The sequence below is a fragment of the Rhizobium sp. S96 genome (genome assembly GCF_030382195.1).
Lineage (GTDB): Bacteria > Pseudomonadota > Alphaproteobacteria > Rhizobiales > Rhizobiaceae > Rhizobium.
This window is the reverse complement of the sequence record NZ_JAUDRY010000006.1, coordinates 57,672-115,342: the sequence shown is the minus strand read 5'-3', so window position 1 is coordinate 115,342 and position 57,671 is coordinate 57,672. Positions and strand designations below refer to the sequence as shown.

Here is a 57,671-nt window from a genome sequence, read left to right as displayed (position 1 = left end):
GCTTTTCATCTTGTCGCCGGCGCGCATCATGGCGACTGTGATCAAACGGGTGGGAATCGGTCTCGTGACGGCCGCCTCAAATGGGGTCGTATCGATGAAGGGAGCAAGCGTTGCGACGCGCGCCCGTGGGATCGCCTTTTCCAGCCCGGATCGATCGCGTTGGGTGAAGGCGATATTGACCGCCGCCCCTTCCACCTGCTCGGCGACAAGCCGCTGGAACGGCGCCCAGTCGGTGCCGTCGCGCTTCGGCGAATAGGAGGCCTCAGCCGTTATCCAGGGAATGCCGAATTCGGCGCAGATCGCCGGCCCGAAGGGATCCGCGGATTTATAGTAGGGATGGTAGCAGAACCAAAGCTGCGGCCTGTCGATGTCGGCCCATTTTGCCCGCAGTCGCGTCAGCTCTTTGCGTGCCTGGCCGCGCAGTTGGTGCGCGGCCTCCGGCGATGGCGCGAAATTGCGAAACTCGGAGACAACCTCGACGGAGTGGCCGGCCAATGTCAGCGCGCGGATGAGCAACCGAGCCATCAATCTGTCGCCTGATGGCACAGGATGCTTCGGCGACTTCAGCGGAGCGTAAAACGCTATTCGCACCACATTGCTCCCGCTGAAACGGTCTGTTCACATCCCACGAGGGCGCCTGCCGGAAAAAACTCTGCTATTATGCACTTCCTTACAAGCTGCTGACGAATATGTGAAATGCTGTTGCCACGACAACGCGGCAATTCCACCTCAAGTGCGTCATCTCTATTGTATTTGTGATTTGGGTTTCAAGAACGGGATTGAATGGCGACCCTCGCAGTCAGCAGCATTTTTTCGGAGCGCTCGATCAGGCGAGCCCGGCTCGGCTCGGGTCTGGTGATGTTCGTCTTCGCCACGTTGCATTTTTCCAACCATGCATTGGGACTGATCTCCGTTGACGCGGCCGACGATGGTCGGCGGCTGTTTATGGCCTTGTGGCGAAACCCGCTCGGCACGTTGCTGCTCTATGGGGCCATATTCACACATATCGGTCTGGTGCTCCGCTCGATCTATGTCCGTCGAAGTCTGGTCATGCCAAAGACCGAGATGGCCCAGATCGTGCTGGGCCTTGCGATACCGCTGCTGTTGATCGATCATGTGATCGGGACCCGCATCGCGCATTCCCTCTTTCACTTCCGCGATGACTACGAGGCAATCGTTCGCCTTCTCTGGATTACGGCGCCGGCAAATGCGGTCCGACAGATCACGGCACTTGTGGTGATCTGGATCCACGGCTGTATTGGCTTGCATTTCTGGCTGCGATACCGCGTCTGGTATGCGCAGATCGCAGCACCCCTGCTGGCGGTCGCGATCCTTGTTCCGGTCCTCGCCATTCTTGGCTTTATCGAAATGGGACGCACGATCGCCGAGCCGGCCTATGAAGGTACCGTCGACAGGCGGCGCTACGAAGAAAACATCAACGCGCGCTACTACTCCGACCCCGAGGCACAGCGGCAGATCGCCATGATCCGCGCCGGATTGTACGGGTCGTTTTCAGGGGCGCTGCTGATTGTCGTTGCCGCGCGAACCCGGCGCCGATGGAAGGAACGGGTCGATCAGATCACGGTCCACTATCAAAGCGGAGAGTCGATCCAGGTCCCGCGCGGGTTCACAGTGCTTGAGGCCAGTCGCCTCGGCGGCGTCCCTCATTATTCGGTGTGTGGAGGAAAGGGGCAGTGCTCGACCTGTCGCGTGCAGGTTCTCAGCAACTACGAGAACCTGCCACCGCCCGACAAGCTGGAGCAGTCGACGCTGAAGCGCATTAATGCCGCCGCCGATGTGCGTCTTGCCTGTCAGCTCCACCCTGTCGAGGACATCACGGTGGTTCCGCTGCTCGTTCCGGCCACAGAGACGTCTCTTCCCGCCAACAGTCAGGAGACCAGTCCGGGGCGCGAACGCGAAATAGCCGTCCTGTTCTGTGATATCCGCAATTTTACGACGCTGACGGAGACCCGGCTACCCTTCGATATCGTCTTCCTGCTGAACCGGTATTTCGCATTGGTCGGCAATGCGGTGGAACAGGCCGGCGGCCGTATCGACAAGTTCATCGGCGACGGCGCCATGGCCTTGTTCGGGATCGGCAATTCGCCGGAGGAAGCGTGCCGGCAGGCGTTGGCGGCAGCCGCGTCGATTGCCCGCGACATCGAGAAGCTGAGCGCTGAACTGTCGGACGAACTCTCCATTCCGCTTAGGATCGCAATCGGCATTCATACCGGTCCCGCTGTTGTCGGCACGCTGGGTTATGGTCGCGTTCGCAGCACGACGGCCATTGGCGACACCGTCAACGTGGCGAGCCGGCTTGAAACGGCCGCGAAGGAATTCGACGTTGCGCTTGTGATATCCGAACCTGTCGCGCTACGCGCCGGGGCTGATGTAACCGGTGTCGAAAGTCGTGAAATCAGCGTGCGCGGTCGGGCCTTGCCCTTGAAAGTCTATGTGGTTTCGAGAGACAAGACGCTGGAACTGTTCACAGGGAAGAACTGATGCCCGGCTCCAGCTGGCTTGCCGCCAAATACTGGCAGAAACGCCTTCGCAAGATGCGAAACGCCGTTGCAAGCCGCCTCTTCGACACCAGAACCGGTCGTCGCCTGCTCATCGAAAATGTCGGCCCGCGCGTCGTTTCCATGACGGTGGATGCCGGCGACCATCTGATGACGTTTTCGCCGGGCGACTACATTGGCCGCAAGGTCTTCCGCAAGGGGCATTTCGAACGGGATCATGTCGATCGCCTGCTGAAGGTTCTGGAAGCGCGAGGCTTGATGCGCAAGGCATCCACGCTCCTCGAGATTGGCGGCAACATCGGGACCCAGACGGTGTATTTCGCGCTCGCCAGGGCCTATGCTCATATCGTAAGCATGGAGCCCGATCCTCGCAATTTTCCTCTCTTGCAGACGAACATACGCCAGAACCGCCTTGAAGAGGGCGTCACGCTGGTCAACTGCGCGGCCGGCGAGACCGCGGGCGAGATCGATTTCTTCCTGAATGCGAACAATCACGGCAAGAGCAGCGCATTTCGCCAGAGCAAAACCGACGTGAAAATCAGCGTGCCGGTGAAGCCGGTCACGCAGGTCCTGACGGAACTTGCCATCGATCCAGCCGATATCGGCCTCGTGTGGATGGATATCGAAGGCTACGAGCCGCTTGCCTGCCGTTCGATGCTGCCTTTGATGTCTCGCCGCGTGCCGCTCTACATGGAGTTCACGCCGCTTTTTTACGGGCCGGCGCAGACGGCTGCTTTCATAAGCGATCTCGCAGCATTCTACGATAATTGCCTGGTTTTCTTCGAAGATCACGAGCAGGAAATGAAGGTCATCGATCTGCCGGGTGGCATCGATCAATATGACGTCCTGCTTCTTCCCTGATCACCTCTTCCGGTAAAGGTAGTACCGGCCTTCCTTGATGCCGGGCGGCAGCGGCAAGGGTTCGAGATCCGGCCGGTCGATCGGCAGGCCGCTGACGGCGATCCCGTTCGTGGCCAGAACGCCCGCCATCAGTTGCGGCAGCCAGGTCAACGTGATGGCGTCGATATCGTCATGGCCGGTGCCGATGTCAGCATGTGCGAGCGAGGCGCCGATCCCGAGATAGGCCTGGCCGGTCTCGCGAATGTCGCCCGTGACCATATCCGCCTGTGGCGGCGTCGACGCGGAATAAGAGCGGACCTCGCGATCGAAGGCGATGATGCGTCGATCGGACAGATGCTCACGCAGATGATCGTAGGTCCGGCCGTTGCCGAGGCCGAATTCGAGGACGGGTCCCTCGGTTTCTCTCACTAGGTCGAAGATCGAATTGAGAATATCGCGCTGAGCCGTCAGGCGGCGAATGAAGCTGTCGAGGCGGCTCATTTATGTCCTTGTCCGTTCTCTTGTTTTCGACGTTGGTGCTATCACACCAAACCTTGGAAAGTCGATTGCCGTAAATGCAAAATGCCCTTGCGGCGGCAACATGGGTCTGTGCTAGGCTTCTTCATATGAACGATATTTCGAACGACAGATTCTTTGCCGGCGTGCCGGTGTTCACTGATTTCGAGGGTGTTGCGGACACCGGCAACTATCGTCCGCTGCCCGAGCGCTGGATCCTCGCGCTCGCCGACATCGTCGGATCGACGCAGGCGATCATGGACGGGCGCTACAAGGACGTGAACATGGCCGGCGCCAGTGTCATCTCCGCCGTGCTGAACGCGGTCGGCAAGGAAGACTACCCCTTTGTCTTTGGTGGCGATGGCGCATTGGTCGCGCTGCCGAGTTCGTTGGAGGCGACAGCCCGCCAGGCGCTCGCAGCGGCGCAGCGGTGGGTGGAAGAAGATCTGGGGCTGACGTTGCGGATCGCCGTCGTGCCGCTCGGGGAAATCAGGAACGAGGGTCTCGACGTGCGCGTCGCACGCTATGCGGCCAGCCCGTTTGTTACCTACGCAATGTTTGCCGGCGGCGGGACGAGTTGGGCCGAGCGCCAGATGAAGCTTGGACGCTATGGCGTGGAACCCGCACCCGCCGGAACGCGCCCTGACCTCAGCGGCCTTTCCTGCCGGTGGGATCCCATTCAGGCGCAGAACGGCGAGATCGTGTCGATCATCGCGGTGCCTGGCAAGGGAGGCTCCGGCGCCGAGTTCCGCGACCTCGTCGGACAGATCGTCGCGATCTCGGCAGAGCAGAATCGCGGCGCTCACCCTGTTCCCGTCGATGGACCGGCGCTTGGCTTTTCGCTTCATGGCATCAATCGCGAGGCGCGGGCAACCGCCAAGGACGGGCGGCGCTGGAGGCAGCGGTTTTCCATCATGCTGCAGATCGCGTTGACGGTCGCGCTTCACACGCTGGGGATCAAGCTTGGTAACTTCGATGCCCGGCGATACCGGCGGGACGTTTCGGAGAATTCGGACTTTCGCAAGTTCGACGACGGCTTGAAGATGACCATCGATGTCGACCGCGATCATCTCACGCGGATCCAGGCGCTGCTTCAAGAGGCGCAGGACAAGGGGATCGCTCGCTACGGTCTCCATCGTCAAAGCTCGGCGCTGATGACGTGCTTCGTCCCAACGCCGCTATCGCGCGATCACATGCACTTCATCGACGGCGCCAGCGGCGGTTACGCCGTCGCCGCCAGCCAGATCACGGGCAAGCAATTGTCGGGCGTGGAGGTCACGCCTTGACGATGTGATCGCCTTGAAGGCCCTGCCGCGCGAAGACGTTGCGGGTATCGATGATAAGAGGCGCGTTCATGGCGAGTGCGCCGTAGTCGATCCCATCGTGGTCGGTGGCGATAAGCACGGCGTCGTAGCCGGCGAGGTTATCAAGGCTGATGGACTTGCGGCCTTTCAAAGCCTGGTACTCGCGGGTTGGCGGGATCTCCGCGACGTGGGGATCATGGTAATCCGCCTTGCCGCCGCGCTCTTCGATCAGCTCGATCAGCCGGAGCGAAGGGCTTTCGCGAATGTCGGCGACGTTCTTCTTGTAGGCAAGGCCGAGAACGAGCACCCGCGAACGGCTGAGCGCCTTGCCGGCGCGGATGTCGAGCGCCTCGGCAAGCTTCCCGACCACGTAGCGCGGCATGGCGGAGTTGATCTCGCCGGCGAGTTCGATGAAGCGGGTGGGCAGTTCGTATTCGCGCGATTTCCAGGTCAGGTAGAACGGGTCGATCGGGATGCAGTGTCCGCCGAGGCCGGGTCCCGGATAGAACGGCATGTAGCCGAACGGCTTTGTCTTGGCGGCATCGATCACTTCCCAGACGTCGATGCCCATCGCCGCATAGACGGTCTTCAGCTCATTGACGAGCGCGATATTGACTGAGCGAAAGATGTTTTCGGTGAGCTTCACGGCCTCGGCCGTGGCATTCGAAGACACCGGAACGACGGTCTTGACCGCCGCGCCGTAGAAGCTCGTCATCAACGTGAGGGCCTCGGCACCGTCACCGGCGACGACCTTGGGGATGGTTGCTGTGTGAAAATGCTGATTGCCGGGGTCTTCCCGTTCCGGCGAAAAGCCGACGAAGAAGTCCTTGCCTGATCTGAGGCCGGTCTTCTCGAGAATGACTTTGACGATGTCGTCGGTCGTGCCTGGATAGGTGGTCGATTCCAGTACAATAAGCTGGCCGGCGCGCAGATGTGCGGCAATGGCGTGCGACGTCGCCTCTACGAAAGAGAGGTCGGGGTCGCGATGCTTTGTAAGCGGCGTCGGAACGCAGATGACAATGACGTCGCAGTCCTTCAGCGCGGCAAAGTCCGTGGTGGCAGAAAAACGCCCGACGTTGATTTGGGTGGCAAGATCAGCGCTGGTCACGGCGTCGATGTAAGAACGGCGCGCTTCGATGGAGACGATTTTCCCCGGATCGATGTCGAAACCTGTCACCGGGAAGCCGCTGCGGGCAATGGCCATGGCGAGCGGCAGGCCGACATAGCCGAGGCCGATAATGCCGGCGCGCGCGCTGCGGGCCTCGATCTTGGAGAGAAGTGCGTCGAAGGTAGGGGAGCTGGCCAAGGCAGGGTCTCATCTGGATTCCGGAAGATCGGTTTACGGTCTAATGGAAGTTCTGCGCGAATGAAACCCGCAAGAGATTGTGTGGGCGATCACAGCTTCGAGCCGCCTCTCCCGGCGTTGCGTGGTGTGGCGAAAATGGCTCGGATGCCTAAAGAGATGCCATCCGGAGGCCAGAAAATATGCAAGAGCCATTGTCTGGCGTTCGTGCCATGCCTATTTACGTTGGATAACAAACCACCAGAAAGGACTCCTATCCAGCCCGGAATATCAAGGGTTTGACAGGTGCCGCTGCCTCCCCCGGCAGATTGTTGACACAATAATACCGCTCGTCCATCCTGATTGTCCGCCTTGCGCATGACCATGCTGCATGACGGCCTGTCGACTCTTTGAGGGGGTGGCGTGCCTTATGAGGATATTACCGAGAATGGGCGCGATCGACCTCCGTGTTTCATCGATTTTGCTGGATCGGGTTGCTGAATGGCTGACGAATTCTTCGCTGGCCGGCGACGACCTTGAAAGTATCGTTCGCGGTTTCTGCGAACGCATAGCCGCCGCCGGTCTGCCGATCGCGCGGGTGCATCTCACCTTTTCTATGCTGCATCCGCTCTACGATGCGCTCAGCTTCACCTGGCGACGGGCAAGCGGGGTGACGATCGAAGGATACCGGCATGCGGCGGGACAGAAGCCGGACCGGTTCCTGCAGAGCCCCTACTATTATCTGCTGGACAACAATCTCCAGCACATCCGCCGCCGCATTCCGGCCGATGGTCCCGCGGAATTTCCGGTGTTTCAGGATTTGCGCGAGGAGAAGATCACCGACTACCTCGCCTTCGTGCAGCCGTTCGGCGACGGTTCCGTGCAGGGGATGATGGGATCCTGGTCGACCGACAGCAATGCCGGCTTCTCCGACGACATGATCGATGCGTTACTGCGCATGCAGAACCATCTGGCTGTTGCCGCGAAGATGGCCGTCCTCGGCAAGCTCGCAAACAACATGCTGACAACCTATCTCGGTGGCGATGCCGGAAAGCGCGTTCTCAACGGCCAGATCCGTCGTGGCGATGGTGAGACGATCCGCGCGGCACTTGTGATGGGAGACATGCGACAGTCGACCATGTACGCCGAGAAGGAGGGTCGGCAGACCTATATCGACACGCTGAACCAGTTCTTCGATGCCATCGCTGCGCCCTTCAACCGCAATGGTGGCGAGATCCTGAGCTTCATCGGCGATGGTTTTCTGGCCGTCTACCCGTGCGGGCGCCACAAGGACCCCTCTTCCATCGCCTGTCAGGCCGCGCTGTCGGCCGTGCATGTCGCGCAGACACACGTGGCGGAGCTCAACAGGGAACGGCAGGACAAGGGGCTCAGCAAGATCTCCTACGGTATCGGCCTGCATGTCGGCAATGTGATGTTCGGGAATGTCGGCCTGAAGGACCGCCTGACATTTTCGGCATTCGGGTCTGCGGTTAATGAAGTCCAGCGGTTGCAGTCGCTGACGAAGAAATATTCCCGTGAGGTTGTGGCAAGCCAGGCATTTGCGGGCTATTGCGGCGGCGAGTGGACGACCCTTGGCGAGGAAAAGCTGCGCGGTGTGCGCCAGAAAGTGACGGTGCTGCAGCCGCGGGCGCCGACGCCTCTGGTGGCGCTCGAGGATGGCTTCGACGAGGTGGCGCCAAGCGGTCTTTCGGAGGCAGAGCAGGTTATTCTTCTCCATCGCGACGCTCGCAAACAGGCCAAGGCGCCGGTGGCGGAAAAGCTCATGTAGGCGGGACAAACCGCCATTAAAATGGCCCGCCTAGCCCCTTGCCGGGGCGAGGTGCAGCCTGGTTTTTTGCGTGTGTGTCATCAACTGGACACCCCGTTTGCGGTACGCTAGTGTGCCCTCAACGGGAACGAAGAAAAACTGGGGAATTTCATTGGTATGGCGCCCGCCTCCGATCTGTTGCGCATTGAAAATCTCGACATTTCCTTCTCGATTTTCGGCGACCGTCTGCGTGCCGTAAAGAACGCCAATCTGCGCATTCTGCCGGGCAAGGTGACGGCCCTCGTCGGGGAGTCCGGTTCGGGCAAGTCCGTTATCAGCCAGGGCATCATGGGGATCTTGCCGACGCCGGCACGGGCGGAGGGACGGATCCTGTTTACCGACCCCCTGGACGGCAAGACGACAGATCTTCTGCAGTTCTCCCGCGACAGCGCGGAAATGCGCGATCTGCGCGGGCGGCGCATGGCGACGATCTTCCAGGAGCCGATGACATCCTTGTCGCCCCTGCACACGGTCGGCAACCAGATCAGCGAAGCGCTTCTCATCCATACCGATGCCGACAAGAAGCAGGCGCGGGAAAAGACCGAGGAAATGCTGGGTCTCGTGGGCTTTCCCAATCCGAAGCGTACATTCGACATGTATCCCTTCGAGCTCTCGGGCGGCATGCGCCAGCGTGCGATGATCGCGATGGCGCTGATCTGCAACCCCGCGCTCCTGATTGCCGACGAGCCGACAACGGCTCTGGACGTAACGATCCAGGCGCAGATCCTCGAACTGCTGCGTGATCTGCAACACAAACTCGGAATGGCGATGTTGCTGATCACCCATGACCTGGGCGTCGTGGCGAATATGGCCGACGAGGTCGTGGTGATCTATCACGGCGAGATCCTGGAAGCGGGCCCGGTGGAATCGATCTTCCGTAACCCCCAGCACCCCTATCTCAAGGCCCTGATGGCCGCAGTGCCGCATTTCGATATGAGGGCGGGCGAGCGGCTGAAGGCGTTGCGTGATGTGCCCGTCAATCTGGAATCCCTGATCGGCAAGAAGAAGGTCGAGGTCGAAGGGCCGCCGGTGCTTTTGTCGGTCAAGAACCTGACCAAGACCTTCAAGAGCCGCAATCGCGGTCTGTTCGGTAACCGTGAAACGGTTGCGTTCCGGGCTGTCGATGATGTCAGCTTCGATATCCGTCGCGGGGAATGCCTCGGGTTGGTCGGGGAGTCCGGTTGCGGCAAGACGACGGTCAGCAAGATCCTGATGCGCGCAATCACGCCGGATAGCGGCTCGGTCGTGTTCAACGACGGCAAGGATGTGATCGACGTCCTGTCCGCGAGCGGCGACGAATTGCAGGAGCTGCGCACCAAGATCCAGATGGTGTTCCAGGATCCGGTGTCTTCGCTTTCCCCGCGCATGACGGTTCGCAACATTTTGAGCGAGCCTTTGGAAATTCACGATCGCGGCAACAGCGCGGATCGCAAGAAGAAGGTCGAGGCACTGATGGGAGCGATCGGCCTCGATCGTCGCCACCTGAACCGATATCCCCACAGTTTCTCGGGCGGCCAGCGCCAGCGCATCGGCATCGCACGCGCACTGGCATTGGGACCCAAGCTGATCATTCTGGATGAGCCGGTTTCCGCGCTCGATGTTTCGGTCCAGGCTCAGATCCTCAACCTTCTCAAGGATTTGCAGCAAGAACTTGGGCTGACCTATCTGTTCATCTCGCACAATCTGGCGGTTGTCGACTATATGGCCGATCGTATCGCCGTCATGTGCAAGGGACGCATCGTGGAGATTGCGCCGCGCGAGATCATTTTGCGCGATCCGGTGCATCCCTATACCAAGTCATTGCTGGCGGCCGTGCCGTTCCCGGATCTTGACCGACCGCTCGATTTCGAGGCGCTGCGAAAGAATGGCGCTGCCGACAAGCAGAACTGGGGCATAACCTTTACCGCCGAACACGACGACGCGTCGGAGCTCGACTATGCCGATCTCGGCAACGGTCATTTCGTCCGCGCCCGCAAGGGTGCGGATACCAAGGAGCTACGGGCATGGTAAGTCGGCGCACCTTTTTGGGCGGCCTTGTGGGTTCGGTACTGGCGCCATCGATCGCCGGGGCGAACGGCGATCGCGACCGCGATATAGAGCCCGAATTCCTGACCGATTGGCTGCGCGCCGGCCGTATCCCGGCCATGGTCGATCGCCTGCCGACGCATCCGCGCATCGTAAACATGAAGAACATGGGGCGCGAGCCCGGCGTCTATGGCGGCACCGTGCGCACGATCATCGGTAGCGCGAAAGACATTCGGTACATGACCGTTAACGGCTATTCGCGCCTGGTCGGCTACGATACCCGTCTGCAGCTCCAGCCTGACATCGTGATGGGGTTCACGTCGGAGAACGATACCGTCTTTACCTTCCATCTTCGCGAGGGGCATCGCTGGTCGGACGGCGCGCCATTTACGGCGGATGATTTCAGGTACTGGTGGGAAGACGTCATTCTCGACAAGGCGCTGACGCCAGGCGGCGGTGCGCTGGAGCTCAGGCCGCATGGCGACCTGCCGCGCTTCGAAATGCTCGATCCGCTGACTGTGCGCTACAGCTGGGATAAGCCCAATCCAAACTTCATGCCGGCGCTTGCGGGTCCCCTGCCGCTGGTGATCTATGGTCCGGGTCACTACCTCAAGCAGTTCCACAAGAAGTATCAGGATGATTTTCGCCTATCGGCCTTGATGAAGGAGAACCGGGTCAAGAAGTGGGCCGACCTGCACATCAAGATGTCGCGCGCTTCGCGCCCCGAAAATCCGGAGCTTCCGACGCTTGATCCATGGCTGAACACGACCGCCCCGCCGGCCGATCAGTTCGTGTTCGTTCGCAACCCGTTTTTCCACCGCATCGATGAGAACGGTCTCCAGCTTCCGTATGTCGATCGCTTCGTGCTCAATGTCAGTTCGTCGTCGATCATTGCAGCCAAGGCGGGAGCAGGTGAAACCGACCTCCAGTCCACCGGCGTCGACTTCAACGACTATACCTTCCTGAAGGATGCCGAAAAGCGGTTCCCGGTGAAGGTCAACCTGTGGAAACAGATCCGCGGTTCGCGCGTGGCCCTGCTGCCGAACCTCAATTGTGCGGACGAGGTGTGGCGCGATCTGTTCCGGGATGTCCGGTTCCGCCGCGGGCTTTCGCTCGCCGTCGATCGGCACGAGATCAACATGGTCGCCTTCTACGGTCTTGGAAAGGCGAGCGCCGATACCGTGCTGCCAGAGAGCCCGCTCTACAAATCCGAATACGCCGATGCTTTCATCAACCACGACCCGGATGAGGCGAACCGCCTATTCGACGAGCTGGGCTTGTCCAAGCGTGACAGCGATGGCATCCGTTTCCTGCCGGACGGGCGCCGTGCTGAAATCACGGTCGAAACTGCCGGCGAGAGCACGCTTGATACCGATGTGCTCGAGCTTGTACGCGACCATTGGCGCCAGGTTGGCCTCGCGCTTTATGTGAGGACCTCGCAACGTGACGTGTTCCGCAACCGGGCGATGGGCGGCACGATCATGATGTCCATCTGGTTCGGGATCGACAACGGCGTCGCGACGGCAGACATGGTGCCGAACCAGCTGGCGCCGACATTCGACGATCAGCTGCAATGGCCGCTCTGGGGCATGCACTACCTGTCGGCCGGCCAGGAAGGCGCGGCACCGGATCTGCCGGAGGCAAAGCAGCTGGTTGACCTGCTCAACCAATGGGGCCTGACCGCACGGTTCGAGGAACGCGAGGCGATCTGGCATCAGATGTTGTCGCTCTATACCCAGCAAGTGTTCTCGATCGGCCTGATCAACAGCACCCTGCAGCCGATATTGCACTCGGCAAAGCTTCAGAACGTGCCGGACCGCGCACTCTACGGCTTCGATCCGACCTGCTTCCTTGGCATCTACATGCCTGACACCTTCTGGTTCAAGGAGGCCTGATCCATGCTGAGATACATCCTGTGGCGCATTGCTGCGATGGTGCCGACGCTCTTCGTCATTTCAGCACTGGTTTTCACGATCATCGAGCTGCCGCCGGGCGACTTCTTCGAGAGCCAGATCGCCGAGCTGCGGGCGCAGGGCGAAAACGCCAACCTTCAGGAAATCGAAGAGCTGCGCAAACAGTACGGTTTCGATAAGCCTGCGGTCGTGCGCTACTTCTACTGGGTCGGCGGAATGCTTCACGGCGATTTCGGCTATTCCTTCGAATACCAGCTGCCGGTGTCTGATGTTGTCGGCGATCGCCTATGGCTCACGATCCTGGTTTCCTTCTCCACGATCCTGCTGACGTGGCTGATCGCGTTTCCGATCGGTATCTATTCCGCCACGCATCAATATAGCTGGGGCGACTATGGGCTGACCTTCGTCGGCCTGCTCGGCATCGCCATTCCCAATTTCATGCTGGCATTGATCCTGATGTATTTTGCAAACATCTGGTTCGGCATTTCAATTGGGCATCTGATGGATCAGAAGTTCCTGTCGGAACCAATGAGCTGGGAAAAGGCGCGCTCGATCCTGTCGCACCTGTGGATCCCGGTCATCATCGTCGGTGCCGCCGGCACGGCAGGCATGATCCGCCGATTGCGCGCGAACCTGCTTGACGAAATGCAGAAGCAATACGTGATGACCGCTCGCGCGAAAGGCCTGCATCCGCTGCGCGCCTTGATCAAATACCCATTGCGCATGGCGCTCAATTTTTTCGTGGCCGATATCGGATCGATCCTGCCCTCGATCATATCCGGTGCCGAGATCGTGGCGATCGTTCTGTCGTTGGAGACAACCGGACCCATGCTTATCAAGGCTCTCCAGAGCCAGGACATGTATCTCGCGGGCTCGTTCCTGATGTTCCTCGCTTTCTTGAATGTCATCGGCGTTCTCATTTCGGATATCGCACTCGGGTTTCTTGATCCGCGCATCCGTCTTCAAGGCAGGAGCACCAAATAATGTCGCCCTTGCCTCCGCCCGGTGCGCCTCTGCCGCACTACGTTTCCACCGCGCCCTTCGATCCTTTCGCAACGGAGACGGCGACCGCTGCTCAGTCGCGTATGCACCTCGCGTCGCAAAAGCGGCTGATGTGGTGGAAGTTCAAGCAACACCGGTTGGCGCTTGCCTCGGGCATCTTCCTGGTTGCGATCTACTTCATGATCATCATCGTGGAGTTTCTGGCGCCCTACGGGCTGCACACGCGAAATGTCGACTTCATCCATTCGCCGCCGCAGCGCGTACATCTGTTCCACGAGGGGAAGTTCGTCGGTCCGTTCGTCTATGGTCGCAGCATGTCGCTCGATCTGGATACGCTGCACCGCCTGTATACGGACAGGCCGAACGACGTGCAGCCGATCCGCTTCTTCTGCCGCGGCGACGGCTATAAATTCTGGGGGCTCATCAGCTCTGACCTGCATCTGGTGTGCCCGGCCGTTGGGGGGCAGATGTTCCTTCTGGGAACCGATCGGTTGGGGCGCGACGTGCTGTCGCGCATCATGTATGGCGCCCGCATTTCGCTGACCATCGGGTTGATCGGTATTGCGATCAGCTTTTGCCTCGGCATCGTGATCGGTGGTCTGGCCGGTTACTGGGGCGGGATTTTCGATCTGGTTGTTCAACGCCTGATCGAGGTGCTGCAGTCTTTGCCAAGCCTGCCACTCTGGATGGCGCTGGCTGCCGTCATGCCGGTGACTTGGAGCCCGATCGTCATCTATTTCGGTATTACTGTGATCCTCGGGATCATCGACTGGACGGGGCTTGCGCGAGCGGTGCGCTCGAAGCTGTTGGCCTTGCGAGAGGAGGACTACGTTCAGGCGGCGCAGCTTATGGGCGCCAGCACCGCCCGCGTGATCGGCCGGCATCTTGTTCCGGGCTTCATGTCGCATCTGATCGCATCAGCGACGATTTCAATCCCGGGCATGATTCTCGGGGAGACCGCACTCAGCTTCCTCGGGCTCGGTCTGCGCCCGCCGATCACCAGTTGGGGCATCCTGCTCACCGAGGCAAAGAGCGTGAGCGTCATTGCATTCTATCCATGGTTGCTTTTTCCTATTATACCGGTCGTTCTGGTGATTTTGGCGTTCAACTTTCTGGGAGACGGCTTGCGTGACGCGGCAGATCCCTACAAATAGCGCGCAGTCGGACGGAGCGCTGCTCTGCCGCAACGGCACGCGGAAACCGGCGGTGCTAGGTGTTTAATAGCCCAGAAGGAATGCCCATGGCACGGCGCCTGGAAGATGCCCGTATCCTCATGTACAGCCACGATACCTTCGGACTCGGGCACTTGCGCCGCTGTCGGGCGATCGCGCATGCGCTGGTGGAGGACTACAGGGGGCTCAGTATCCTGATTGTCTCCGGAGCCACGATCGCCGGCGCGTTCGACTATCGCGCCCGCGTGGACTTCGTGAAAATTCCGAGCGTGATCAAGCTTCGCAACGGCGAATATACGTCGATGGCAAGCCATATCGATCTTCAGGAGACCCTGAAGATGCGGGAATCGATCATTCGCCACACGGCGGAGACATTTCAGCCCGACGTTTTCATCGTCGACAAGGAGCCGATGGGCTTGAAGGGCGAAGTGGAAGACACGCTCGCCTATCTGAAGGCGCAAGGCGCGACGCTGGTGCTGGGGCTGCGCGAAATCATGGACGCTCCGCACCTTCTGGACGCCGAGTGGAAGAAGAACGGGATCATGCAGAAGATCGATCAGTATTACGATTCGATCTGGGTTTATGGCCCCCCGGATTTCTATGATCCACTGGTTGGCCTCGATGTGCCGGTCAGTGTTCGACGGAAGATGGATTTCGTCGGCTTCCTGCAGCGCAGCGTCTCCACCAGCAAGACGTCGATCAACGCGCGCAACGACAACTATATCCTGGTGACGACAGGCGGTGGTGGCGACGGCGCGGATCTCGTCGAAGACGTCATGAACGCCTACGAACATGATGCCAGCCTGCAGCAGAGAGCGCTGGTCGTGCTGGGGCCATACATGCCCGCCGCCGAGCGCGCCAAGCTCGTTCAAAAGGGCGCGAAGATTCCCTATGTCGAGGTCATCGAGTTCGACAACCACATGGAAGAACTGGTCGCCGGCGCCGTCGGCGTGGTCGCCATGGGTGGATACAACACCTATTGCGAGATCCTGTCCTTCGACAAGCCGGCGTTGATCGTTCCCCGCATCAAGCCGCGCGAGGAACAGTTGCTGCGCGCCCAGCGGGCGAGCGAACTGGGCCTGGTGGATGTTCTGTTGCCTGAGCAATCGGCCGATCCTGCTGTCATGGCTGCAGCATTGAAACGCCTGCCGCAGCGGCTGCCGCCCTCGCAGAGTGGCTGCACGCTGCAGCTCGACGGCCTGAACCACATCTCGCAGACCGTTGGACACTGGCTGGACAGCCGCGGCCGCCATCTCTCCATTGTCAGTGCCGAGTGAAAGTCACCCTGTTGCCGCTCCGCCGGAAGATACTTGTCGTCCTGAAGGGCTACCCACGCCTTTCGGAAACCTTCATCGCGCAGGAATTGCTTGGTCTCGAGAAGGCAGGCTTCGAACTGACCTTGATCTCGATGCGCCGCCCGACCGACAAGAAGCGCCATCCGGTTCACGACGAGATAAAGGCCAAGGTCGTCTACCTGCCTGAATATCTGCATGAGGAACCCATCCGGGTTCTGAAGGGCCTGTTTCACAGCTTCACACGACCGGGCGCCAAGACGCTCTGGAAGCGGTTCTTCAAGGACCTGCCTCGCGACATTTCCCGCAACCGCTTCCGGCGGCTGGGGCAGGCTTTCGTGCTGGCCCGCGAGTGGCCGGACAATGGCGGTTGGCTGCACGCGCATTTCATTCACACGCCCGCATCGGTCACCGAATATGCGAGCATTCTGACCGGCGTTCCCTGGACGTGTTCGGCCCACGCCAAGGACATCTGGACGTCGCCGGATTGGGATCTCGGCGAGAAGCTGAACAGCGCACGCTGGACCGTCACGTGCACGCGCAACGGCTATGATCACATGCGCACGCTGACGGCTCGCACCGATGCCGTCTATCTCAGCTATCATGGTCTTGATCTTGGCCGCTTCGGTTCTTTCCCAGGCCAGCGATCGCACAGGAACGGTCGTGATCCGGTCGATCCCGTTCTCATTCTCTCCGTCGGCCGGGCGGTCGAGAAGAAGGGCTACGATACGCTGCTTGAAGCACTGGCGCTTTTGCCGGCGGACTTGAACTGGCGTTTCGAGCATATCGGCGGAGGCGACGAACTGACGAAGCTGAAGGCGATGGCAGCGACGTTGGGCATCGCGGAGCGGATTACCTGGAAGGGTGCACTCGCACAGGAAGACGTGCTCGATCACTACCGCCGAGCCGATATTTTCGCGCTGGCCTGCCGGATTGCCGCAAACGGCGATCGCGATGGATTGCCCAACGTTCTGGTGGAAGCGTCGAGCCAGCGCCTGCCCTGCATCTCCACGTCGGTATCCGGTGTGCCGGAACTTCTCATTCATCGCGAAAACGGTCTGGTCGTTCCTCCCGAAAGCCCAGAGTCGTTGGCAAAGGCGCTTCATATGGCGATCGCCGACCCGGCACTGCGTCTCAAGCTGGGCGAGGCAGCCGAAAAGCGCGTGCGCGCACATTTCGATTACCACTCAAGCATCGATCAGCTCAGCAAGCTATTTGAGGAAGAATGGCGGAAGACCGCATGAGTGCACCGCGCATTTTCTTTTACGTTCAGCATCTGCTGGGCATCGGCCACATCGCGCGTGCGAGCCGTATCGCGAATGCGTTGGTGCGTAACGGCTTCGATGTAACCGTCGTAACCGGCGGATTGCCGGTTCCCGGCTTCCCGGGAGACGGGATCAAGACCGTGACCCTGCCGCCGGTTGTGGCCAGCAATGTCGGGTTTTCCGGTCTTGCCGACGAAAATGGCATTGCTGCCGACGCGGCATTTCTGGAGCGGCGGCGCGATCTCCTCCTTGCCGCTTTTGAGGAAGCCAAGCCGGATGTTGTCATCATAGAGGCATTTCCGTTTGGTCGTCGCCAGATGCGCTTCGAGCTTCTGCCGCTTCTCGATGCCATAGAAAAGGCAAGCCCTCGGCCAAAACTGCTGAGTTCCGTGCGCGACATCCTGCAGGAAAACAGAAAGCCCGGTCGCGATGCCGAAACGGTTGATCTTGTTCGCAATCATTTCGATACGGTGCTTGTGCACGGCGATCCGGCCTTCGTTCGGCTGGAAGATACATTCCCACTGACGTCGGAGATTGCCTCGAAAATCCGCTATACCGGCATCGTTGCGGCTGACCCGGCACCGGAACCAACCGAGCGTTTCGACATCATCGCATCGGCCGGCGGTGGGGCGGTCGGATCGGATCTTCTGCGTGCTGCAAACGCTGCGGCCGCCGATCTGCCGAAGGAGTTGCGGTGGCTGCTGATCAGCGGTCCCAATCTTCCCGAGGCGGATTTCGTTGCCCTTTCGCAGCAGGCGCCTGACAACGTGACGCTGGTGCGCTTCCGCAAGGACTTCCCGTCTCTACTGCGTGGTGCGCGCGTTTCGATTTCGCAGGCCGGCTACAACACGGTCGGAGACCTCTTGCAAACCGATTGCCGTGCGATCCTCATCCCGTTCGTGGCCGGGGGCGAAACCGAGCAGACCGTGCGGGCCGAGCGGCTCCAGATCTTGGGGCTGGCGGACGTTTTGCCGGAAAGCGGCCTGACGGCAAAGATGGTGGCCGAGGCGGTCGAGACTGCGCTTGCGCACCCCCGTAAAGTCTCGGTGCCCTTGGATCTTGATGGTGCAAACACAACAGCCCAGATCATTCGCGCAATGACCGGCTGAAACGCTCGCACTTTATCAAAGTCCTATGATATAAAAAGAATCCCAACGGGAATCGGCGCGATCAACGCACGTCGCTTCGCGTTGTTTTTGTTATTCTATCCGGTGGTCGACAGCATGATCTTGTTCTCGGCGTTCCTTCCCTGTTTCGCTACAGGATTGCGGCCCCCGGCGTTTCCAGACAATTGACGGTTAACAATGGAAAAAAGCCTCGCGCGCTATATCTGGTCGAACACGCGGCTGCAGCAGCTCTGGATTCTGACTGTCGTAGCGTTGTCGATGATACCGTATTTTCTATCATTCGACCTCCCGAAGCAGATCGTCAACGGCCCTATCCAGGGCTCCGGCTTCGAAGGCGAAGGCGCGACCCAGACCTTCTTTCATCTGTCCTACACCTTCCCTGTTATCGGCAAGGTCGAGTTCTTCCAAGGCATTCAGCTTGACCGTCTTCAGATGCTGATGGCGCTCAGCCTGGTTTTCCTTGCGCTGGTCGTGCTCAACGGATTGTTCAAGTTCTACATCAACACCTACAAGGGCCGATTGGGCGAACGGATGCTCCGGCGCATTCGCTTCGAACTGATCGACAGGGTGCTGCGCTTTCCGCCCAGCCAGTTCAAGCGGGTAAAATCCGCCGAAATTGCTACGATGATCAAGGACGAGGTGGAGCCAATGGGTGGCTTCACTGGAGACGCCTTCGTTTCGCCAGCCCTTCTCGGTGGGCAGGCACTCACGGCGCTGGCTTTCATCATCATCCAGAATTTCTGGCTCGGGATGATTGCCGCTGCGATCGTCGGTGTTCAGGCCGTCGTCATTCCCCGCATGAGAAAGCGGCTGCTTGAACTCGGTCGCCAGCGCCAGCTGACGGCGCGCGAGCTTTCCGGCCGCGTCGGCGAAATCGTTGACGGTATCGGGACGATCCACAGCAACGACACCTCGAACCTGGAGCGCGCGGACATTGCGACGCGGCTCGGTTTGATCTTCTCGATCCGCTACGACCTCTATCAGTGGAAGTTCCTGGTCAAGTTCCTGAACAACTTCCTGGCGCAGGTCACGCCGTTTCTCTTCTATGCCATTGGTGGCTATCTGGCGCTGCAGGGTCGCCTGGATATCGGGCAGCTGGTCGCGGTGATCAGCGCGTACAAGGATCTTCCCGGACCGCTGAAGGAACTGATCGACTGGGATCAGATGCGCCAAGACGTGCAGGTCAAGTATCAGCAGGTCTACGAGCAGTTCAACATCGAGCCGCTTATCGACGGTAAGATCCAGGAGGTTCCGACCGAAGCAATCGGCCCCCTCTCCTATCCGCTTGTCGTGACGAACCTGACGGTGAGCGACGATAGCGGTGCGCGATTGGTCGATCACGTCTCGGTTGAGATCCGGCCCAACGAGACGGTCGCCGTCGTCGGACCCAATGCGAGCGGCATCGAGGCTTTCGCCGAAGCGCTCGGACGCTTGGTGTGGCCGGATACCGGGCGTATCACCATTGACGGCAAGGATTTACTCGAGCTTCCGGAATCGATCACTGGGCGCCGGATCTCCTATGCATCGGCCGATACCTACTTCTTCCACGGCACGTTGCTGGACAACTTGCTCTACGGTTTGAAGCACGCGCCATTGACGACGCCCAGCTATGACGACCAGGCAGCGCTTGAGGCCAAGTGGTATGCGATCGAAGCGCAAAAGGCAGGTAATCCTGCGCTTGACCTGAATAGCGACTGGGTGGATTACCGCGCGGCTGGCGCCACGGGCCCGCAGGACATCCTGAAAACCATCCGGCCGGTGCTTGACGCCGTACTGATGTCGGAAGGCGTTCTCGATCTAGCGCTTCGTTCGGTCGTCGACACAAGCATCCACGTGACTCTTGCAGATCACATCGTCGACCTGCGTGCCGCCTTGCGCAAGCGCATGGAGGAATCTGATCTCGGCAATATCGTCGTGCCGTTCGACTTCGATGCCTACAACTCGCAGGCGACGGTTGGCGAAAACCTGCTCTTCGGGTCGATGAAGCGGCCGATGATGAACAATCGACGGCTTGCGGCGCATCCCTACTTCCAGGCGCTCTTCCGCGAAACCGGTCTCAGCGATGACCTGTACGCCATGGGTCTCGAGATTGCCGAGAACGCGGTGGAGCTCTTCCATGACCTGCCGCCGGACCATCCGTTCTTCCAACAGCTGACGTTCATGACGGCGGATGACATTCCCACCTATCAGGGACTGCTCCAGAAGCTGCAGAGCCGGCGATTCGATGATGCGACACCGGAGGAGCGCCAGGCGATCATCCGGCTGAGCTTTGCCTATATCGAGCCTCGTCACCGTTTCGGTCTGCTGACGGATGAGCTGATGGCCAAGATCGTCAGCGCCCGCAAGCAATTCCATCAGAACATTCCAGACGATCTGGCCGCACTCATCGAGCGTTACGATCCGGAACACTTCATTTCGTCGGCCAGCCTGATGGACAACGTGCTGTTCGGACGCATTGCCTACCAGCAGGCCGATGCCTCCGACCGCATCCGTGCCATCATGGGCGATCTGTTCGACTCGCTCGACCTGTTTGACGATGTGCTCTCCATCGGGTTGGAGTTCGACGTCGGATCCGGCGGCAAGCGTCTGACGATGGCCCAGCGCCAGAAGCTCAACCTCGCGCGCGCGCTCATCCGGCGCTCCGATTATTTCGTGTTCAATCGTCCGCTTTCTGCGCTCGACCAGCGACTGCAGGACCAGATCACCCACAACATTGTCAGTGGTCTGCACAAGGAAGGCGAGCGGCCTGGCATCATCTGGGTGCTTTCAAACGCGAAGCTCGCCGAGATCTTTGATCGAATTTTGCTGTTTGACCGGGGAACACTGGTTGAAGCCGGTAATTTTCCGGAACTTTCGGAACAAAACGGTATGTTCAAGGAACTGTTATCGTAATATCTTAATAGGGCGGCGTAAGAGCGCCCTACGAGGGGTGCAATGGAATTCTAGCAGGCGCACCTGATGATGTGCGGCAGGGGGTAAGTACGCTCATGCTGTTGAGAGACGAAGTCGAAATGCTGCGGCGGGTGCCGATCTTCTCGAGGATCGCGCCAGCCAAGCTGAAGCTTTTGGCCTTCACCTCGGATCGAATGACCTACAAGATAGGTCAAGATCTTTTCCATCAGGGCGACCCAGGCGATGCGGCCTATGTCGTTCTTTCCGGTACTGCTGACATTCTGGTGCATTCACCGGCAGGCGACATCAAGGTTGCCGATGTAGATCCCAATTCCATCGTTGGCGAGATTGCCATCCTTTGCGACGTGTCGCGAACGGCGACGGTGCGCGCGACCTCCGCACTCGAAGTCCTTCGCATCAGCAAGGAGCATTTCTTGAAATTGCTGAGCGATTTTCCGGAGATGGCCGTCGAGATCATGCGCGTTCTGGCTGACCGCTTGAACCACACGACTGCGGAACTGACCGCGGCCAAGGCTGCCAAGCGTCCCCAGCCGGAAAACGCCTGACCTATCTTTCGAGAAACAAAAAAGCCCGCCTGGAACAATCCAGGCGGGCTTTTTCTTTGATGCGTGCGCTCAATCGCGCTGTTCGAGCGCCTTGCTGAATGCCAGCGCTGCGAGCGTGCAGATGGCGCCCGACAGCAGGTAGTATCCGACAAAGGTCAGACCGAAGCGGCTGGACAGGCTGAGCGCAACCAACGGCGCAAAGCCGGCGCCGACGAGCCAGGCAAGGTCAGACGTGAACGCGGCGCCCGTATAGCGGTAGCCACGGCCGAAGCGCGATGAGATCGAGCCCGTAGCCTGGCCGAAGGAAAGACCGAGAACGCCAAAGCCGATGATGACGAAGGCATCCTGTCCCTCTGATCCAGAACCGATCAGGATGGGGCCTATGAAGCTGAAGATGGCGATGAGGACGGCGCAGACAGCCAGCTGTCCACGGCGACCGATACGGTCGGCGATCAGGCCCGATGCGATGATGGCGACGATGCCGACCATTGCACCGATAATCTGGACGACCATGAACGTGCCGATCGGCTGGTTGCCGTAAAGGCTCATCCAGCCAAGCGGGAAGATGGTCACCAGATGGAACATCGCGAAGCTTGCCAGCGGCACGAAGGCACCGATGAGAATGTCACGTCCATGGATGCGTAGCACGTCGCGAAGCGGTGCTGCTTCCAGCTCATGCTTTTCCAGGGCCGTGCCGAACTCCGTGGTCATGACGAGGCGCAGGCGCGCGAACAGCGCAACCACGTTGATCGCGAAGGCGACAAAGAACGGATAACGCCAGCCCCAGCTCAAGAAGTCCTCGCTGGAGAGGTTGGCGATGAAGTAGCCGAACAGAATGCTTGCCAGCGCAAAGCCGATCGGCGCGCCGAGCTGCGGAATCATCGCGTACCAGCCACGGCGATTTTGCGGAGCGTTCAGCGCCAGGAGGGACGCCAGTCCATCCCATGCGCCACCGAGCGCAAAGCCTTGCCCGAGCCGGAAGAGTGCGAGAAGCGCAATCGACCATGCACCGATCTCGTTATATCCCGGCAGGAAGGCGATGGAGGCCGTCGAGCCGCCAAGCAGGAAGAGTGCGATCGTGAGCTTGGTTCCGCGGCCGTAAAGCCGGTCGATGGTCATGAACACGACCGAACCGACGGGGCGCGCCAGGAAGGCCAGCGAGAATATCGCGAAGGAATAAAGGGTGCCTGTCAGGCGATCCGGCGCGAAGGGGAATACGAGCTGCGGAAATACCAGGACCGAGGCGAGACCGTAGACGAAGAAGTCGAAGAATTCCGACATGCGTCCAATGATAACACCGATCGCGATACTGCCGGGCGATACCGGCTTGTCCGCGTGAATTTGTCTTGCGTCGCGTTCCATCGACGTGGACGACGGTCCATAGTGTGATGCATTTGCCATTCAACGCCTCCCTCGTTAAGGCGCTTGCGGCAAAGCGCCTCATAGCGAGTCTTGAACAAACCCGCACGCTTATCAAGTCCGGCCGAAGTAAATAGTTCATCATCCGATCGCAAAATTAGGTGTGGATGAAAAATTACGGTCTGCTGGCCGTAAAACGCCGCGAAAAAGGTGGTCGGAGCGGTTCGCGCGGATATATTAGCGCTTCAAAAGTGCTTGGGTTGCGAAAAAATCCTTCCAGCCGATATCAGGATTTTGACATCGGGCGCAGCCTGTCTTATCCCGCAGTGCGGCAAATCTGCTGCACTGCGACCAAACACCTCATGTTGATATCAGATACAGTGCTTTAGTCGCGGTTTGGACGAAACAACAAGAGCATAGAGACGTGCAAAAACTGCCGAAGTTTTCCCGCCATCTCCTCATCCTGCCGCTGCTGCTGACGCTGGCGGGATGCAATTTGGTGGTCATGTCGCCGTCGGGCGACATAGCCATGCAACAGCGCGACCTTATCGTCGTATCGACCGTGCTGATGCTGCTGATCATTGTTCCGGTGATCTTCCTCACGCTGTTTTTCGCCTGGCGGTACCGTCGGTCGAATACGGCTGCGACCTATGATCCCGAGTGGCACCATTCGACGCGTCTGGAAGTTGTCATCTGGTCCGCTCCGCTGGCGATCATCATCGCGCTTGGCGCAATTACCTGGATCAGCACCCACAAGCTCGATCCGTTTCGTCCGCTGGACCGGATCGATGCGGAGCGGAGCATCCCTGCCGATACCAAGCCGCTGACCGTTCAGGTGGTCGCGCTCGACTGGAAGTGGCTGTTCTTCTATCCGGACCTCGGCATTGCGACGGTCAACGAACTGGCAGCGCCGGTTGATGTGCCGATCAATTTCGAGATCACGTCGTCGTCGGTCATGAATTCGTTCTATGTCCCGGCGCTCGCCGGGCAGATCTATGCGATGCCGGGCATGCAGACCAAGCTGCATGCAGTCATCAACAAGGAAGGCGTCTACGACGGCTTTTCCGCGAACTACAGCGGTGCGGGCTTCTCGCACATGCGCTTCAAGTTCCACGGCTTCAACCAGCAGGGCTTTGATGCCTGGGTTGCACAGGTGAAGTCACAGGGCACGGCGTTGAACCGTGATACCTACCTCAAGCTCGAGCGTCCGAGTGAGCGCGAGCCGGTGCGTTACTTCGCGTCTGCCGACAAGGATCTCTTCAATGCGATCCTCAACATGTGCGCGGCACCGGGCAAGATGTGCATGAACGAGATGATGCACATCGACATGATGGGCGGCGGCGGCAAGGAAAGCGCTGAAAACCGCGAGAAGCTCAAATACGACGATCGCCATGCCGACGGTAACGAAGGCGCCCACGGTGCAGCTGCGCCGGCGACCGAAGGTCAGGGCAACACCGAAGCGGTACCCGCCGCAGGCAATGCCAGCGACGCCGGCCAGGCCGACGACATGCAGAACATGCCGGGAATGCAGCATGACGGGCACAGCATGCCCGGGATGAACCAGAGCACCGGCGAAACAACTCCTGCTCCGCAGACCAACAACTAGACCTGGCGCTTTGCGTCGATAAGACATCAATGAACGGGTTATTCCATGTTTTCCAATCCTGACCTTCTGAAGTTGATCTTCGGCCGGTTGACCCTAGAAGCGATCCCCTATCACGAGCCGATTCTGGTCGCGACGTTCACGGCGGTTGCGCTCGGCGGTATCGCTGTTCTGGGTCTCATTACCTACTTCAAGCTCTGGAGCTATCTCTGGAACGATTGGCTGACCAGCGTCGATCACAAGAAGATCGGCATCATGTACGTCATCCTGGCGCTCGTGATGCTGCTGCGCGGTTTCTCCGATGCCATCATGATGCGTCTGCAGCAGGCGCTGGCCTTCAACGGATCGGCAGGCTATCTGCCGCCGCATCATTACGACCAGGTGTTCACCGCGCACGGTGTCATCATGATCTTCTTCATGGCCATGCCGTTCGTCACGGGTCTGATGAACTTCGTGGTTCCGCTGCAGATCGGTGCGCGTGACGTTTCCTTCCCCTTCCTGAACAACTTCTCGTTCTGGATGACGACGGCAGGCGCGATCATCATCATGATCTCGCTCTTCGTCGGCGAATTCGCGCAGACCGGCTGGCTGGCCTATCCGCCGCTGTCGGGTTCCGATTACAGCCCCGGGGTTGGGGTCGACTATTATATCTGGGGCCTGCAGGTGGCGGGTATCGGCACGACGCTGTCGGGGATCAACCTGATCGCGACCATCGTGAAGATGCGTGCTCCCGGCATGACCATGATGAAGATGCCTGTCTTCACCTGGACGTCGCTCTGCACCAACGTGCTGATCGTCGCGACCTTCCCGGTTCTGACGGCGACGCTTGCGCTGCTGTCGCTTGACCGTTACGCCGGCACCAACTTCTTCACCAATGACCTTGGTGGCAATCCGATGATGTATGTGAACCTCATCTGGATCTGGGGTCACCCGGAAGTGTACATCCTGGTGCTGCCGGCTTTCGGTATCTTCTCGGAAGTCGTTGCGACCTTCTGCGGCAAGCGCCTCTTTGGTTATGCCTCGATGGTCTACGCGACGGTCGTCATCACCATCCTCTCCTACCTCGTGTGGCTGCACCACTTCTTCACGATGGGTTCGGGTGCGAGCGTCAACTCGTTCTTCGGCATCACCACGATGATCATTTCGATCCCCACCGGGGCGAAGATGTTCAACTGGCTGTTCACGATGTATCGCGGTCGTATCCGCTACGAAGTGCCGATGCTGTGGACGATCGGCTTCATGGTCACCTTCGTCATCGGTGGCATGACCGGCGTTCTTCTCGCCGTTCCGCCGGCAGACTTCGTGCTGCACAACTCGCTGTTCCTGATCGCCCACTTCCATAACGTCATCATCGGCGGCGTGGTGTTCGGCCTCATGGCAGGCGTGACCTACTGGTTCCCGAAGGCGTTCGGCTACAAGCTCGATCCGTTCTGGGGCAAGATGTCCTTCTGGTTCTGGTTGATCGGCTTCTACTTCGCCTTCATGCCGCTCTACGTGCTCGGCCTGATGGGCGTGACCCGTCGCGTGTCGCAGTTCGAGGATCCGTCGTTGCAGATCTGGTTCATCATCGCTGCTTTCGGTGCAGTCCTGATTGCGATCGGTATTGCTTCGTTCCTGATCCAGCTCGTCGTCAGCTACCTCAAGCGCGATCAGCTGCGTGACACCACGGGCGACCCGTGGGATGCGCGTACGCTGGAATGGTCGACGTCTTCGCCTCCGCCGGACTACAACTTCGCCTTCACGCCGGTCGTGCATGACCACGACAGCTGGTACGACATGAAGGGACGCGGCTACGCCCGCCCGCTGGAAGGCTTCAAGCCGATCCACATGCCGAAGAACACCGGCACCGGTGTCATCCTCGGCGGCATCAGCGTGGTCTTCGCCTTTGCGATGATCTGGTACATGTGGTGGCTCGTGGTACTTTCGTTCGTCGCGATGATTGCGATCTCGATCGGCCATACGTTCAACTACAAGCGTGACTTCTACATCCCCGCGGAAGAGGTCATCGAAACGGAAGGCAAGCGCACGACGCTTCTTGCCGAGCAGGTGTAAGACCATGAGCGATATCGCAATCGACAAGGCCGACAAGCCTGAATTCTACATGACGGAAGAGCACCATCCTGAAGGCAGCACCATGCTGGGCTTCTGGCTCTACCTGATGAGCGACTGCCTGATCTTTGCAGTGCTCTTTGCAACCTACGCCGTCCTCGGCCGCAATTATGCGGCCGGGCCGTCGCCGGCGGATCTGTTCGATCTGCCGCTGGTGGCAATCAATACCTCGATGCTGCTTTTGTCCTCCATCACCTATGGCTTCGCCATGCTGCAGATGGAGCGTCAGAAGAAGGCAGAGACCCTGTTCTGGCTGGCTGTTACCGGTCTCTTCGGCGCGGCCTTCCTTGGACTGGAACTCTACGAGTTCTCGCATCTGATCCACGAAGGTGCCGGCCCGTCGCGCAGTGCGTTCCTGTCCTGCTTCTTCACGCTGGTGGGCACCCACGGACTGCACGTCACCTTCGGTATCATCTGGCTCATTACGTTGATGGTACAGGTTTCGATGCACGGCCTGATCCCGGAAAACCGTCGTCGCCTGATGTGCCTGTCGATGTTCTGGCACTTCCTTGACGTTGTCTGGATCGGCGTCTTTTCCTTCGTCTATCTTATGGGAGTACTCGGATGAGTTCGCACGCACCCGCACATGAGGATGCTCACGAAGCCCATCATGGTCACAGCCACGGACACGAGGCTGCCCACGGCACGCTGAAGAGCTATGTCATCGGCTTCGTGCTGTCGGTTATCCTGACGGCCATCCCCTTCTGGATGGTCATGGCTGATGTCTTCGACAACCATGCAGTCACAGCCGCCTGGATCATGGGCCTCGGCGCCATCCAGATCGTCGTGCACATGGTCTTCTTCCTGCACATGAATCCGCGTTCGGAAGGCGGCTGGACGATGATGGCGTTGATCTTCACGCTTCTCCTCGTCGCAATCGCGCTTTCGGGTTCGCTCTGGGTCATGCATCATTTGAATACCAACATGATGCCGATGAGCCCGGAAATGATGAAGAACATGCCGTAATGGCAGAGGCGGGCGGCGGAAACGCCGCCCGCTACGGTTTTGGATATGACCAATCCCACCTCCCCAAAAGCACAACAACAGCATTCGATCATCGGCCTGGCACTGTTTTGCGGCCTGATGGCGCTATTGATCGCTGCCTTGCTCGGGTTGAGCTATTGGCAGGTGGAACGTCTATCCTGGAAAGAGGCGTTGATTGCGCGCGTCGACCAGCGAGTTCATGCAGAACCCGTCGATGCTCCCGCCCGCGCCCAATGGGACGGGGTCAACCGCGCCGACGACGAATATCGCCGCGTTGCCGCGCAGGGGACCTTCGCTCATGACAAGGAGACGCTGGTCTACGCGTCGACCACCCTTGGGCCCGGCTATTGGGTCCTGACGCCGCTGGTGCTCGCCGACGGAACGTCTATCCTGATCAACCGCGGCTTCGTTCCAACGGAAAAACGCGATCCGGCTTCGCGCGCTGAAGGCCAGGTCTCGGGTCCGGTCAGGATCACCGGCCTGCTTCGGATCACCGAGCCTAAAGGGACGCTGATCAAGTCGAACGATCCGGCCAATGACCGCTGGTACGCGCGTGATGTGGCAGCGATTGCAGAACAACGGCATGTTTCCGACGTCGCGCCCTATTTCATCGATGCCGATGCAATGCCCAATCCCGGTGGTCTGCCAGTGGGCGGCCTGACGCAGATCTCATTCCCGAACAACCACCTCGTCTATGCGATCACCTGGTTCATTCTCGCGATCATGGCGGCAGGCCTGCTGGCCTTTGTGGTTCGCAGCGAACGACGCGCGCGTCGCACCTGATCAGACCACCTTGCTTCTCGGGTAGAACCTTTTCGCCATCGCTTCGGCAACGGCGTAGGCCTGGCCGACGATTTCCGGGACGAGGTCGATGTCAGGCAGGCTGCCAAGGCCAAGTGGGCCGATTGCAAAGATCCCGTCCGTGATCGATCCGCCCTCGAGGCACAGTTCGCCACGCTGATTGACCGCAAGGCCGAGTGAAAGCTCATCGCGCGCAGCCAGCCCTTCAGCCAACAGGCTGCGCATCAGCAGCGAGTTCAGGTCGGGTGCCCGACACCGGCAGTCGACGATGCGCTCGGCGTGGATGACCTCCTCCGTTGAGGAGCCGGCCGGGCGAAAGAACATGCCGCTCAGCCCTCTTCTGCCCGCGGTGCCGCGTCGAAGAACGGTATTGCCGTCGGCGAGTTCGCTGCGCAGCCGCGCATACATGGCTTCCGGCAGGCGGTTGCGGTGGCTGTCGTAAATTGCGCGCAGGTGCCGGTTGAACTGGTGCTTCTGTCTGGCAGGCAGCGAGCGCCACAATGATCTTGCATGTTTCCTGAGTCCATTCATGACCGCCTGCCAGCTATGCCCCTCCTCTTCCGCCCGGCGGCAGGCCGCGCGGATAAACCGAACGATATCTGGCAGGTCCTGCGGCAGGTCGTCCGCGGGAAAGACCGGATCGGCCGAGTTGGGTGTATGGCTCTGCGGAAGGAAGCCGTGCTTCGAAATGATGGTGATCTGCCCGGTATAGCCGGCATCGCGCAACTGCAGCAATTGATCGACGACCCGGATGCCGCTGCCGCAAAGCACGGTGTGCGGCCGGGCAACGAGACGCTGGGCCCTGACGGGGGACGGCTCCGGCTCCGGCATATCGTTGGCCGGAAGGCCGTAGCCAGTCGCAAGGATCACCGTGTCAAACAGGGGATTTGCAGGGTTTGCGCTTTCGAGGAGAAACCGGTCGCCGTGGCTCCTGCGGATGGCTACGACAGGCTCGTGGCAGACTTGGACAGTGATTTCCTTGCGGGCCGAGAGTGCATCGGCAAAGCGTTGATAGACGTAATCGCTGAAAAGCTGCTTGGGCACGAATATCTGGCGGAAGCCTGGGATCGCGGCAGGAACGGCGGCCCGAAACTCCGCGTTGGTACAGAGCCAATCGTTGAAATCATCCGCATTTCCTGTCGCCACCGACAGATCGCGCACACGGGTGTTGAGGATGGTGGAGGACCGGGCCGATGCCAGCGCCTCGCCGCCGCTGACCGACGAATTGGGATCGAACAGCTGCAGGTGAAATGGCGTGCGCACCGACTTCATCAGTGCGATGGCCGCCATCATTCCCGAAAAACCGCGACCGACGATGGCAATGCGCGGTAGGGAACTGATGCGTCCCGCCGCTTTCGACCTGGTAGAAAAAAGTCCCTGAACCGTCATCTCAACTCCCCTGCGGCTCATCCGCATCGTGTCTCGATCATGGGTTCAACGCGTCGCCATGCACGCGTCGAGAAAGTCTTCCGGCGCCTCAGCGCATCCTGCCGCTTGGCACTGTCGGAGCCAACGCTCAACCGATTGGCGGCAATCCAATCGACGCAAAGTCTATTGAAATGGTAGTGTATGAAAGCTCGAAATCGGCGGGTTGGCAAGGCTTTTGTTCGGAGGGACGCTTCCGACCCTTACAGCCCGGGGGCTCGGGAGGCGCCGCATCCTCGTTCGATCAGGCATCGGCGCGACACACTCACGATAAAATAACCAACTGGTGAATTGTTTACTTGAATGCCCGATTCGAATCGTCAAAAGTAAGTGCGCTAACCAATTGGTCCATGGATCTACTGCCGTTCAGGTCAGCGTCCGACCACACCTCTGTTTGGAATCATACTGTGAGCAGCGATGCTTTAACACGCGTGACGAAGCCTTCGGCTTCGATGGCGAAAGCGACTGCGGCAGGCTGGGGCAAAGGCCTCTACACGCTTGTCCGCATCACGGTCATGGCTTTTCGCCACCCTTGGCAATCAGGTCTCGCCATCGGCGCGACCCTTATCGCATCCACCTTCCAGCTGATGATCCCTCGCCTGCTCGGACGCGCCGTGGACAACACGCAAGTCGCCATGGAAGGCGGCGCGGCAGGGCAGATCGCCCAGGACGCACTCTTGACGACGGCATTGCTGCTGCTTGGCGCAAGCGTGCTGCGCGGCCTCTTCACGATGGTCCAGAACTACTACAGCGAGAGCGTCGGCCACCATATGGGCTATGAGCTGCGCCTTGCCTGTTACGAGAAAATCCAGCGCCTTTCCTTCAGCTTCCACGACAGCGTCCACTCCGGCGACCTGATTACGGTGGGGCTGCTCGACCTGGAAGGCGTGCGAATGTATTTCTCGACGGCGCTGGTCCGCATGATTTTGCTCACCATGCTGATCGGCATCGGCGCCTACATGCTGTTGTCGACCGATGTGGTGCTGGGCCTGCTTGCCCTGAGTTTCGTGCCTTTCGTCGCCTGGCGGTCTTCGGTGACGCAACTTCGGCTGCGCGCGACCTGGCTCGATCTGCAGGAACGACTCTCGGTCCTCACCCGCATCATGGAAGAGAATCTTGGCGGCATCCGCGTCGTCCGCGCGTTCGCGGCGCAGGCCTATGAGATGATGAAGTTCGAGGCTGCCTCGAAGAACGCATTGACGCTCGCCCACCAGCGCGTCGGCATCCGCGTGGTCAACACCAGTGCCATGACGTTCTCGTTCTTCGCAGCGATGGGGCTGGTGCTGTGGGTTGGCGGCGGAAAGGTGATGTCGGGGCAGATTACGGTCGGCACGCTTGCCTCGTTCCTGACCTTCATGACGATCCTGCAGATGCCGGTCCGTCAGCTCGGCCTGATGGTCAACGCCTTTGCCCGCGCATCCACCTGCGGCACCCGGCTGTTCAATCTGCTCGATCTTGAGATTGCGATCCGCGACGAACCTGATGCAAAGGAGCTGGCGCTGACTGAGGGCACTTTGCGCTTCGAAAACGTCGGATTTGCCTATCCGAGCGCGCCCGCCCACGACGTGCTTCGCGGCATTTCGTTCGAGGCAAAGCGCGGCCAGACGATCGGTATCGTCGGTCCGCCGGGGAGCGGAAAATCGACGCTCGCGCATCTCATTCCGCGCTTTTACGACGTGACGGCTGGCAGGATCACCATTGATGGCCAGGACATTCGCAAGGCGACACTTCAGTCGCTGCGCCGGGCCGTTGCCGTCGTCCAGCAGGATTCCTTCCTGTTCACGACGACGATCGAGAACAACATTGCCTATGGGGACCCATGGGCGAAGGAGGGGCGGATCGAGCGCGCCAGCGAAAGCGCGCAGCTTCACAACTACGTCCTCGGCCTGCCGACGGGTTACGGCACCGTCGTCGGCGAGCGTGGCGTGTCGCTGTCCGGCGGCCAGCGTCAACGCCTGTCGATAGCGCGCGCGCTGATGTTGAAGCCGGCCGTGATGGTGTTCGACGATTCGACCGCGGCCATCGACGCGGCAACGGAGCAGCGCATTCGCGCCGCCATGCGCAAATACGCGGCCGACCGCGTCACCATCATCGTCGCTCATCGCCTGAGCTCGCTGATGCACGCCGACCAGATCTTCTTCGTCGAGAATGGCGAGATTGTCGAGCGCGGCACCCACGAACAGCTTTTGTCCGCTGGGGGGCGGTACAAGGCACTTTACGATCTGCAGGTGCGACCGGGCGACGACGCCCTCAGCGCCTAGGGAGGAATGGAATGGCCGAGGAACTTGAAACCGAACGCTCCGACGTTCGCGACGATGGCCGCCGCCCGCCGCGCGCGGTCGTCGGCTCGCAGCGCATCGAGGAGGAGATGTTCGGCAAGGCCTTTGATGGCAACATCATCAAACGCATATGGGCATTCGTTCATCCCTATAAGCGCCAGGTCATGTGGTCTGTGGTGGCGGTGCTGACCTTTACCGCGATGCAGCTCCTGATCCCGTTGATCATTCGCTATGCCATCGACCATGGCATGCAGCGCGGTGGGAGCCATGCGGCGCTGACCTGGTCCATCATCCTTTTCCTCGTCGCCATTCTGATCAACTACGCGGCCAGCTACGCGCAGGAAACGCTGGTCGGGGGTGTCGCGGAAAACGTTCTGTTCGACATGCGCAAGGCGATGTTTTCGCATCTCCAGCGGGTGTCGCTCTCCTTCATGGACAAGACTGAAGTGGGCCGGTTGATGTCGCGCCTTCAGGGTGACGTCAATTCGATGCAGGAATTCCTTGAGACATCAGTCCTGTCCGTCGGCGACATCGCGCTGTTGTTCGGCATCGTCTTCGTCATGCTTTCCCTGGATTTCAAGCTCGGTCTGCTGACCCTTTCCGCTTTGCCGATCCTGTTCATCGTGCGCCTCTTCTGGCTGCCGCTGGCGCGAAAGTCCTTCATGGCGGCGCACGAAACGAACTCGGTTGCGAACGGTGCCTTGGCCGAAGCGATCCATGGCGTGCGCGCGGTGCAGGGAATGGATCGGCAGCGGATCAACTTCACGCTCTACGATGACAAGGCGAAGGCCAATCTTCAGACCCATCTGACGGCGGCACGCTATGCGCAGGTGATGGTCCCGATCGTCGATTCCCTGACGGGGATCGCCATGGCGCTGGTTATCGTCGTCGGCGGGGCTCGCGTGCTCAATCAGGCGCTCGACGTCGGTGTCCTCGTTGCCTTCCTGTTCTACATCCAGCGCTTCTTCGACCCGATCCGTTCGCTGACACTACAGTACTCCGTGATGCAGCGCGCAATGGCGTCCGGCCAGCGGCTGACCGAGGTGCTCGATGTTCCAGTGGACATCAAGGATGCGCCCGACGCCGTCGCACTCTCGAAGGACATGGATGGCTCGGTCGAATTCAGGGATGTGGTCTTCGGCTACAATCCGCAGCACCCGGTGCTGAAGCACGTCAGCTTCAAGGTCAAGCCGGGGGAAACCGTGGCTCTCGTCGGCCCGACCGGATCGGGCAAGTCGAGCTGCATGTCGCTGATCCACCGCTTCTATGATGTTCAGCAGGGGCAGGTTTTGGTTGGTGGCCACGACGTCCGCGCGCTGACACAGGATTCACTTGGCGACCAGATCGCCATGGTGCTGCAGGAGCCCTTCCTGTTCACCGGCACCGTGTTCGAGAACATCCGCTATCATAAGCTCGATGCAACGCGCGAGCAGGTGATCGAGGCCGCCAAGGCCGTGGGCGCGCATGAGTTCATCATGCGCTTGCCGCAGGGCTATGACAGCATGCTGGGAGAGCGCGGCGGTAACCTCTCGCTCGGCCAGAGACAGTTGTTGTCCTTTGCCCGCGCGCTGGTCGCCGACGCGAAGATCCTGGTGCTGGACGAGGCGACCGCCAATATCGACAGCTATACGGAGATGCTGATCCAGAAGGCATTGGTGAAGCTCCTGGAGAACCGGACCGGCCTGGTGATCGCCCACCGGCTGGCGACCATCCGGGAGGCTGATCGCATCATCGTGCTGCAGAATGGCGAACTGATCGAGAGCGGCAACCATCAGCAGCTGATGAAGAACCGCAAGCTCTATTCCCGACTTTACAATCTCAATTACGCTTCGTTCGACGATATTCCGGATGAGATTCTGGAGGAAACGACGACGAGTGGATCCGCGACCTGACGCTCAGCGTTAAGGGATGGTCGCAAGCTAGGAGGATGTTTCATGGATTATCGCAAGCTCGGCCCCAGCGGGGCAGTGGTCACGTCGTTTTGCCTGGGCACGATGACATTTGGCGCGGAGGCAAGCGAAGAGGACTCGCATAAGATCCTCGACGCGTATTTCGCCTGGGGCGGCAATTTCATCGACACCGCTGATGTTTATAGCGCCGGTGTATCGGAAGAGATCATCGGCCGCTGGCTGAAGACGCGTCCGACGGAAGCGCGACAGGCGGTGATCGCCACCAAGGGGCGATTTCCGATGGGGTCGGGTCCCAACGATATCGGTCTGTCGCGGCGGCATCTCAACCAGGCGCTCGATGACTCGCTGAAGCGTCTCGGTGTCGATCACATCGATCTCTATCAGATGCATGCCTGGGATGCGCTAACCCCGATCGAGGAAACGTTGCGCTTCCTCGATGACGCGGTTTCGGCAGGCAAGATCGGCTATTACGGCTTCTCCAACTACGTCGGTTGGCATATCGCCAAGGCAGTCGAGATTGCCAAGGCGCGGAATTATACACGCCCCGTGACCTTGCAGCCGCAATACAGCCTGCTCGTACGCGATATCGAGCTGGAGATCGTGGCTGCTTGCCAGGATGCCGGAATGGGGCTCTTGCCGTGGTCGCCTCTGGGCGGCGGCTGGCTGACCGGAAAATACAAGCGCGACCAGATGCCGAAGGGAGCGACGCGTCTCGGCGAAAATCCCAGCCGCGGCATGGAATCCTACGCCCAGCGCAATGCGCAGGAGCGGACCTGGGCGATCATCGAAGCGGTGGAAGAGATCGCCAAGTCACGCGGCGTCAGCATGGCCCAGGTGGCGCTTGCGTGGACGCTCGCTCGCCCGGCTGTCACGTCGGTGATCCTGGGGGCGCGCACCACGGAACAGCTGGCAGACAACCTCGGCGCCGGCAAGCTTGTGCTGTCCGACGAGGAAATGATGAAGCTAACAGACATCAGCGCGCCGCACCCCTACGACTACCCCTATGGCGCGGGGGGCATCAATCAGCGTCACCGCAAAATCGAAGGCGGACGCTGAGCCCTTGCAATGCGGCGGCCCGGTTTAGGAGCCGCCGCTCGCTTTACACTAGATGCGGATGCCGCTCGTCTCGTCGAAGAGATGAAGCTGAGCCGCATTGACGCTGATCCCGATGGTCTCGCCGGCGCGCGCATTGCCGCGCCCGGTCTCGACGATCGTCAATTCAGGGGTCGTTGACGCCGTCACAAAAGTCGAGGATCCAGTCGATTCCACGACGCCGACGGGAACATCGAATGTCCCCTGCCCCGGCGAGGTGATGGTGATGTGCTCCGGGCGAACGCCGAGCGTGACCTTGCGACCCGGCTGCAGCTGGTGATCGACCGAAAGCGTTTGCTTTGCCGTGCCGAGATCGATCGTGACGCTGCTGCCGCCTTCGGCAACAACCGCCGGAATGAAATTCATGGCCGGCGAGCCGATGAAGCCGGCGACGAACTTGTTGGCGGGCGTGTCATAAAGATCAAGCGGGCGGCCCTGCTGCTCGATGATGCCTTCGCGCATGACGACGACGTGATCGGCCATGGTCATAGCTTCGATCTGGTCATGGGTGACGTAGACCGAGGTTGCATTCAGGCGGTCGTGCAGGGCGCGGATTTCCTTGCGCATGTGGACACGCAGGGCGGCGTCGAGGTTCGACAGCGGCTCGTCAAAGAGAAACGCCTTGGGATGACGGATGATGGCACGGCTCATGGCGACGCGCTGGCGCTGGCCGCCCGAGAGTTCGCGCGGGTAGCGCTTCAACAGGTGCGACAGGCCGGTGGTCGCCGCGACCTCCTCCGCTGCCTTCTTCGCTTCCGCCTTGGCGACACCGCGAATGCGCAGGCTGTAGGTCAGGTTCTGCTCGACCGTCATGTGCGGGTAAAGCGCATAGGACTGGAAGACCATGGCGACGTCGCGCTTGCGTGGCGGCACATTGGTCATCAGTTCGCCGGCAATCTTCAGCTCGCCTGCAGAAATGCTCTCAAGGCCTGCGAGGGAACGCAGCAGGGTGGACTTGCCACAGCCGGACGGCCCGACGAGAGCGACGAACGTTCCCTTGGCAATGGACAGGTTGATGTTCTTGAGAGCATGGAAGGCGCCGTAGTGCTTGTTAACGCCGCTGAGCTCGATCTGATTGGTCATTTGAGGGCTCCAGAGGTGAGGCCGGATACGATGCGGCGCTGCAAGAGAACGAAGATGGCAAGGATCGGTGTCACGTACATCGTGGCGTAGGCCATGATGTTGTTCCACTCATTGGTGTTCGGTCCCATGAAGGAGTTGAGACCGACGCTCGCCGGCTGAAGCTCGGCCGCCTGGATCATCGACTTCGAATAGACGAATTCGCCGAAGGCCTGCATGAAGATGAGGATGGCGCTGACGAGGATGCCGTTTCGGGCAAGCGGCAGCACGATGCTGAAGAAGGCGCCGACGCGAGAGTTGCCGTCAACCAGAGCTGCCTCCTCGAGCTCCATCGGCACCGCCATGAAGGTGGCGCGAACGAGGACGACGAAGAAGGGCATGCTCTTGGCCGCGATCGCGATGATGACGGCGATGCGTGGGTAGTTCAACATACCGAACTGCGAGAAGCCTACGAAGATAGGCGTGACCATGAGTGACGCCGGCAGGACCTGCAGCATCAGGATCAGGAATAGGCCAATATCCACCCAAACGTTGCGATAGCGCGCCAGAACGTAGGCGCAGCCGACGCCGAGAACGGTAATGAGCGTCACCGAGCCGATCGCGATGACCAGGGAGTTCCACATGTAGCGCGCCATGCCGCGGCTTTCCCAGACTTCGCCGTAGGTGCCCCACTGCGGCTGGTTCGGCCAGAAGCTCGGCGGCGTCGCAAACATCTCCGAACCGCTCTTCAGGGCCGTGATGTACATCCAGTAGAGCGGGAAGAGATAGACCGCCGCCATGACAATGGCGATTACAAGCATCAGGCGATTGCGTGTCGTCTCGGTCATCCGCGCACCTCATGGCGTGTCGAACGGACATAGACGACCGAGGCGAACATGACGAAGACGATCATGATGACGGAGATCGTCGCACCCTTGGCGAAATCATATTGGCGGAAAGACAAATCCCAGGCCCAGTATTGCGTAACGTTGGATGAGTTGTTCGGCCCGCCCGAGGTAATCGCCGCGAAAAGGTCGAACTGCTGAAGGGTGAAGATCAGGCCGAGGGCGACGATGGCGCCGATGGTCGAGCGCATCATCGGCAGCGTGATCGTCCAGAAGCGCTGCCATGCGTTGGCACCGTCGAGTTCTGCGGCTTCATAGAGATCGCCCGGGATGCCGGAGAGGCCGACCGAGAGCAGGATCATGTTGAAGGCCGTGCCGAGCCAGACGTTTGCGATGATGACGGCATAGAGCGAGAAATGCGGATCCGAGCGCCAGAAGATGTTGCTGCTGATGATGCCGCTTTCCTTCAGGATGAAGTTGAGGACACCGAAGTCGCCCGACAGGATCCAGTTCCAGATGGCGCCGACGACGAGGCCGGGCATGACCCAGGATACCAGGAACAGGCCGCGCAGCCATGAGGCGCCTGGAAAATTGACCCAGAAGAACAGTGCCAGACCAAAGCCGATCAGGAACTGGCCTGCAATCGAACCGACGACGAAGATCACCGTGTTGCGGAAGATGGGCCACGTTTCAGGCTGTGCAAAAAGGTCGGTATAATTCTTGAAGCCGACGAAGGGACGCGAGAAGGTTCCAAGGCTGAACATGTCAACCTCCTGGAAGCTCATCACGACGTTGTAGATGAGCGGCAGACCTGCCATCACGAAGAGAAACAGGAGTGGAAAGGTAACAAGCGCGATGTCGAAACCGCGGCCGTCCCTGACGCTGGAAAGAATCCTTTTCATCGGTCCTCCGATACTCCGAACGGGGCTGCCCTGCGCTCTCGCTTCAAGACAGCCCCTGCCGGGAGGAAATGGTGGGATGGCCCAAGGGCCATCCGGTTATGCGGGGAGAGGTTAGCCGAGCACGGCCTTGATCTTGTCGGCAGCCTGATCGAGCGCGTCCTTCGGGCTCATCTGGCCGGTCAGGGCAGCCTGGATGGCGTCCTGGATTGCCTTGGAGATCTTCGGCCACTGCGGATGCGGACCACGCGGCTTGGCGTACTTCAGCTGTTCGATGAACACCTGCAGCGCCTCGTCCTTAAGCTTTTCGCCGGTCGCCGGGATGGTGATGTCGGAACGGGCCGGCAGCTGGCCAAAGTTCTTGAACATCTTGTCGTCCTGCGAGGCGAAGAACTCGAGCGCCTTGAAGGCTTCCGCCGGGTGCTTGGTGCTGGAGAAGATCGCCCAGTTGAAATCACCCATTGCCGACGAGCGTTCTGCGCCTTCCTGCGGAACCGGAAGCAGGGCGACGCCCCAATCAAACTTGGCTTCTTTCATCATGCGGTCGAGTTCCCACGGACCGGAGATGGCCATCGCGGCATTGCCGGAGTTGAAGGTGCCGGTCGAATCCCACTGACCGCGAGTCAGCGTATCCGGCGAGGCCAACTTCTCGTCCATGATGGTCTTCCAGGTGGTCAGCGCCTTGACCGCACCATCAGAATTGATGTGCTCATAGCCGCCGCCGCCCATCTGCGCCCAGGGAAGGAACTGGAAGGTGCCTTCTTCGTTCGCCTTGGCCGAGAAAGCCAGACCGTAGACGTTCTTGGCTGGGTCCGTCAGCTTGCGCGCATCCTCGACGAGTTCGTCCCAGGTCTGCGGCGGCTTGTTCGGGTCGAGACCCTTCGCCTTGAACATGTCCTTGTTGTAGTAGAGGGCGATCGTGTTGGTCGCCTTCGGGATACCGTAGTACTTGCCGTCCCATTCGACCGACTTCAGCGGGCCGGGGAAGTAGTTTTCGGGCTTGATGACCGATGATGCCTTGATCATGTCGGTGAGATCGAGGAAGGCGCCGCGCGACGAAAACAGCGCGTGCTCCGGATTGTCGACCGCGATGATGTCGGGAGCCTGGCCTGTTGCATAGGCGCGCATCGCTTCAGTGACGACGTCATCGAACTGGATCAGGCGGTATTCGATCTTGATGCCGTTGTTCTGGGCATTGAATTCCTTGACGAGGTTTGGTGCCGGCTGGATGTCCTTATCCAGCGACCAGACGGTCAAGGTGACGTCTTCGGCCTTCGCCGCGAGACCGAAGAGCGAGACGCCTGCGAGCGCCAAGGCGCCGATCATTGCAAACTTGCGGATACCCATAGTTCTCCTCCTGTGTGGTTATCCCTGTCGAAGGCCGGCGATTCCTCCTCGCCGGCCGCGATACTATCAGACCGGATCGACGACGAAATCGCCGCCCCGGGCATGCTTCAAGTAATTCAGTGCATGAACCTGACCGGTCATCTCCAGCGCATCGCGGTAGACCGGATCGTGCCAGCCCTCGATGTCGATGGAACCGGACCAGCCGGCAAGGCGCAGTTCGGAAATGATGTCGGTCCAGTTGCTGTCGCCGAAGCCCGGCGTACGCATGAACACGAACTTTTCCTTGCCGAAAATACCGTGCTCCTTGATGACGTCCCAGCGGATCGTCGCGTCCTTGCCGTGGACGTGGAAGATCTTCGAGGCCCATTTGCGGATCTGCGGCAGCGGATCGATCAGGTAGACCATCTGGTGGCAGGGTTCCCATTCGAGGCCGATATTGTCATCCGGCGTCTCGTTGAACATCAGTTCCCAAGCGTCCGGATTATGCGCGATGTTCCAGTCGCCGGTTGCCCAGTTGCCGTCCATGGCGCAGTTTTCGAAGGCGATCTTGATGCCCTTATCGGTGGCGCGCTTGGCCAGTTCGCTCCAGATCTCCTTGTAGCGCGGCAGGCTGTCTGTCAGCGGCTTGTTGCGGATGCGCCCGGTGAAGCCGGCAACGCAGGTGGCGCCGAAGTGGTGCGCGTTGTCGATGCAATCCTTCCAGCCCTGCAGCGTATCCAGATCGATCGCCGTGGTTTCGAGCGGGTTGCCGAACATGCCCAGCGTTGAGATGGTGATGTCGCGATCACCGATTGCCTCAAGCGAGCGCTTGCCGAGTTCGGCGAGATCCTGGCCATTGGTGGTCTGCCAGAAGAAGGGTTCGAAGCTTTCAAAGCCCAGGTCGGCGATCTGGCCGATGCGCTTGTCGGCGCCGCCCTTGGAGGCGCTGACCATGGTGCCGACACGAATGGACTTGGCGGGGTTGCTCACAATCTCGATCCTTATGCTGAAATTTCGATGCGCTTGCCGGTCTTGGCGCTTTCGATCGCGCCGAAGACCATGGCCAGGCTTCGGATGTTGTCTGAACTGACGGTTTCCGGGGTCTTGCCGGTTTTGATCGCTGCCACGAAGTCGGCAATGACGCTGGCATGGCCGTGCGTCTCTTCATCATGTGCAGGTGCCGGAACGTCCACCGGGGTGAAGCCGTGCAACAGGCCCGGTTCCGTGCCGGCAACGGCGGCGCGGAAGGTCTCTTCACCGTCCCAGCTGAGCATTCCCTTGGAGCCGACGAGGCGCCACTGGCTCTCCCAGCTCGTGCGCTCGCCTTCGGCGCACCAGGAGCCGCGATAGGTGAAGACCACCTCGTCGGCAAATTCGAAGGTCGCGTTGGCCGATGCACCATGCTGGTACCACGACCCCTTCGGATTGCGCTCGACGCAGTAGACCGCAAGCGGCTTCTTGTCGGCGACATAGCGAGCCGCGTCGAAGGTGTGGATCGCCATGTCGAGCAGCAGCACGTTCTGCATCTCCTCGCGGAAGCCGCCGAAATGCGGCGCGAGGAAGAAGTCGCAATGGATGGCGGTGATGTCCCCGATCGCACCGCTCTCGACGAAGCGGCGCATGCGGCGCACGCCGGAGATAAAGCGGCGGTTCTGGATGATGGCGTGGATCTTGCCGGTTTCGGCAGCGAGATCGATCAGCGCTGCCCCTTCGGCGAGCGACGTTGCCATCGGCTTTTCGCTGAGCACATGGCAACCGGCTTTCAGCGCGGTCGAGACAACGTTGAAGCGTGCGGTCGGGACAACCACGTCGAAGACGATATCGGCTTTTGATTTGGCAATGATGTTGGCAAGATCGGTGCCGATCACGGCATCACTCAGCCCGAATTCCTGGGCCAGCTTTTCAGCTGCCGCCGGATTGACGTCGACGAGGCCTTTGACCTCGATTTCGGCTGCGAGAGCCGGGGTTTCCTTGATGGCGCGCAACCAGCCCTTGGACATGGCTCCGCAACCGCAGAGAACGGCATTCAATGTCACGATTTCCTCCGGTGGACAGTTTCCGGTTTTCCTCCCGAAACGTGGCCCGTAAACGTTTACGATACTAAGCGGAAACGTTTCTTGATGTCAATAGTGCGATCCGGCGGCATAAATGCTGCGGAAAACACGTGGAAATGCGGGCATTTAGGCTGGGTGTTATCGCAGCGCAGCATGAAAAAATATCCGCGCGATTGAAGCTGAGAATGGCGCACGTTCCGCATGGGCGGACGCCAAACTGGAATCGACAACGGGGAGGTCAGACGATCAATATCGCGCGGAAGTCGTTGACGTTGGTGCCAGTTGGACCGGTCTCGAAAAGATCACCGATCGCCGCAAAGCCGCTATAGCTGTCGTTGCCATCAAGCAGACGCCTGGGATCATGGCCAGCTTCGCGGAGACGTGTGACGGTCTGCCCGTCCGCGAACGCGCCCGCATTGTCTTCGGAGCCGTCGATGCCGTCGGTATCGGCAGCGAGGAGGTGGAGATCGTACCCATCGATCGCCAGGGCCATGGCAAGCGCAAACTCTCCGTTGCGGCCTCCCCTGCCCCCCTTGCCTCGCAGGGTGACTGTCGTTTCTCCACCAGACAGGATGACCGCAGGCTTTGCAAATGGCCTGTCCTTGCCGAGGACTTCCCTGGCGATCGCGGCATGAACCAGCGCGACATCGCGCGCCTCGCCCTCGATCGAATCGGACAGGATGGCGGGCGTTATGCCGTGCGATCGCGCGACTGCGGCAGCCGCTTCGAGCGAGACACCGGCAGAGGCGATGACGTGGTGCTCGTTGCGGATAAAGCGAGGGTCATCGGGACGCGGCGCATCGGCCGCTGGCGATGAGAGATGTACGACCGCCGCTTGCGGAAGGGCGAGCTTGTACTGATTGACGATCGCCAGCGCATCGTTGCGGGTCGAGCCGTCCGGCACCGTCGGGCCCGATGCGACAAAGGCGGGATTGTCGCCTGGAATGTCTGACACGATGAGGCTGACGACGCGGGCCTTGGTTGCCGCGGCGAGCCGCCCACCCTTGATGGTGGACAGATGTTTTCGCACGACATTCATGCTCGAGATCGGCGCGCCGGAGGCGAGGAGCGCCTCGTTGACCGCGATCTCGTCCTCCAGCGTCATACCCTCTGGGGGTGCGGGCAGTAGCGCCGAGCCGCCACCACAGATCAAGGCAATTACGAGGTCATCGGTGGTAAGATCACCGACGGCAGCGACCAGGCGTCGGGAGGCGACCAATCCTGCGGCGTCGGGAACCGGGTGCGACGCCTCGATGATTTCTATGTGTTTCGTCTCGCAACCATAGCCGTATCGCGTCACCACAATGCCCTCGATGGGGCCGTCCCAGACGGTCTCGAGTGCCCTGGCCATTTGCGCCGCGCCCTTGCCAGCACCAATGACGACGGTTTTTCCCTGTGGCTTCGCGGGAAGGTGAGCCTTTATCCCGGTCAGAGGATCGGCTGCCTGGACTGCGGCCGAAAACATGCTCTTCAATAGATCGCGGGGCTGCATGGGCAGAACTTTCACGCTTTGAGTATGAACGCGTCGCTTTCGCCGGGAACGAGTTCGAGCGGCCAGATGGTATTGCGGGCACTTGCCGGATAGTGCGCGGCATAGGCCGGCATGGTCGCGAGAAGTGTTTCGGCAAGTTCGACCCCGAGATCGGCGAGCGACATGCGAAAGCGGGTCAGACTGGGCTGAAGAAACTTGGCACGCGGTTCCTCACGGAAACCGATGACGGCCACGTCCCGCCCGGGAAAGATCCCTTCCTCCACCATGCGCCGGTAGAAGCCGATGGCCATCAGTTCGTAGATCAGGATGATCGCCGTTGGCCGGTCCTCCAGGCGAAGCATCGTCTCGGCGGCATGATAGCCGCCATTCTCGCTCGATTGAACGCGGATCACTCGAGAGGGGTCGTATTCGATCCCGTGTCGCTCCAGTGCGCGACGGTAGGCATCGACAAAGATATAGCCGAGGTTGATGTCGCTCGACGGAGCGGCGACCGCGATGCGCCTGTGCCCCTTGGAGACAAGCCGATCGACGGCTTTCGTCGCCACGCCCTCGAAGTCCAGGTCGATCCAATTGTAGTCGCCGCCTGACGAACTGCGGCCCAATGCGACGAACGGGATCTGCGCCTTCACCAGTAGGTCGATACGCTTGTCGATCCGCTGCGTCGCCGAAATGATCATCGCATCGACAACCTGCCGCGCAACCATGCGCTTCATGTATTCGTATGGGTCTTCATCATTGGGGCACGGCAGCATGAACAGGTCGAGATTGTGCCGCGAGAGCACGCTTTGCACGCCACCCGTCACACCCAGGAAGAAGTTGTCGCTGTTTTCGACCGTTTCCTTGCTGGATTCCACCATCATGCCGATGGCGTTGGTCGTGCCTTGTCGCAGGCTGCGACCGGATTGGTTGGCCACGTAGCCCAGCTCTTCAGCTGCGGCAAGCACGCGCTTGCGCGTCTCCTCATTGACATCCGGCTTGCCATTCAGCGCGCGCGAAACTGTCCCGATGGAGATATCGAGGTGCTTGGCGAGTTGGCGAATTCCCCTCATCTGCGGCAATCTTCCTCCTCGATTGCAATAGTCTTGTCCCTACTACTTGCCACATCAAAACGTTTCCGGAAAGCGCTTAGCGTGTGTGGCGAGGTCGTTGTGGGTCCAGATGGCAGATCTGCAATCCGGAGGAAGAGGGCCGGAAGGAACTTAGTCGAAAAGATCTGCCGCTTCGAGCGTTGGTGCGACCGCATCCTTTTGTGAAAGAACCGGCGGTGTATCGCTCGGCCAGCGAATGCCAAGGGTCGGGTCGTTCCAGATCAGCGCACGCTCGTGCTCGGGCGAGTAGAAGTCCGTTGTCTTGTAGAGGAATTGTGCCGTATCCGAGAGCACCAGAAAGCCATGCGCGAAGCCCTCGGGGACCCAAAGCTGGCGCTTGTTTTCAGCCGAAAGCAATGCGCTTGCCCACCTGCCGAAGGTGGGTGAGGATTTGCGGAGATCGACAGCGACATCGAAGACCTCGCCTTCAACCACGCGGACCAGTTTCCCTTGTGGCTGCCTGATCTGGTAGTGCAGACCGCGCAGGACGCCCCTGGAGGATCTCGAGTGATTGTCCTGCACGAAGGTAACGTTTCTGCCGACGGCTGCATCGAAGCGCGCCTGATTGAAGCTCTCGAAGAAGAAGCCTCTTTCGTCGCCATGGACGGTAGGCTCCAGGAGCAACACGTCGGCAATATCGAGCGCTGTGACCTTCATCGACTGCCTGCCTCCGCGAGCAGCTGCAGCAGGTATTTGCCATAGCCACTTTTTGCAAGCGGGGTTGCAAGGCGTTCGAGCTGCGCCGCGTCGATCCAGCGGTTGCGGAAGGCAATTTCTTCAGGGCACGAGACCTTGAGGCCCTGCCGGCGCTCAAGCGTGGAGATGAATTGGCCCGCATCGAGAAGGGAATCGTGGGTTCCCGTGTCCAGCCACGCATAGCCGCGGCCCATGATCTCGACAGTCAGGCTCCCATCGTCGAGATAGCAGCGGTTGAGATCAGTGATCTCCAGCTCGCCGCGCGGCGAAGGCCGTAATTGCTTAGCAAACTCTACCGCGCGCTCGTCATAGAAATAGAGCCCTGTTACCGCGTAGTTCGACTTGGGCTTGGTAGGTTTTTCCTCGATGGACAAAACCCGTGCGTCGCCGTTGAACTCAACGACACCATAACGCTCCGGATCCTGCACGTGGTAGGCAAAAACCGTGGCGCCTGTCTCCCGCGCCATGCCGCTCTTCAGGAGTGGCGGAAGATCGTGGCCATAAAAGATGTTGTCACCCAGTACGAGGGCGGATGGCGCGCCGTCGAGAAATTGTTCGCCAATGACGAAAGCCTGTGCCAGGCCGTCCGGCGATGGTTGCGCGGCATAGGAGAAATTGATCCCCCAATCATGACCGCTGCCAAGCAGCTGCTCGAAGCGCGGGATGTCCTGCGGTGTCGAGATAACGAGGATGTCCCTGATGCCCGCCAGCATCAACGTGCTGAGGGGGTAATAGATCATGGGCTTGTCGAAAACAGGGAGCAACTGCTTGCTGATGGCAAGGGTCGCTGGGTGTAGGCGGGTGCCGGAGCCTCCGGCCAGGATGATGCCTTTTCTTGTCACGCTTGGAGTTCCCGTTTTCGCAATTGGTCGAGTATCCGGTCCACATGCAAGGTCCAGTCGGGCAGTGAGATGCCGAGCGCCGAACGCAGTGCGCCCGTATCGAGGCAGGAGTTCTTCGGTCGTGTCGCGGGACGTGGAAATTCCTCGGTCGTAACCGGCTCGATGTCGCCGGGGCCCGCCTTCAGCAGGAAGCCGAGGTCCCCGGCACGCCGGACAACATAACGCGCCAGTTCATACCAGCTTGTCTTTCCGCTGGACGTCAGATGGTAGATCCCGCTTGCCAAATCGCCTTTGGCATGGCCCGCGATGGAAAGCGCCGTTACGTCGGCGATCAGCTCGGCTGCTGTCGGCGCGCCGAACTGGTCGGCAACGACCCGCAGACTCGATCGTTCGGCGGCAAGTCGCAGCATTGTCTTGATGAAATTCGTTCCATCGGCGGAGAAAACCCAGCTCGTGCGAAACACGAGGCGGCGGCAGCCGGATGCCTCGATGGCGGCCTCGCCTGCCCGTTTCGACCGGCCGTAGACGTTCAGCGGATGAGTCTCGTCCGTTTCAACGTAGGGACCGTTTTTTTGGCCATCGAACACATAATCCGTCGAATAGTGAACCAGCAGTGCGCCATGATCGCGGGCGTAATCCGCCATGACCTTGACGGCTGCCTCGTTGACGCGGAATGCGGCGTCAACTTCGGTTTCCGCCAAGTCGACCTGGGTGTAGGCTGCGGCGTTGACAATAACGTCGGGGTTGAGCCGGTCGAGTTGTCCGGCAAGGCTGTCTATGGCCCCGATGTCGACAGAGCCTCGGCCGCAGGCGATCACCTCGCCTAGCGGCTGTAGCGACTGCTGAAGTGCCAAGCCAACCTGTCCGTTCTTCCCGAGAAGCAGCAACCTCATGCGTATTGCTTCTCGATCCAGTGGCGATAATTGCCTGACGTGACATCCTTCACCCAGGCTTGATTTTCGAGATACCACTCGACGGTCTTGCGAATGCCGCTGTCGAATGTTTCGGCGGGGCGCCAGCCGAGCTGTTCCTGGATCTTGCGAGCATCGATGGCGTATCGCCGGTCATGCCCCGGGCGGTCGGTGACGTAGGTAATCTGATGGCTATAGGACGTCCCGTCTGCCTTCGGTCGGCGTTCGTCGAGGATGTCGCAAAGCAAGGTCACGACCTCTAGGTTGGTACGCTCGTTGAGGCCGCCGATATTGTATGTCTGGCCAGGCTCGCCCGCTTCCAGCACGCGCCGAACGGCGTTGCAATGGTCGCGGACATAGAGCCAGTCCCGGATTTGTTGCCCATCGCCATAGATCGGCAAAGGACGCCCTTGAAGCGCGTTATGGATCACCAAGGGGATAAGCTTCTCCGGGAAGTGATAGGGTCCATAATTGTTCGAGCAGTTGGTCGTAAGGACCGGCATCCCGTAGGTGTGGTGATAGGCGCGCACCAGGTGATCGCTTGCCGCCTTGCTGGCCGAATACGGACTGTTGGGTTGGTATGGCGTCTGTTCGTCGAAAGCCGGATCCGCGGGAGAGAGCGTCCCGAAGACCTCGTCGGTGGATATATGCAGGAACCGGAAAGCATTGCCTTTCGGGAGGCTGGACCAATAGGCCCTGGCGGCCTCCAGCAGTCGAAATGTCCCAAGGATGTTCGTTTGAATAAAATCCTCCGGGCCGTGGATCGAACGATCAACATGGCTCTCGGCGGCGAAGTTGATAATGGCCGTGGGGGCATGCCTCGACAGCAGGCCGGCCACCAACGAGGCGTCGGCAATATTGCCGTGAACGAAGGTGTAACGGGGATCGCCCTTGAGCGATGCCAGATTGTGCAGGTTTCCTGCATAGGTCAGGGCATCGAGGTTCAAGACCGGTTCGTCATTATGCGACAGCCAGTCCAGGATGAAGTTCGACCCGATAAAGCCGGCTCCGCCGGTTACAAGTATCATCGCCTACGCACCTTCTCATACCAACGCGAACACAAGGATAACGATGAGTCTTTAGTAAACGTCACTCCGATCTTTCAGCCCAAGTGCCGTTGACAGCACGATCCTGAGGTCGAGCCAGAGCGACCAGTTGTTTATATACCAGATGTCGTGACGCACCCGGTCGGCCATTTTCTCGATGGTCGGGGTTTCACCTCGATGGCCATTGATTTGTGCCCAACCTGTGAGGCCAGGCTTCACGTGCCGGCGCGAAGCGTACTGGGCGATCAGCGCACCGTAAAGATTGTCATGAGCCAATGCATGCGGACGGGGTCCGACGACGGACATGTCTCCCTTCAGCACATTCCAGAACTGCGGCAGCTCGTCGATGCTGGACGAACGAATGAACGCCCCTACTCTGGTTACGCGTGGGTCATTGCGTGTTGCCTGCCGGATATCAGCGGTATCTTCCATGACCGACATGCTGCGGAACTTCACGATGCGGAAGGAACGGCCACTATACCCCTTGCGCGATTGCAGGAAGAAGACCGGTCCGGGGCTGTCCAGCTTGATCGCGATCGCGACGATGAGGCAAATCGGCAGCATCGCCGTCAATGCCGTGACAGAGAAAATGACATCGAAAGCCCGCTTGAGGCCGCGCTCATAGAGGCCCAAAGGGGGTCTGTGCGTCTGAAAACTGCGGCTCTCTCCGACAGCTTGCGGGAAGCCTTCGACGATGTCGCCCACCAAGCCGCCAAACATGACGCTGACAGGAACGCAGAACTGTCTCAGCGCGGAAAGGCATTCTTCCAGGGCCGGAAGGTTGCCATAGTCGCCCCAGACAATGAGGACTTCGTCGACGTCATCAATCCCATGCTTTTCGTAGGCATCGACCAACGCACTGCGTGTCGTCCCGGTCTCACCGATATGCATTGTGTGCTTGATTGATAGTCCACCAATGGCGGATTTCCTGATGATCGGTTCCATGGGCGTTGCATCAGGGCAGATCAGCAAGGCGCGGCGCGTCGGAAATGACGCACGGGCGATCGCCTTTTTGAGATAAGCGGACCACAACAGGCGTGAAGATACGAGGCCGGCGACGGAGAGCAGCGCCGTTGACAGGATCGCGCCACGCGAAATCGTTTCACCTATCTTGAGGAAGAAGACGATTGCCAGCATGAAGATGATAACTGCCGGCAGGACGGTGCAGATCGCGACCATCTGATTGCGGAGGGAGAAAACCTCCGAGGGACGATAGGCGTGCATTCCGCCCATCGCCAATACAAAGACCGTTGCAACGAGAAGGCCTATGCCAACGTATAGCGATGCGTCGGCGTAAGTCCCGAACGCTATTTTCTCGTAGATCGTGTGTCCCGCAGCGCTCGCCGCAAGCAAGATCAGGAAATCAAGCGTTGCCGCAACATAGGTTATTGCAACACTATTGAAGCCGAACCATTTGCGATCGTCTCTGATCGCACGGTAGGCGTTCCAGCTTTGTTCGACCGGCATGGCCATCATAAAAATCCTCAACCCGCCAGTCTAGTTAACATGGGATTAACGTGAGCAACAATTGCCCGAACGTACTCCTTATTAAGTAAATATTAAGTACGCCTCGAATGCATCGACCTTTAACGCGAAGTATAGCCGGAAAGTATTCGCAACAATCGTGGAGCGTGTACCCTATCATCGAGCGTTCCAGGCGGTCCGAGCCGCTGTGCACTCAAACTTTTCCAAAGTGGTACGGCCCTGGCGAGCGTTCGCTGCCGGAGGGGCTACAGCGCGCTATACCTGAATGGTGACGAACGCCGGATGCCTCGAACAGTGCTTGCATACAAGGAGCGGCATAAAGAGCGTCCGGGCGTCCGGGCGTCCGGGCGTCTGACCGGCGGAACGCTAGCGAGTATTCTTCTCGTTTTCGGAGTGATTGCTCACGCCATCAAGCATCTTCTGGTGCGCCCGCGCACTCGCTACGGTCCTCACCAGCAGCACCCAATTCTGGATATGGTCCAGGCTCGACCCTCTTTGCAGCGGCATGAGCAAGGCCATGCAAGCGAAGACGTGCGCGCCAGAGCCGTTTAGGTCAAAACCCGCGACGTGCCCGCGTGGCACACGCTTCCGAAATGTGAAACTTCGCTTCCGATCATTCCGCCACGCCATCGCCTCGACCCCCTGATTTGATGCTACGCCTACGTGATCGAATATTTGCGAGACGCCAGGGCGGATGAGCCGCCTGGCGTCGCTGGGGCGTTCCAATCAATTTCGATAACCAATGCATTTGCGCTGGCCTTGGAACTCTCGGCGTGAACGGCTCGGCTCTGTATCTTTTGTATTTTCATACTGATTACGCCCGTTCCGAAGACCTTGAGATGCGCACAGTTCACCCGACTGGGGAGTGTGCCGCCAGCTTAAACATCCTTATTCGATGGAAACACATAACCAGATGGTGGGTCACGTACGTCTTTGTTTCCGAATTCAAATATGCTAAGCGCAAATATTCGAGTATGCAATAGTCAAAAATAGCATGAAGCAAGGTTGTGTTCGATTGAGTGGCAGAATGCGTAATATAGAATTCAATGCGTCAAAGTCATTTTAGATTAAATCCATTCTTGTGTTTGTTTGTTGTTTTTTCATGTAATTGAAAAGTATTTGGAGCGTTTGTTTCGTGCAATAATGGTGAGGTTTGCATTTGCTATTTTCTGTACGTATTCCAGCGTAAGATGAAGGCTCGATCAAGATCAAACTCTGCCCTTGCCTTGATCGCTTGCCTCCACGCTCCGCTTACTTGTATTCGATAATGGTCTGCAAACGACCAATCAGCATGTTGAGATAGAACTTCGCGATCCCTTGCATTTCCGGGAATTTCGCCAGTCCATCGAACAGCGCGTTTCGCCAGCTCTCCGTCTTCCAGAAGCCATCGCGCAACGCCAACCGCAGAATCTGCAGGGGGTAGAGCGCGAGCATGCTTGGGCTGTCGAAAACGACGATGATCAGCGGCAGGATAGCCGCCCAGAACACCGTTCGTGTCACATCGTGCTTCCAGATCGTAAAAGGCGAATTGCGATGGATAAAGGAGACCTCTGCGAAGGCGTAGCCGCCACGCAATGCACGCCGCCACCATTGACGAAAACTCAGCATGTTGGCGTCGTGGCGGGACATGTCACCGGCAATGCGCCAGATGCTCCACCCTTTTTCGCGTAGCCGGACGCAGAATTCCGGTTCTTCGCCCGCGATCACGGCGTCGGAGTAGCCCTCGGCCTCCCGAAATGCCGATACCCTCATCATGACATCGCCGCCACAACCGTCGACTTCACCCGGCCAGCCGCTCCAGTCGCGATCGCATAAGGCGTTGAAGACCGTTCGATCCGGGAAGCGTTCGCGACGGTCGCCAAAGACGGCTGCGACTTTCTCGTTTTCAACGAGAAACGACCGCGCGCGTTCCAGCCATCCCTCATGGAGTTGGCAGTCGCCGTCGATGAATTGAACAAACTGGACATCGGGCCAACGCGCCGTCAGCGTCGCAAAACCCGTGTTTCGCCCGCGCGCGGCGGTGAAGGGAAGGCTGTTGTCCAGTGCCACCGACACGACGCCGAGGGACGTGGCGTGCTCGAGGCTGCCGTCCTTCGATCCTGAATCGACATAGACGACGCGTGCGGTTTGCGCTTTGACGGAAAGAAGGCAGTCGATAAGCCGCTGACCTTCGTTTCGGCCAATCACAACGATCCCGACGTCGGTGTTCGGGCTGCCCTCGCGCTCTGCCACAAGCTCAAGAGCGGTGGTGTCGTATCCATTCTCGGAGGGCTGCACACCACCAGACAGCGTGCGATCACGACTAGTGCTCATCAGGCCCAACGATGTTGAGTCCTCCCAATGAGGGCGATTGGACTGTTCCGGGCACGCCGTTGGAGTGGCCGTCGTTGATGCTCTTGCAATAGCCCGTCGGTACAACCTAAATTCCTCCAGGGTCAAAGTATAGTTTCAGTATAATATTTATCCCTGTCGACAGTTACACCGCCTTTAGGGTGGTGCAATCTTACCCTTTTTGTATAGATTAGAATTGCCAGACGCGTTTGATATAGGTGCCTGTCTGGATCCTGTATTTGTAGAGTGGCCGGCGAGCAATTCATGAAGATTGCCTATTTCACGAACCAGTATCCCGCTCCGAGCCACACATTCATTCGTCGCGAAATTTCAGCGCTGGAAGAGCGCGGACATACCGTTCGCAGGTATGCCATACGGCCTTATTCTGCCGAACTTCGCGACGCAGATGATCTGGCTGAGTTTCAGACAACTACCCACATCACGCGGTTCGGGGTTGCTCGCGTCCTGCTCGGCTGCATGTCGACCATGGTGCGGCGACCGCTGGGCAGTTGCAGAGCTTTGCGGCTGGCGTTTCGCTTTGCCTCGGCCGCACGTGGTGATGTCGTTCTCCACACGATCTATGCTGTAGAAGCGATGTTGCTTGCGAACTGGTGCCTGAAGGATGAAGTCGAGCACCTTCATGTCCACTTCGGGACGAATCCCGCCACCGTCGCTGCGCTTGCACATGAGATTTGCGGAATTCCTTACAGCATAACGGTGCATGGCCCGGAGGAGTTCGATCGTGCTTCGCTGCTGAGTCTTGGTCTCAAGGCGGGCACAGCCTCGTTTGCCGTGGCGGTCAGTTCGTTCGGTCGTAGCCAACTCATGCGATGGACCGATCCAGCGGACTGGCACAAGCTGCACGTCGTGCGTTGTGGAGTGGACGGTAGCTATCGCTCTGCCCCGGCGTTCGGCGTGTCGTCCGAGAAGCGCCTGGTTTGCGTCGCGCGTCTCGGTGAGCAGAAGGGGCATCTGGTGCTCCTGCAGGCAGCAGCGAAACTTGCCCGCCAAGGCGTGGATTTTGAACTGGTGCTTGCGGGAGATGGGCCGCTCCGTGCCCAGATCGAGGCGGAGATCGAGCGTCTTTCGCTTCAACGGGTCGTGTCGCTCATCGGCAGCGTCTCCCAGGAGCGAGTGATGGCCGAGATCAAGCGCGCACGTGCCATGGTTCTTGCCAGTTTTGCCGAAGGGCTACCGGTGGTGCTGATGGAGAGCATGGCCCTCCGACGCCCGGTCATTTCGACATATATTGCGGGTATCCCTGAATTGGTGACCGCAGATACCGGCTGGCTCGTTCCTGCTGGTGACGCCGACGCGCTTGCCGAGGCAATGCGGGCGGCTCTGTGCGAAAGCGCGGCACACCTTGAGGCGATGGGGGAAAAGGCGCGCCAGCGCGCGCTGGCTCTGCACGACGTTTCCCAGTCGGCCGCCTTGCTGGAGGCATTGATTTTGCGGGGCGCTGGCGCAAAGCACGCCATTGCGTCATTGAGCATTGACGGTAGCGGAGCGACGGAATGCTCCTGACGGACCGATCCCGCGCAGCGCATGTTTGACGAAATCTCGCAGCAGATATGGCGGGTCGAAGTTCGGTTCGCGCTTCACTGCTCTGCGTACACGACCGAGCACGTGTCCCGCGACCCACGAGCAATTCGCTATCGCGGTGTAGAAACTGCCGTGGTTCTTTATGTAATAGCGCTGTCGTGATTCAAACCAGTAGGCGGGAAGACGTTTGGGTCTGCCAGGAGCGCCGAGGCCGGTTGCCTGGCCGACCAGGTGCACCACGCGGCTTTCTGGCATATACCAGCACTCCCAGCCCGCGCGTGTCGCGCGCAGGCAAAGATCCACCTCTTCGTGGTAGAGGAAATAACCTTCGTCCAGACTGCCGACGTCGTCGATAACCCTGTCACGGATGATCATACTGGCACCACAGACCCAATCGGCGAGAGCGGGCGCTTCGGCAAGCTTGGGCACGCCCGCCCATCGACCGAGGAGTTTGGTGAGCAATCCGAACTGTATGCCGGTTTCGAACTCGCCAATCACCGAAGGGAAGCGAAAGACGCAGGCCTGACGGGTGCCGTCAGGGTCTTCGAGCTGGCTTCCGGCGATGCCGCATCGCGGGTGCCTTTCCATGAACTCGACAAGCGATGTGATGCTGCCGGCCCTGGCAATCGTATCAGGGTTCAGGAGATGTACATATTTCGGCTTTCCGTAGCGTTCTGCCAGAAATTCGATGCCGCGGTTGTTCCCATAGGAGAAGCCGCCGTTCACACCGAGTGCGAGAAAATCGACTCTCTCCTGCCAGCCGTTGCTGACAATCGCTGCCGGCAGCTTCACCGCTGAGCCGTCACCGGATGCTCCATCGACTACAACAACACGTGTTCCCTCAGGGAGCATGTTCGGCTGCATCAACGAGGCCACGCTATCGAGCGCCAACTCCGCCGTGCGGTAGTTGACGATGACGATATGGAGGAGGTCCGCACGTTTCATTGTGCCGCATCCTCAAAAAAACGCCGCTCCAGTATCCCCTGATGCATGAAGGGCTTCTCGTCGGGCGCGAAGAGCCCGTGGCGCTTGCGATCTTCCAGAACACGCTTGACGATACTGGAGCTGACACGCTGCTTCATTTTGGCAAAGGCGTAGACGAGGCATCGATCAGCCAGAACATTGATCTGACGCGGGATGCCTTTCGAAGCCTCGTAGATCATGGTTTTCGCTGCCGGCGAAAACAATTGCTCCTGCCCACCTGCGACACGCACACGATGATCGATGTAGGAACGCGCCTCGGATCGCTGTAGCTCGGGCAATTGGAAGTCTGATGAAACGCGTTGCGCAAACTGCCTGAGTTCGGGCAGACGCAACGTTGTCCTCAATTCATCCTGGCCTACGAGGATCAACTGCATCAACATGGATTTGGTGTTGATGTTGGACAGCATCCTCAATTCTTCCAGACGGTCGGGCGCGAGATTCTGCGCCTCGTCGATGATGAGAACAACGCGTCCGCGGCGCTTCACCTCATTCTCGACGAATTCGCAGAAACGCTTGTAGAGCCGCGGATAAGAGGCGTCTTCGAACCCCTGCTCGAACGCCATCAAAATCCACTCGAGCAGGTTGCCGCCAGCGCGCGTGGTGTGCGTAATCATTCCCACGCGGGTCGATTCCGGCATGCTGTTAAGGAAGTGCTGAACCAGCGTTGTTTTTCCCGAGCCCACCGCCCCCGTGATGACTGTGAAACCGGCTTGGTTCACCAAGCCGTATTCCAGCATCGAGAACGCCATGGAATGAGAAGGGCCGAAGTAGAGAAATTTCGGATCAGGCAGAATCGAGAACGGCTTTTCTGCTAGCCCGTAATATTTTTCGTACATTCACGAACTCCATACGCTCAGTGTTTGCTTCGGTCGATGGCTTGGCTCGCCTAGGGCGATTGGCGCTTTTCAGGCGGTCACAATCCATGCGCGCGGCATTTGTTCAGCACCACCTGGATATTGGCCTTTGCGCCCAGATAGGACTTACAAATCTCAAGCTCGGACAATTTGGATTGTCCGACCGACAACAACAACACGACAGCGTCGGCATTCGACGCAAGGGAAGCAGCCTCATCGGCGATCAACATTGGCGGCAGGTCGATGATGGTAACCGACGGACTTAGCGACCGCCGGATCGCATCCATTTGCCGCGAGAACTCGGTAACATCGAGCTTGCTCGGTGCTCTTCCGATGCGGTCTGTGGGGCAGAACACATGAAACTGTATCCCCGCGACATCTGCGAGCGCGAGTTCTTGGGCTACATCCGTGTTCGACGTTGCTGTGGGCAGTCCGAGCATCGTGTGGATGCGGGGAGCTCGCAAGTTTGCATCAACCAGCAATACGCTGGTGCCGCGGACACGGCTGAAGCTCAGAGCCAGATTGATAGCCGCTGTTGTAGTGCCACAGCCCGCAGTGGGCGCAGCAACCGCAATCAGGCTCGACCTGGTATCCTGAGTGATCGTTTGTAGCTGATTGCGCAGGACGTCATAGGATCGGGTCGTTCTATGATTGCTGTCATAAGCAACAACCCGCTTGGACAACAGGTCCCGCGGGGAAAGCTCGACCGTCATATCCTCGTCGATCGCGCCTGGGCCGTCGCGCAGCATCACGCTCCGGTCATTCGGCACTTCTTGAAACGAGGCGCGTGCCACATTGATTGGCGGTACCGACCTCGCTCGCTGCAAAGCTCTGGCAATGATTTCCATGACACTACCTCGTGTTTGGTTCGCTCACGCTTGGGACGTGTGTTACGCAGTCGATTTATTTCCGAAGGAGATGCCCGCGAACATCCTTCTGAAAATTGCGCCCACCTTTGCCGGCAACGATTCGTGCGTGGCGTCAGTGGGTGACCACTCCGGGATCACTACGAGGGTTTGGCCCCTGAGCGCCTCAGCGAGGTCAAAAGTTCCCCGTATGGTCGGGGTCAGAATATCGGAAGCTACCGCCGCAGCCGCGCCAACGGCGAGCGCTAGACCGATGACGACCATCAGAAACAGTTTGCGCGACTGTGTCGGGTACTGAGGTACGACCGGCGTTTCGATAACCTGTATCTGCATTGCGGACTGGTCGTTCTCAAGGCGCTCGCCGATCCTTGCGGTTTCGAGCTTCACCTTCATGTCATCAAGGCTGCGTTGAAGGCTTGCGCGCTCGGTTTCGATCGCACTCACCTGAGCCTCGATATCGGGGCCGCGCCCAATCGCCGTCTTGAGTGTCGTGATCCTTGTCCGCATCTGGTCCCGTTGCTGCAGGAGGGACGTCTGGCGGCTCTTGGCGATCGTGATGCGCTGGGAAATCAGTGCGAGATCCGGCGTCAGATTGGCCGGAACGGCTGTTGCCGCTGCGGTGCTGTCGGCCGTTGTTGCGCTCGCGGCTTGCGCCGTCAGCAGGTCTATTTTTTGGCGAAGAGCCCTGATTTGCGGATGTGAGTCCGAGTAGATCAGCCGCGCTTCATCCATCTGGTTTTGCAGCTGGTCAAGCTGGGCCCTGCGACGTCCGGCATCCGCCGAATTCTCAACGCCGAGGCGCAACTGAGCCTCCAGCAAACTCACGTCTTCATTCTGCGAGGCAATCACCGTTTCGAGCGCCGATAGGTCCCTTTCCTTTTCCTGCAGCTCCGTGTTCAGCTGAGGAATGCGGCTTGGCATCGAGTCCTTGTTTTCTTCGACGAAACGGTCCCGGAATGTTTCCTTCTCGCGCAGCTTTGCTTCGATATCATTTGCCTCGCGTGTCAGAAATTGCGCGGTCTCTGTGGCTCGCGACACCCGAAGGCGCTTTGTTTCGTTCATGAGCATGTCAACGAGCCCCGAAGTCACGGCCGCAGCGACATTCGGGTCTGAGTATTTGAAGCCGACATGGACAATGGAACTGGCCGCGGTCGCGTCCATTCCTTCAGGCGTTACAGCGGTAAACGTAATGCCGAGGCGAACCTGCGACGCTATCACGTCGTTGCTGACAACGCCGCGTAGGGCGGGATAGAGGTCGTAGCGCTGGGCCAGATCGATAAGACTGTCTCTTGCCAGCACGCGCTGTTCGAGCAGCTGCAACCTTTCATTGGTCACTGTCGCTGGTACGAGAGTAGAGGGAATCTGTTGCCCTTCAACGATGAGCAACGCTTCGGCATAGTAGCTTCGCGGTTGGCTGAAGACCAATATCGACCCGATAACCATTATAGCCAGCGACGGAATCAAGAAATAGATTTTCTGACGCCAAAGCAGCTGCAAATAATACTGGATATTCTGGACGATGAAATCTCTATTCACGGCCGCCCCCTTTTGGTGCGCTTACTCTGAAAAAACCGTCGGGTGGTTTGCAGCCCTGCTCTCAACGAACTGCTGATGCATCTGAACTAGCTATGTTGCTGGCAGGTTGCGCTTCGGTATGAAGGCTCAGCTCAGCACCGGTATCCATTGTTTGATACATGACGCGGACCAGATCGCCGGGTTCCAACGGGGTCATTTCGTTGGCCTCGATCTCCTGCGGTTCGCCGTCGACGGTCCGGATGATCGTGAACACGGTCGTCCGCTGGTTGCTTTGCCGTGCCGCAGTCATGCCGTTTTCGTAGACTTGCATGACCTTTTGCGCATCGGCCAGGCTTTCGCGTGTGGCCTGCTGGTCGCGCTCAAGGTCCACGATATCCGAAAGCAGCTTCTCGCGTTGCGTCCGCAGGGCGGTGTCTATCACGGCGATTTCAGTGTTCATCGCTCGCTGTACAGTGGTCATTTCGGAATCGAGCTGGCTTCTGCCGCTCTGCAATTCGGCCAGTTCGTTTTCGCGGTCAAACTGCTGACCCGCCTGAAGGGCACCCTTTTCGACCAGAGCCGCAGTTGCGTCCCGCCGCTGTGTCGCGAAGACGATACGCCGTCCAAGAATGGCCATCTGCTCCTTGATGGAGTCGAGATTGCGAGCGCCCATGGCTTCGGCCTCGTGCCGGGCGGCAGTCTGTGCCGTCAAGCTCTGCCGGTAGGCGTCC

46 protein-coding genes (2 of these 46 cut by a window edge) are annotated in these 57,671 nt (G+C 59.5%); 22 read left to right on the top strand and 24 right to left on the bottom strand.

What is annotated here, in order from left to right:
* Positions 1–591, bottom strand: partial view of a glycosyltransferase family 4 protein gene (locus QTL94_RS08205; RefSeq protein WP_289801200.1) — the 5' portion only. It extends 498 nt beyond the left edge of the window; 591 of the gene's 1,089 nt are visible here — the first part of the coding sequence; its start codon is at positions 589–591; the stop codon falls past the left edge of the window.
* A gap of 192 nt (positions 592–783) precedes the next feature.
* Between QTL94_RS08205 and QTL94_RS08200 the strand changes: the two genes are divergently transcribed.
* Together QTL94_RS08200 and QTL94_RS08195 are read left to right on the top strand one after the other, a co-directional pair.
* On the top strand, positions 784–2,502 hold the full coding sequence (locus tag QTL94_RS08200) for an adenylate/guanylate cyclase domain-containing protein (protein WP_289801199.1): 1,719 nt from the start codon (positions 784–786) through the stop codon (positions 2,500–2,502).
* A complete protein-coding gene (locus tag QTL94_RS08195; RefSeq protein ID WP_289801198.1) occupies positions 2,502–3,380 on the top strand; it encodes an FkbM family methyltransferase in 879 nt (292 codons plus the stop codon). Before QTL94_RS08200 ends, QTL94_RS08195 begins: the two co-directional genes overlap by 1 nt.
* Here the strand turns inward: QTL94_RS08195 and QTL94_RS08190 are convergent, their stop codons facing one another.
* Complete coding sequence (locus tag QTL94_RS08190) at positions 3,381–3,860, bottom strand: class I SAM-dependent methyltransferase (RefSeq protein ID WP_289801197.1); 480 nt, start codon at positions 3,858–3,860, stop codon at positions 3,381–3,383. It lies immediately after the preceding gene.
* A gap of 125 nt (positions 3,861–3,985) precedes the next feature.
* Here QTL94_RS08190 and QTL94_RS08185 point away from each other — a divergent pair, with 125 nt between their 5' ends.
* On the top strand, positions 3,986–5,161 hold the full coding sequence (locus QTL94_RS08185; protein WP_289801196.1) for a DUF3095 domain-containing protein: 1,176 nt from the start codon (positions 3,986–3,988) through the stop codon (positions 5,159–5,161).
* On the opposite strand, the gene QTL94_RS08180 is transcribed toward QTL94_RS08185, so the two are convergent.
* Positions 5,151–6,485 (bottom strand): nucleotide sugar dehydrogenase, encoded by a 1,335-nt coding sequence (locus QTL94_RS08180; protein WP_289801195.1) that lies wholly within the window; start codon positions 6,483–6,485, stop codon positions 5,151–5,153. The two genes, QTL94_RS08185 and QTL94_RS08180, sit on opposite strands and share 11 nt — an antisense overlap.
* A gap of 424 nt (positions 6,486–6,909) precedes the next feature.
* On the opposite strand from QTL94_RS08180, the gene QTL94_RS08175 reads away from it, so the two are divergent.
* The 10 genes from QTL94_RS08175 to QTL94_RS08130 all read left to right on the top strand — a co-directional run bounded on the left by QTL94_RS08175 (position 6,910) and on the right by QTL94_RS08130 (position 21,543).
* Positions 6,910–8,250: an adenylate/guanylate cyclase domain-containing protein gene (locus QTL94_RS08175; protein WP_289801194.1), complete on the top strand. Its 1,341-nt coding sequence runs from the start codon at positions 6,910–6,912 to the stop codon at positions 8,248–8,250.
* A gap of 156 nt (positions 8,251–8,406) precedes the next feature.
* Positions 8,407–10,299 (top strand): ABC transporter ATP-binding protein, encoded by a 1,893-nt coding sequence (locus QTL94_RS08170; RefSeq protein WP_289801193.1) that lies wholly within the window; start codon positions 8,407–8,409, stop codon positions 10,297–10,299.
* On the top strand, positions 10,293–12,209 hold the full coding sequence (locus tag QTL94_RS08165) for an ABC transporter substrate-binding protein (RefSeq protein WP_289801192.1): 1,917 nt from the start codon (positions 10,293–10,295) through the stop codon (positions 12,207–12,209). Before QTL94_RS08170 ends, QTL94_RS08165 begins: the two co-directional genes overlap by 7 nt.
* Before the next feature lie 3 nt (positions 12,210–12,212).
* On the top strand, positions 12,213–13,211 hold the full coding sequence (locus QTL94_RS08160; RefSeq protein WP_065692786.1) for an ABC transporter permease: 999 nt from the start codon (positions 12,213–12,215) through the stop codon (positions 13,209–13,211).
* On the top strand, positions 13,211–14,383 hold the full coding sequence (locus QTL94_RS08155; protein ID WP_065692787.1) for an ABC transporter permease: 1,173 nt from the start codon (positions 13,211–13,213) through the stop codon (positions 14,381–14,383). Before QTL94_RS08160 ends, QTL94_RS08155 begins: the two co-directional genes overlap by 1 nt.
* An 86-nt stretch (positions 14,384–14,469) precedes the next feature.
* On the top strand, positions 14,470–15,678 hold the full coding sequence (locus QTL94_RS08150) for a glycosyltransferase family protein (protein WP_289801191.1): 1,209 nt from the start codon (positions 14,470–14,472) through the stop codon (positions 15,676–15,678).
* Between the two features lie 11 nt (positions 15,679–15,689).
* Positions 15,690–16,937 (top strand): glycosyltransferase family 4 protein, encoded by a 1,248-nt coding sequence (locus QTL94_RS08145; protein ID WP_289801190.1) that lies wholly within the window; start codon positions 15,690–15,692, stop codon positions 16,935–16,937.
* On the top strand, positions 16,934–18,067 hold the full coding sequence (locus tag QTL94_RS08140) for a glycosyltransferase family protein (RefSeq protein WP_289801189.1): 1,134 nt from the start codon (positions 16,934–16,936) through the stop codon (positions 18,065–18,067). The genes QTL94_RS08145 and QTL94_RS08140 overlap by 4 nt, the downstream gene beginning before the upstream one ends.
* 195 nt (positions 18,068–18,262) lie before the next feature.
* Entirely contained in the window at positions 18,263–20,977 is a 2,715-nt protein-coding gene (locus QTL94_RS08135; RefSeq protein ID WP_289801188.1) for an ABC transporter transmembrane domain-containing protein, read from the top strand.
* Between the two features lie 95 nt (positions 20,978–21,072).
* Positions 21,073–21,543, top strand: a complete 471-nt coding sequence (locus QTL94_RS08130) for a cyclic nucleotide-binding domain-containing protein (RefSeq protein ID WP_065692790.1) — start codon at positions 21,073–21,075, stop codon at positions 21,541–21,543.
* A 69-nt stretch (positions 21,544–21,612) separates the two neighbouring features.
* Here the strand turns inward: QTL94_RS08130 and QTL94_RS08125 are convergent, their stop codons facing one another.
* Positions 21,613–22,944: an MFS transporter gene (locus QTL94_RS08125; protein WP_289801187.1), complete on the bottom strand. Its 1,332-nt coding sequence runs from the start codon at positions 22,942–22,944 to the stop codon at positions 21,613–21,615.
* A 382-nt stretch (positions 22,945–23,326) separates the two neighbouring features.
* Between QTL94_RS08125 and cyoA the strand changes: the two genes are divergently transcribed.
* Genes cyoA through QTL94_RS08100 form a run of 5 tightly spaced genes read left to right on the top strand, consistent with a single transcriptional unit; the run spans position 23,327 to position 28,381 of the window.
* Positions 23,327–24,508, top strand: coding sequence for a ubiquinol oxidase subunit II (gene cyoA, locus QTL94_RS08120; RefSeq protein WP_289801186.1), 1,182 nt, complete (start codon positions 23,327–23,329; stop codon positions 24,506–24,508).
* Positions 24,509–24,553: 45 nt separating this feature from the next.
* On the top strand, positions 24,554–26,557 hold the full coding sequence (gene cyoB / locus QTL94_RS08115) for a cytochrome o ubiquinol oxidase subunit I (protein ID WP_289801185.1): 2,004 nt from the start codon (positions 24,554–24,556) through the stop codon (positions 26,555–26,557).
* Between the two features lie 4 nt (positions 26,558–26,561).
* Positions 26,562–27,182, top strand: coding sequence for a cytochrome o ubiquinol oxidase subunit III (gene cyoC / locus QTL94_RS08110; protein ID WP_065692794.1), 621 nt, complete (start codon positions 26,562–26,564; stop codon positions 27,180–27,182).
* Complete coding sequence (cyoD, locus tag QTL94_RS08105) at positions 27,179–27,580, top strand: cytochrome o ubiquinol oxidase subunit IV (protein ID WP_065692795.1); 402 nt, start codon at positions 27,179–27,181, stop codon at positions 27,578–27,580. The genes cyoC and cyoD overlap by 4 nt, the downstream gene beginning before the upstream one ends.
* Positions 27,581–27,625: 45 nt before the next feature.
* Positions 27,626–28,381 (top strand): SURF1 family protein, encoded by a 756-nt coding sequence (locus QTL94_RS08100; RefSeq protein ID WP_289801184.1) that lies wholly within the window; start codon positions 27,626–27,628, stop codon positions 28,379–28,381.
* Here QTL94_RS08100 and QTL94_RS08095 read toward each other — a convergent pair whose 3' ends face one another.
* On the bottom strand, positions 28,382–29,788 hold the full coding sequence (locus QTL94_RS08095; RefSeq protein ID WP_289801183.1) for an FAD/NAD(P)-binding protein: 1,407 nt from the start codon (positions 29,786–29,788) through the stop codon (positions 28,382–28,384). It abuts the gene before it with no gap.
* Positions 29,789–30,123: 335 nt separating this feature from the next.
* On the opposite strand from QTL94_RS08095, the gene QTL94_RS08090 reads away from it, so the two are divergent.
* Genes QTL94_RS08090 through QTL94_RS08080 form a run of 3 tightly spaced genes read left to right on the top strand, consistent with a single transcriptional unit; the run spans position 30,124 to position 35,069 of the window.
* Positions 30,124–32,085 (top strand): ABC transporter ATP-binding protein, encoded by a 1,962-nt coding sequence (locus tag QTL94_RS08090; RefSeq protein ID WP_289801182.1) that lies wholly within the window; start codon positions 30,124–30,126, stop codon positions 32,083–32,085.
* Positions 32,086–32,096: 11 nt separating this feature from the next.
* Positions 32,097–33,995, top strand: coding sequence for an ABC transporter ATP-binding protein (locus tag QTL94_RS08085; protein ID WP_289801181.1), 1,899 nt, complete (start codon positions 32,097–32,099; stop codon positions 33,993–33,995).
* 42 nt (positions 33,996–34,037) lie between these two features.
* A complete protein-coding gene (locus QTL94_RS08080; protein WP_289801180.1) occupies positions 34,038–35,069 on the top strand; it encodes an aldo/keto reductase in 1,032 nt (343 codons plus the stop codon).
* Between the two features lie 48 nt (positions 35,070–35,117).
* Here the strand turns inward: QTL94_RS08080 and QTL94_RS08075 are convergent, their stop codons facing one another.
* From QTL94_RS08075 to QTL94_RS08010, 14 genes are all read right to left on the bottom strand, one after another.
* A complete protein-coding gene (locus tag QTL94_RS08075; RefSeq protein WP_289801179.1) occupies positions 35,118–36,188 on the bottom strand; it encodes an ABC transporter ATP-binding protein in 1,071 nt (356 codons plus the stop codon).
* The gene (locus QTL94_RS08070) at positions 36,185–37,012 is read right to left on the bottom strand and encodes a carbohydrate ABC transporter permease (protein WP_289801178.1); all 828 of its coding nucleotides are present in this window, start codon (positions 37,010–37,012) and stop codon (positions 36,185–36,187) included. The genes QTL94_RS08075 and QTL94_RS08070 overlap by 4 nt, the downstream gene beginning before the upstream one ends.
* Entirely contained in the window at positions 37,009–37,911 is a 903-nt protein-coding gene (locus QTL94_RS08065; protein ID WP_113522703.1) for a carbohydrate ABC transporter permease, read from the bottom strand. Before QTL94_RS08065 ends, QTL94_RS08070 begins: the two co-directional genes overlap by 4 nt.
* A gap of 111 nt (positions 37,912–38,022) precedes the next feature.
* Entirely contained in the window at positions 38,023–39,255 is a 1,233-nt protein-coding gene (locus tag QTL94_RS08060; protein WP_289801177.1) for an ABC transporter substrate-binding protein, read from the bottom strand.
* Positions 39,256–39,321: 66 nt separating this feature from the next.
* Positions 39,322–40,224 carry a sugar phosphate isomerase/epimerase family protein gene (locus QTL94_RS08055; RefSeq protein ID WP_289801176.1) on the bottom strand — a complete coding sequence of 301 codons (903 nt, stop codon included), beginning with the start codon at positions 40,222–40,224 and terminating at the stop codon, positions 39,322–39,324.
* An 11-nt stretch (positions 40,225–40,235) separates the two neighbouring features.
* On the bottom strand, positions 40,236–41,270 hold the full coding sequence (locus tag QTL94_RS08050) for a Gfo/Idh/MocA family protein (RefSeq protein WP_289801175.1): 1,035 nt from the start codon (positions 41,268–41,270) through the stop codon (positions 40,236–40,238).
* A 256-nt stretch (positions 41,271–41,526) separates the two neighbouring features.
* Positions 41,527–42,780 carry a glycerate kinase type-2 family protein gene (locus QTL94_RS08045; RefSeq protein WP_289801174.1) on the bottom strand — a complete coding sequence of 418 codons (1,254 nt, stop codon included), beginning with the start codon at positions 42,778–42,780 and terminating at the stop codon, positions 41,527–41,529.
* Between the two features lie 11 nt (positions 42,781–42,791).
* The gene (locus QTL94_RS08040; protein ID WP_065692807.1) at positions 42,792–43,829 is read right to left on the bottom strand and encodes a substrate-binding domain-containing protein; all 1,038 of its coding nucleotides are present in this window, start codon (positions 43,827–43,829) and stop codon (positions 42,792–42,794) included.
* A gap of 150 nt (positions 43,830–43,979) precedes the next feature.
* A complete protein-coding gene (gene rfbC, locus QTL94_RS08035) occupies positions 43,980–44,525 on the bottom strand; it encodes a dTDP-4-dehydrorhamnose 3,5-epimerase (RefSeq protein WP_289801173.1) in 546 nt (181 codons plus the stop codon).
* Complete coding sequence (gene rfbA / locus QTL94_RS08030; RefSeq protein ID WP_289801172.1) at positions 44,522–45,406, bottom strand: glucose-1-phosphate thymidylyltransferase RfbA; 885 nt, start codon at positions 45,404–45,406, stop codon at positions 44,522–44,524. Before rfbA ends, rfbC begins: the two co-directional genes overlap by 4 nt.
* Positions 45,403–46,299 (bottom strand): dTDP-4-dehydrorhamnose reductase, encoded by an 897-nt coding sequence (gene rfbD / locus QTL94_RS08025; protein ID WP_289801171.1) that lies wholly within the window; start codon positions 46,297–46,299, stop codon positions 45,403–45,405. The genes rfbA and rfbD overlap by 4 nt, the downstream gene beginning before the upstream one ends.
* On the bottom strand, positions 46,296–47,345 hold the full coding sequence (gene rfbB, locus QTL94_RS08020) for a dTDP-glucose 4,6-dehydratase (RefSeq protein WP_289801170.1): 1,050 nt from the start codon (positions 47,343–47,345) through the stop codon (positions 46,296–46,298). Before rfbB ends, rfbD begins: the two co-directional genes overlap by 4 nt.
* 51 nt (positions 47,346–47,396) lie before the next feature.
* Positions 47,397–48,836 carry an exopolysaccharide biosynthesis polyprenyl glycosylphosphotransferase gene (locus QTL94_RS08015; protein ID WP_289801169.1) on the bottom strand — a complete coding sequence of 480 codons (1,440 nt, stop codon included), beginning with the start codon at positions 48,834–48,836 and terminating at the stop codon, positions 47,397–47,399.
* Between the two features lie 1,263 nt (positions 48,837–50,099).
* Positions 50,100–51,161, bottom strand: coding sequence for a glycosyltransferase family 2 protein (locus tag QTL94_RS08010; protein ID WP_289801168.1), 1,062 nt, complete (start codon positions 51,159–51,161; stop codon positions 50,100–50,102).
* A gap of 282 nt (positions 51,162–51,443) precedes the next feature.
* On the opposite strand from QTL94_RS08010, the gene QTL94_RS08005 reads away from it, so the two are divergent.
* A complete protein-coding gene (locus QTL94_RS08005) occupies positions 51,444–52,703 on the top strand; it encodes a glycosyltransferase (RefSeq protein ID WP_289801167.1) in 1,260 nt (419 codons plus the stop codon).
* On the opposite strand, the gene QTL94_RS08000 is transcribed toward QTL94_RS08005, so the two are convergent.
* The 5 genes from QTL94_RS08000 to QTL94_RS07980 all read right to left on the bottom strand — a co-directional run.
* Positions 52,662–53,666, bottom strand: a complete 1,005-nt coding sequence (locus QTL94_RS08000) for a glycosyltransferase family 2 protein (RefSeq protein ID WP_289801166.1) — start codon at positions 53,664–53,666, stop codon at positions 52,662–52,664. The genes QTL94_RS08005 and QTL94_RS08000 overlap by 42 nt on opposite strands.
* Entirely contained in the window at positions 53,663–54,541 is an 879-nt protein-coding gene (locus QTL94_RS07995; RefSeq protein WP_065692815.1) for an ExeA family protein, read from the bottom strand. The genes QTL94_RS08000 and QTL94_RS07995 overlap by 4 nt, the downstream gene beginning before the upstream one ends.
* 77 nt (positions 54,542–54,618) lie before the next feature.
* Complete coding sequence (locus QTL94_RS07990) at positions 54,619–55,407, bottom strand: P-loop NTPase family protein (protein WP_065692816.1); 789 nt, start codon at positions 55,405–55,407, stop codon at positions 54,619–54,621.
* Between the two features lie 42 nt (positions 55,408–55,449).
* A complete protein-coding gene (locus tag QTL94_RS07985; protein WP_289801165.1) occupies positions 55,450–56,961 on the bottom strand; it encodes a GumC family protein in 1,512 nt (503 codons plus the stop codon).
* Between the two features lie 61 nt (positions 56,962–57,022).
* Positions 57,023–57,671, bottom strand: partial view of a polysaccharide biosynthesis/export family protein gene (locus QTL94_RS07980; RefSeq protein ID WP_083199551.1) — the 3' portion only. 596 nt of this gene lie beyond the right edge of the window; the window shows 649 of its 1,245 coding nt (coding positions 597–1,245); the start codon falls outside the window, past its right edge; its stop codon occupies positions 57,023–57,025.

Excerpts from the sequence above, each read along its gene's own strand:
- QTL94_RS08080 (WP_289801180.1), top strand. The coding sequence starts at position 34,038 with ATGGATTATCGCAAGCTCGGCCCCAGCGGGGCAGTGGTCACGTCGTTT.
- QTL94_RS08010 (WP_289801168.1), bottom strand. The coding sequence starts at position 51,161 with ATGAGCACTAGTCGTGATCGCACGCTGTCTGGTGGTGTGCAGCCCTCC.
- QTL94_RS08175 (WP_289801194.1), top strand. The coding sequence starts at position 6,910 with ATGGGCGCGATCGACCTCCGTGTTTCATCGATTTTGCTGGATCGGGTT.
- QTL94_RS08060 (WP_289801177.1), bottom strand. The coding sequence starts at position 39,255 with ATGGGTATCCGCAAGTTTGCAATGATCGGCGCCTTGGCGCTCGCAGGC.
- QTL94_RS08125 (WP_289801187.1), bottom strand. The coding sequence starts at position 22,944 with ATGGCAAATGCATCACACTATGGACCGTCGTCCACGTCGATGGAACGC.
- QTL94_RS08040 (WP_065692807.1), bottom strand. The coding sequence starts at position 43,829 with ATGAGGGGAATTCGCCAACTCGCCAAGCACCTCGATATCTCCATCGGG.
- cyoC (WP_065692794.1), top strand. The coding sequence starts at position 26,562 with ATGAGCGATATCGCAATCGACAAGGCCGACAAGCCTGAATTCTACATG.
- QTL94_RS08155 (WP_065692787.1), top strand. The coding sequence starts at position 13,211 with ATGTCGCCCTTGCCTCCGCCCGGTGCGCCTCTGCCGCACTACGTTTCC.
- QTL94_RS08140 (WP_289801189.1), top strand. The coding sequence starts at position 16,934 with ATGAGTGCACCGCGCATTTTCTTTTACGTTCAGCATCTGCTGGGCATC.
- QTL94_RS08070 (WP_289801178.1), bottom strand. The coding sequence starts at position 37,012 with ATGACCGAGACGACACGCAATCGCCTGATGCTTGTAATCGCCATTGTC.
- QTL94_RS08150 (WP_289801191.1), top strand. The coding sequence starts at position 14,470 with ATGGCACGGCGCCTGGAAGATGCCCGTATCCTCATGTACAGCCACGAT.
- cyoD (WP_065692795.1), top strand. The coding sequence starts at position 27,179 with ATGAGTTCGCACGCACCCGCACATGAGGATGCTCACGAAGCCCATCAT.
- QTL94_RS08190 (WP_289801197.1), bottom strand. The coding sequence starts at position 3,860 with ATGAGCCGCCTCGACAGCTTCATTCGCCGCCTGACGGCTCAGCGCGAT.
- QTL94_RS08095 (WP_289801183.1), bottom strand. The coding sequence starts at position 29,788 with ATGACGGTTCAGGGACTTTTTTCTACCAGGTCGAAAGCGGCGGGACGC.
- QTL94_RS08005 (WP_289801167.1), top strand. The coding sequence starts at position 51,444 with ATGAAGATTGCCTATTTCACGAACCAGTATCCCGCTCCGAGCCACACA.
- QTL94_RS08185 (WP_289801196.1), top strand. The coding sequence starts at position 3,986 with ATGAACGATATTTCGAACGACAGATTCTTTGCCGGCGTGCCGGTGTTC.
- QTL94_RS07990 (WP_065692816.1), bottom strand. The coding sequence starts at position 55,407 with ATGGAAATCATTGCCAGAGCTTTGCAGCGAGCGAGGTCGGTACCGCCA.
- QTL94_RS08000 (WP_289801166.1), bottom strand. The coding sequence starts at position 53,666 with ATGAAACGTGCGGACCTCCTCCATATCGTCATCGTCAACTACCGCACG.
- QTL94_RS07995 (WP_065692815.1), bottom strand. The coding sequence starts at position 54,541 with ATGTACGAAAAATATTACGGGCTAGCAGAAAAGCCGTTCTCGATTCTG.
- QTL94_RS08130 (WP_065692790.1), top strand. The coding sequence starts at position 21,073 with ATGCTGTTGAGAGACGAAGTCGAAATGCTGCGGCGGGTGCCGATCTTC.
- QTL94_RS08100 (WP_289801184.1), top strand. The coding sequence starts at position 27,626 with ATGACCAATCCCACCTCCCCAAAAGCACAACAACAGCATTCGATCATC.
- QTL94_RS08170 (WP_289801193.1), top strand. The coding sequence starts at position 8,407 with ATGGCGCCCGCCTCCGATCTGTTGCGCATTGAAAATCTCGACATTTCC.
- rfbC (WP_289801173.1), bottom strand. The coding sequence starts at position 44,525 with ATGAAGGTCACAGCGCTCGATATTGCCGACGTGTTGCTCCTGGAGCCT.
- QTL94_RS08200 (WP_289801199.1), top strand. The coding sequence starts at position 784 with ATGGCGACCCTCGCAGTCAGCAGCATTTTTTCGGAGCGCTCGATCAGG.
- QTL94_RS08195 (WP_289801198.1), top strand. The coding sequence starts at position 2,502 with ATGCCCGGCTCCAGCTGGCTTGCCGCCAAATACTGGCAGAAACGCCTT.
- QTL94_RS08165 (WP_289801192.1), top strand. The coding sequence starts at position 10,293 with ATGGTAAGTCGGCGCACCTTTTTGGGCGGCCTTGTGGGTTCGGTACTG.
- cyoB (WP_289801185.1), top strand. The coding sequence starts at position 24,554 with ATGTTTTCCAATCCTGACCTTCTGAAGTTGATCTTCGGCCGGTTGACC.
- QTL94_RS08075 (WP_289801179.1), bottom strand. The coding sequence starts at position 36,188 with ATGACCAATCAGATCGAGCTCAGCGGCGTTAACAAGCACTACGGCGCC.
- rfbB (WP_289801170.1), bottom strand. The coding sequence starts at position 47,345 with ATGATACTTGTAACCGGCGGAGCCGGCTTTATCGGGTCGAACTTCATC.
- QTL94_RS08135 (WP_289801188.1), top strand. The coding sequence starts at position 18,263 with ATGGAAAAAAGCCTCGCGCGCTATATCTGGTCGAACACGCGGCTGCAG.
- QTL94_RS08160 (WP_065692786.1), top strand. The coding sequence starts at position 12,213 with ATGCTGAGATACATCCTGTGGCGCATTGCTGCGATGGTGCCGACGCTC.
- QTL94_RS08085 (WP_289801181.1), top strand. The coding sequence starts at position 32,097 with ATGGCCGAGGAACTTGAAACCGAACGCTCCGACGTTCGCGACGATGGC.
- QTL94_RS08015 (WP_289801169.1), bottom strand. The coding sequence starts at position 48,836 with ATGGCCATGCCGGTCGAACAAAGCTGGAACGCCTACCGTGCGATCAGA.
- QTL94_RS08045 (WP_289801174.1), bottom strand. The coding sequence starts at position 42,780 with ATGCAGCCCCGCGATCTATTGAAGAGCATGTTTTCGGCCGCAGTCCAG.
- QTL94_RS08065 (WP_113522703.1), bottom strand. The coding sequence starts at position 37,911 with ATGAAAAGGATTCTTTCCAGCGTCAGGGACGGCCGCGGTTTCGACATC.
- rfbD (WP_289801171.1), bottom strand. The coding sequence starts at position 46,299 with ATGAGGTTGCTGCTTCTCGGGAAGAACGGACAGGTTGGCTTGGCACTT.